At 73.3% G+C, this 44670-nt stretch carries 44 protein-coding genes and 3 tRNA genes; 28 read left to right on the top strand and 19 right to left on the bottom strand.

Annotated elements, in window-relative coordinates; all coding sequences use genetic code 11:
• Nucleotides 1–78 precede the first annotated feature (78 nt).
• From AC1Q5D_RS13855 to AC1Q5D_RS13845, 3 genes are all read right to left on the bottom strand, one after another.
• Nucleotides 79–576: a C40 family peptidase gene (locus AC1Q5D_RS13855; RefSeq protein WP_481739048.1), complete on the bottom strand. Its 498-nt coding sequence runs from the start codon at nucleotides 574–576 to the stop codon at nucleotides 79–81.
• Nucleotides 577–787: 211 nt separating this feature from the next.
• Nucleotides 788–2401: a C40 family peptidase gene (locus AC1Q5D_RS13850; protein ID WP_481739047.1), complete on the bottom strand. Its 1614-nt coding sequence runs from the start codon at nucleotides 2399–2401 to the stop codon at nucleotides 788–790.
• 233 nt (nucleotides 2402–2634) lie between these two features.
• Nucleotides 2635–3006 carry a metallopeptidase family protein gene (locus AC1Q5D_RS13845; RefSeq protein WP_481739046.1) on the bottom strand — a complete coding sequence of 124 codons (372 nt, stop codon included), beginning with the start codon at nucleotides 3004–3006 and terminating at the stop codon, nucleotides 2635–2637.
• Nucleotides 3007–3130: 124 nt separating this feature from the next.
• Between AC1Q5D_RS13845 and AC1Q5D_RS13840 the strand changes: the two genes are divergently transcribed.
• The 7 genes from AC1Q5D_RS13840 (at nucleotide 3131) to AC1Q5D_RS13810 (ending at nucleotide 5667) form a co-directional block, all read left to right on the top strand.
• A tRNA-Glu gene (locus AC1Q5D_RS13840) sits at nucleotides 3131–3203 on the top strand.
• Between the two features lie 82 nt (nucleotides 3204–3285).
• Nucleotides 3286–3359 (top strand) — tRNA-Asp (locus AC1Q5D_RS13835).
• Between the two features lie 55 nt (nucleotides 3360–3414).
• Nucleotides 3415–3487, top strand: a tRNA-Phe gene (locus AC1Q5D_RS13830).
• 137 nt (nucleotides 3488–3624) lie between these two features.
• Nucleotides 3625–4134 carry an Asp23/Gls24 family envelope stress response protein gene (locus tag AC1Q5D_RS13825; RefSeq protein WP_481739045.1) on the top strand — a complete coding sequence of 170 codons (510 nt, stop codon included), beginning with the start codon at nucleotides 3625–3627 and terminating at the stop codon, nucleotides 4132–4134.
• Nucleotides 4131–4472, top strand: coding sequence for a hypothetical protein (locus AC1Q5D_RS13820; protein WP_481739044.1), 342 nt, complete (start codon nucleotides 4131–4133; stop codon nucleotides 4470–4472). The genes AC1Q5D_RS13825 and AC1Q5D_RS13820 overlap by 4 nt, the downstream gene beginning before the upstream one ends.
• A complete protein-coding gene (locus AC1Q5D_RS13815; RefSeq protein WP_481739043.1) occupies nucleotides 4469–5047 on the top strand; it encodes a DUF6286 domain-containing protein in 579 nt (192 codons plus the stop codon). The genes AC1Q5D_RS13820 and AC1Q5D_RS13815 overlap by 4 nt, the downstream gene beginning before the upstream one ends.
• Nucleotides 5044–5667, top strand: coding sequence for a hypothetical protein (locus AC1Q5D_RS13810; protein ID WP_481739042.1), 624 nt, complete (start codon nucleotides 5044–5046; stop codon nucleotides 5665–5667). Before AC1Q5D_RS13815 ends, AC1Q5D_RS13810 begins: the two co-directional genes overlap by 4 nt.
• Before the next feature lies 1 nt (nucleotide 5668).
• Here the strand turns inward: AC1Q5D_RS13810 and AC1Q5D_RS13805 are convergent, their stop codons facing one another.
• The 3 genes from AC1Q5D_RS13805 to AC1Q5D_RS13795 all read right to left on the bottom strand — a co-directional run bounded on the left by AC1Q5D_RS13805 (nucleotide 5669) and on the right by AC1Q5D_RS13795 (nucleotide 9265).
• Entirely contained in the window at nucleotides 5669–7504 is a 1836-nt protein-coding gene (locus AC1Q5D_RS13805; RefSeq protein ID WP_481739041.1) for a glycoside hydrolase family 13 protein, read from the bottom strand.
• A gap of 109 nt (nucleotides 7505–7613) precedes the next feature.
• A complete protein-coding gene (locus tag AC1Q5D_RS13800) occupies nucleotides 7614–8459 on the bottom strand; it encodes a DUF8083 family protein (RefSeq protein WP_481739040.1) in 846 nt (281 codons plus the stop codon).
• A 2-nt stretch (nucleotides 8460–8461) separates the two neighbouring features.
• Nucleotides 8462–9265, bottom strand: a complete 804-nt coding sequence (locus tag AC1Q5D_RS13795; protein ID WP_481739039.1) for an exodeoxyribonuclease III — start codon at nucleotides 9263–9265, stop codon at nucleotides 8462–8464.
• 131 nt (nucleotides 9266–9396) lie between these two features.
• Between AC1Q5D_RS13795 and AC1Q5D_RS13790 the strand changes: the two genes are divergently transcribed.
• The 3 genes from AC1Q5D_RS13790 to mmsB are packed head-to-tail and all read left to right on the top strand — an operon-like array spanning nucleotide 9397 to nucleotide 12895.
• Nucleotides 9397–10896, top strand: a complete 1500-nt coding sequence (locus AC1Q5D_RS13790; RefSeq protein WP_481739038.1) for a CoA-acylating methylmalonate-semialdehyde dehydrogenase — start codon at nucleotides 9397–9399, stop codon at nucleotides 10894–10896.
• A 2-nt stretch (nucleotides 10897–10898) separates the two neighbouring features.
• Entirely contained in the window at nucleotides 10899–11978 is a 1080-nt protein-coding gene (locus AC1Q5D_RS13785) for an enoyl-CoA hydratase/isomerase family protein (RefSeq protein WP_481739037.1), read from the top strand.
• Nucleotides 11975–12895 carry a 3-hydroxyisobutyrate dehydrogenase gene (mmsB, locus tag AC1Q5D_RS13780; RefSeq protein ID WP_481739036.1) on the top strand — a complete coding sequence of 307 codons (921 nt, stop codon included), beginning with the start codon at nucleotides 11975–11977 and terminating at the stop codon, nucleotides 12893–12895. The genes AC1Q5D_RS13785 and mmsB overlap by 4 nt, the downstream gene beginning before the upstream one ends.
• Here mmsB and AC1Q5D_RS13775 read toward each other — a convergent pair.
• Together AC1Q5D_RS13775 and AC1Q5D_RS13770 are read right to left on the bottom strand one after the other, a co-directional pair.
• Nucleotides 12876–13415 (bottom strand): MarR family winged helix-turn-helix transcriptional regulator, encoded by a 540-nt coding sequence (locus AC1Q5D_RS13775; protein WP_481739035.1) that lies wholly within the window; start codon nucleotides 13413–13415, stop codon nucleotides 12876–12878. The two genes, mmsB and AC1Q5D_RS13775, sit on opposite strands and share 20 nt — an antisense overlap.
• 29 nt (nucleotides 13416–13444) lie before the next feature.
• On the bottom strand, nucleotides 13445–15223 hold the full coding sequence (locus AC1Q5D_RS13770) for an AMP-binding protein (protein WP_481739034.1): 1779 nt from the start codon (nucleotides 15221–15223) through the stop codon (nucleotides 13445–13447).
• A gap of 195 nt (nucleotides 15224–15418) precedes the next feature.
• On the opposite strand from AC1Q5D_RS13770, the gene AC1Q5D_RS13765 reads away from it, so the two are divergent.
• Nucleotides 15419–16552 carry an acyl-CoA dehydrogenase family protein gene (locus tag AC1Q5D_RS13765; RefSeq protein WP_481739090.1) on the top strand — a complete coding sequence of 378 codons (1134 nt, stop codon included), beginning with the start codon at nucleotides 15419–15421 and terminating at the stop codon, nucleotides 16550–16552.
• A 3-nt stretch (nucleotides 16553–16555) separates the two neighbouring features.
• Here the strand turns inward: AC1Q5D_RS13765 and nadE are convergent, their stop codons facing one another.
• From nadE to AC1Q5D_RS13745, 4 genes are all read right to left on the bottom strand, one after another.
• Nucleotides 16556–17380 (bottom strand): ammonia-dependent NAD(+) synthetase, encoded by an 825-nt coding sequence (gene nadE / locus AC1Q5D_RS13760; protein ID WP_481739033.1) that lies wholly within the window; start codon nucleotides 17378–17380, stop codon nucleotides 16556–16558.
• A 147-nt stretch (nucleotides 17381–17527) separates the two neighbouring features.
• Nucleotides 17528–18847, bottom strand: a complete 1320-nt coding sequence (locus AC1Q5D_RS13755; protein WP_481739032.1) for a TRAP transporter large permease — start codon at nucleotides 18845–18847, stop codon at nucleotides 17528–17530.
• A gap of 2 nt (nucleotides 18848–18849) precedes the next feature.
• Nucleotides 18850–19356 (bottom strand): TRAP transporter small permease, encoded by a 507-nt coding sequence (locus AC1Q5D_RS13750; RefSeq protein ID WP_481739031.1) that lies wholly within the window; start codon nucleotides 19354–19356, stop codon nucleotides 18850–18852.
• Entirely contained in the window at nucleotides 19353–20363 is a 1011-nt protein-coding gene (locus AC1Q5D_RS13745) for a TRAP transporter substrate-binding protein (RefSeq protein WP_481739030.1), read from the bottom strand. Before AC1Q5D_RS13745 ends, AC1Q5D_RS13750 begins: the two co-directional genes overlap by 4 nt.
• A 154-nt stretch (nucleotides 20364–20517) precedes the next feature.
• On the opposite strand from AC1Q5D_RS13745, the gene AC1Q5D_RS13740 reads away from it, so the two are divergent.
• The 6 genes from AC1Q5D_RS13740 to AC1Q5D_RS13715 all read left to right on the top strand — a co-directional run bounded on the left by AC1Q5D_RS13740 (nucleotide 20518) and on the right by AC1Q5D_RS13715 (nucleotide 27354).
• Nucleotides 20518–21537, top strand: coding sequence for a LacI family DNA-binding transcriptional regulator (locus tag AC1Q5D_RS13740; RefSeq protein WP_481739029.1), 1020 nt, complete (start codon nucleotides 20518–20520; stop codon nucleotides 21535–21537).
• A 56-nt stretch (nucleotides 21538–21593) separates the two neighbouring features.
• Entirely contained in the window at nucleotides 21594–23000 is a 1407-nt protein-coding gene (gene uxaC, locus AC1Q5D_RS13735) for a glucuronate isomerase (protein ID WP_481739028.1), read from the top strand.
• Nucleotides 22997–24433, top strand: coding sequence for a mannitol dehydrogenase family protein (locus tag AC1Q5D_RS13730; RefSeq protein WP_481739027.1), 1437 nt, complete (start codon nucleotides 22997–22999; stop codon nucleotides 24431–24433). The genes uxaC and AC1Q5D_RS13730 overlap by 4 nt, the downstream gene beginning before the upstream one ends.
• Nucleotides 24434–24507: 74 nt before the next feature.
• Complete coding sequence (gene manD, locus AC1Q5D_RS13725; protein ID WP_481739026.1) at nucleotides 24508–25737, top strand: D-mannonate dehydratase ManD; 1230 nt, start codon at nucleotides 24508–24510, stop codon at nucleotides 25735–25737.
• Nucleotides 25734–26261 carry a gluconokinase gene (locus AC1Q5D_RS13720; protein ID WP_481739025.1) on the top strand — a complete coding sequence of 176 codons (528 nt, stop codon included), beginning with the start codon at nucleotides 25734–25736 and terminating at the stop codon, nucleotides 26259–26261. The genes manD and AC1Q5D_RS13720 overlap by 4 nt, the downstream gene beginning before the upstream one ends.
• Before the next feature lie 175 nt (nucleotides 26262–26436).
• Entirely contained in the window at nucleotides 26437–27354 is a 918-nt protein-coding gene (locus AC1Q5D_RS13715; RefSeq protein WP_481739024.1) for a phosphodiesterase, read from the top strand.
• 156 nt (nucleotides 27355–27510) lie between these two features.
• Here the strand turns inward: AC1Q5D_RS13715 and AC1Q5D_RS13710 are convergent, their stop codons facing one another.
• A complete protein-coding gene (locus tag AC1Q5D_RS13710) occupies nucleotides 27511–29148 on the bottom strand; it encodes a stealth family protein (protein ID WP_481739023.1) in 1638 nt (545 codons plus the stop codon).
• Nucleotides 29145–29594, bottom strand: a complete 450-nt coding sequence (locus tag AC1Q5D_RS13705; RefSeq protein WP_481739022.1) for a MarR family winged helix-turn-helix transcriptional regulator — start codon at nucleotides 29592–29594, stop codon at nucleotides 29145–29147. Before AC1Q5D_RS13705 ends, AC1Q5D_RS13710 begins: the two co-directional genes overlap by 4 nt.
• A gap of 63 nt (nucleotides 29595–29657) precedes the next feature.
• On the opposite strand from AC1Q5D_RS13705, the gene pyrE reads away from it, so the two are divergent.
• From pyrE to AC1Q5D_RS13690, 3 genes are all read left to right on the top strand, one after another.
• Nucleotides 29658–30221 (top strand): orotate phosphoribosyltransferase, encoded by a 564-nt coding sequence (pyrE, locus tag AC1Q5D_RS13700; RefSeq protein ID WP_481739021.1) that lies wholly within the window; start codon nucleotides 29658–29660, stop codon nucleotides 30219–30221.
• Nucleotides 30222–30415: 194 nt separating this feature from the next.
• The gene (locus AC1Q5D_RS13695; RefSeq protein ID WP_481739020.1) at nucleotides 30416–31261 is read left to right on the top strand and encodes a sugar phosphate isomerase/epimerase family protein; all 846 of its coding nucleotides are present in this window, start codon (nucleotides 30416–30418) and stop codon (nucleotides 31259–31261) included.
• Between the two features lie 93 nt (nucleotides 31262–31354).
• Nucleotides 31355–32428: a Gfo/Idh/MocA family protein gene (locus AC1Q5D_RS13690; protein WP_481739019.1), complete on the top strand. Its 1074-nt coding sequence runs from the start codon at nucleotides 31355–31357 to the stop codon at nucleotides 32426–32428.
• A gap of 12 nt (nucleotides 32429–32440) precedes the next feature.
• Here AC1Q5D_RS13690 and AC1Q5D_RS13685 read toward each other — a convergent pair whose 3' ends face one another.
• Nucleotides 32441–33190: a tyrosine-protein phosphatase gene (locus AC1Q5D_RS13685; RefSeq protein WP_481739018.1), complete on the bottom strand. Its 750-nt coding sequence runs from the start codon at nucleotides 33188–33190 to the stop codon at nucleotides 32441–32443.
• Entirely contained in the window at nucleotides 33181–34176 is a 996-nt protein-coding gene (locus tag AC1Q5D_RS13680; RefSeq protein WP_481739017.1) for a magnesium and cobalt transport protein CorA, read from the bottom strand. The genes AC1Q5D_RS13685 and AC1Q5D_RS13680 overlap by 10 nt, the downstream gene beginning before the upstream one ends.
• 54 nt (nucleotides 34177–34230) lie before the next feature.
• Here AC1Q5D_RS13680 and AC1Q5D_RS13675 point away from each other — a divergent pair, with 54 nt between their 5' ends.
• Entirely contained in the window at nucleotides 34231–34899 is a 669-nt protein-coding gene (locus tag AC1Q5D_RS13675) for a TrmH family RNA methyltransferase (protein ID WP_481739016.1), read from the top strand.
• 79 nt (nucleotides 34900–34978) lie between these two features.
• Here AC1Q5D_RS13675 and AC1Q5D_RS13670 read toward each other — a convergent pair whose 3' ends face one another.
• Entirely contained in the window at nucleotides 34979–36160 is a 1182-nt protein-coding gene (locus tag AC1Q5D_RS13670) for a TerC family protein (protein ID WP_481739015.1), read from the bottom strand.
• A gap of 209 nt (nucleotides 36161–36369) precedes the next feature.
• Here AC1Q5D_RS13670 and fbaA point away from each other — a divergent pair, with 209 nt between their 5' ends.
• The 4 genes from fbaA (at nucleotide 36370) to AC1Q5D_RS13650 (ending at nucleotide 39007) form a co-directional block, all read left to right on the top strand.
• Nucleotides 36370–37392 (top strand): class II fructose-bisphosphate aldolase, encoded by a 1023-nt coding sequence (gene fbaA, locus AC1Q5D_RS13665; protein ID WP_481739014.1) that lies wholly within the window; start codon nucleotides 36370–36372, stop codon nucleotides 37390–37392.
• 2 nt (nucleotides 37393–37394) lie between these two features.
• Complete coding sequence (locus AC1Q5D_RS13660; RefSeq protein WP_481739013.1) at nucleotides 37395–37817, top strand: DUF3151 domain-containing protein; 423 nt, start codon at nucleotides 37395–37397, stop codon at nucleotides 37815–37817.
• Nucleotides 37818–37882: 65 nt separating this feature from the next.
• Nucleotides 37883–38317, top strand: a complete 435-nt coding sequence (locus tag AC1Q5D_RS13655) for an SRPBCC family protein (RefSeq protein WP_481739012.1) — start codon at nucleotides 37883–37885, stop codon at nucleotides 38315–38317.
• Between the two features lie 63 nt (nucleotides 38318–38380).
• Nucleotides 38381–39007: a thymidine kinase gene (locus AC1Q5D_RS13650; protein ID WP_481739011.1), complete on the top strand. Its 627-nt coding sequence runs from the start codon at nucleotides 38381–38383 to the stop codon at nucleotides 39005–39007.
• Nucleotides 39008–39055: 48 nt separating this feature from the next.
• On the opposite strand, the gene AC1Q5D_RS13645 is transcribed toward AC1Q5D_RS13650, so the two are convergent.
• Nucleotides 39056–39577 (bottom strand): Lrp/AsnC family transcriptional regulator, encoded by a 522-nt coding sequence (locus AC1Q5D_RS13645; protein ID WP_481739010.1) that lies wholly within the window; start codon nucleotides 39575–39577, stop codon nucleotides 39056–39058.
• 126 nt (nucleotides 39578–39703) lie between these two features.
• On the opposite strand from AC1Q5D_RS13645, the gene kynU reads away from it, so the two are divergent.
• Together kynU and AC1Q5D_RS13635 are read left to right on the top strand one after the other, a co-directional pair.
• Entirely contained in the window at nucleotides 39704–40984 is a 1281-nt protein-coding gene (kynU, locus tag AC1Q5D_RS13640) for a kynureninase (protein ID WP_481739009.1), read from the top strand.
• Nucleotides 40984–42426: an amino acid permease gene (locus AC1Q5D_RS13635; RefSeq protein ID WP_481739008.1), complete on the top strand. Its 1443-nt coding sequence runs from the start codon at nucleotides 40984–40986 to the stop codon at nucleotides 42424–42426. The genes kynU and AC1Q5D_RS13635 overlap by 1 nt, the downstream gene beginning before the upstream one ends.
• Nucleotides 42427–42541: 115 nt before the next feature.
• Here AC1Q5D_RS13635 and AC1Q5D_RS13630 read toward each other — a convergent pair whose 3' ends face one another.
• Nucleotides 42542–42961: a DoxX family protein gene (locus AC1Q5D_RS13630; protein ID WP_481739007.1), complete on the bottom strand. Its 420-nt coding sequence runs from the start codon at nucleotides 42959–42961 to the stop codon at nucleotides 42542–42544.
• A 446-nt stretch (nucleotides 42962–43407) separates the two neighbouring features.
• Here AC1Q5D_RS13630 and AC1Q5D_RS13625 point away from each other — a divergent pair, with 446 nt between their 5' ends.
• Nucleotides 43408–44649 (top strand): IS110 family RNA-guided transposase, encoded by a 1242-nt coding sequence (locus tag AC1Q5D_RS13625; protein ID WP_481737057.1) that lies wholly within the window; start codon nucleotides 43408–43410, stop codon nucleotides 44647–44649.
• The last annotated feature ends 21 nt before the right edge of the window (nucleotides 44650–44670 follow it).

Here is a 44670-nt window from a genome sequence, read left to right as displayed (position 1 = left end):
GGGGCACTAGGGACGAAAGGGGGTGGGGGGGGGGGGTTCTCCCCCCCCCCCCCCCCCCCCCCCCCCGGTCCGCGGCCGCTAGTACCGGGCCGCGTAGCCGTGGATGTTGTGGATGTAGTCCAGCTTCGTCACGGACACGCCCGAGTCGGGGTTGCGCGCGTGGACGACCTGGCCGTCCCCGATGTACAGCGCGACGTGGTACATGCTGGATCCGCCGTTGGACGTCGAGAAGACCAGGTCGCCGCGCTGCAGCTGGCTCAGGGGGACCTTCGTCGGCGCCTGCTCGTACTGCTGCGTGGACGTGCGCGGCAGGTCCCGCGCCGAGCGGGAGAACGCCTCCTGCATGAAGCCGGAGCAGTCGTAGGCGCGCGGGCCGGTGCCGCCGTACTCGTACGTGAACGACTCGTTGTTGGCGGCCCGCACGGCCCAGTCGATGGTCGCGGCGGTCGCCTGGCTGCCCTGCTGCTGGGCGGCGGGGACGATGGTGGGCGCGGCGGTGGCGGGCGCGGCGGCGAACAGGGTGCCGCCCGCGAGGGCGAGGGACGCGGCGGCGCCCGCGAACTGGCGAATGGCCATGGGGATCCTTTGCTTCGGGCCTGACAGGGGCGGGCCCGGCGGAACGCCACCGGGGCCCGTGCGGGTTCGATTCGTGACCAAACCGTGACCCACCGTAGGTGACGGGCCGCACACGGGGCGAATCGGGACACGCCGGCCGCCGCCAGGCCGCCGACCGCTTTCCCGGCGAACGCGGCCAGCCCCCCCGTCCGGGGCGCCGCCCGCGGCCCGGTCAGTAGCGGACCGCGTACGGGTGCAGGTTGTTGACCCAGCTCAGCGACGTGACGGAGATCCCGACGGAGGGGTTGCGGGCGTGGACGACCTGCCCGTCGCCGAGGTAGATCGCCACGTGGTAGAAGCTGGCGCCCCCGTTGGACGACGAGAACACGAGGTCCCCGCGGCGGAGCTGGCTCAGCGGGACCTTCGTCGAGGACCCGAAGTACTGCTGCGTCGACGTGCGCGGCAGGGAGCGGCCGCCCTGGGCGAACGCCCGCTGCGTGAAGCTCGAGCAGTCGAACTGGGTGGGCCCGTTGGCGCCGTAGCGGTACGTGTACGAGTCGTCTTCGGCGATCCGGAGCGCCCAGGCGATGGCAGGCTCGACGACCGAACTGCTCGGAGCCGGCGCGGGCTGCGGCTCGGGTTCCGGTTCCGGTGCGGGTTCCGGCTCGGGGCGCGGTGCCGGCTCGGGTTCCGGTGCGGGTACCGGCTCGGGGTCCGGTGCGGGTGCCGGCTCCGGCGCCGGCCGGGGTTCGGGTTCCGGAGCGGGACGGGGAGCGGGCTCCGGAGCGGGACGTGGCGCGGGCTCCGAATCGGCCGGCGGCGCGGGGCGGGAGGCCGGGGTGGCGGGGTCCGCGGGCGCCGCGGGGGCCGCGGGGGCCTCGGGGGCGCGGTCGGCCGGCTCCGGGCGGACGGTGGTGGCCGGGTGGATGGTCCGGGCGACCGGGGCCAGCGCGGGCAGCGCCTCGGGGGCGGCGGGGCCGGCCGGCGCCGCGGCCCTGGCCGGGGCGGGGTCGTCCGCGGGGGCGCTGGCGACGAGTTCCTCGAGGGCGGCCTCGCGCGCCTGGGCCTCGAGCCGCTCCATGCGGGCCGACTCCTCCGCGCGGGTGGTTCCGCGCAGCCGGGAGAGCTGGCCGATGAGCTTCGCGCGCAGCGCGCGCTGCTCCCCGACCTCCCGTTCGTAGGCCGCGCGGGCGGTCTCCGCGGCTGCGAGGGCGCGCTCGCTGGCGCCGGCGGCCTCGGCGGCGGCCCGCTCGGTCTCGTCGGCGTACTCCTGCCACTGGGACCACAGCTGTTCGGCCTGTTCGGCGGTGGCGAGCGTGCGGGACCGGTTCGCGGCCAGGGCGCCCATGGTGGCGGCCTTGTACAGGACGTCGTTGTTCTCGCTGTCGGCCAGGAGGGAGGCCAGGCCGGGGTTGATGCCGCCGTTGCGGTAGAGGTCCCCGGCCATGGCGCCGACCTGTTCGCCGACGGCGTCGCGGTACTCGCTGGCGCGCTCGGCCTGCCGGCGCGCCTCCCGGGCGGTCTCGTTGCGTTCGGCGAGCGTGAGTTCGGCGGCGGTGGACGCCTCCTGCCCCTCGAGGGCCGCGGCCTCGGCGCCGGCCAGCTCGGAGCTGGAGTCCATGATCGCCCGCTCCAGCTCGGCGACGAGGCGCTTCAGCGCGGCCGGGTCCCCCTGGGTGGCCCCGAGTTCGGCGTCGCCGGGCAGCGCGGGCGCGGCGGGCGGGGCGACGCGGAGCGTCGGGAGCTGGGTGGCCGGCGCGGCGGCCGCCGGAACCGAGGCCAGGAGGCCGCTGCCGATCAGGGCGAACGAGCACGTGGCGACGCCGATCAGGTGGCGCTTGGGCATGCGGGAACCTCACTGCGGTGACGAGTGGCATCGTGGCCCGTCCGGCGAAACAGCCCGTCCAAGGTCACGATCTGGGGGTGGAGCCCCGACCGACCCTAGGCCACAACAGTCACACGGGCAACAAAAACAACAGGAGGATCACGATTCGTGGGCGTGTCGTGTCACGGGAGGGCGGCGCGAGGGGGTATCTTGCGCCGGCGCCGGCGCCGGCGTCCGGCGTCCGGCGTCCCGGCTCAGCCCCAGCCGAGCCGGTGGAGCGCGTCGTCGTCGATGCCGAAGTGGTGGGCGATCTCGTGGACCACGGTGATGCCCACCTCCTCCACGAGCTCCTTCTCGGAGTCGCACATCCGCAGCAGCGGCTCCTTGAACACGAGGATCCGGTCCGGCAGGGAGCCGGACTCCCACCCCATGTCGCGCTCGGTGAGGGGGACGCCCTCGTAGAGCCCGAGCAGTTCGGTGTCCGGGTCCTCGTCCGGCAGGGGCTCGTAGCGGTCCTCGATGAAGATCGCGACGTTGTCCATCATGTCCCGCAGCCGCTCCGGGATCTCGTCGAGTGCCTGGGCGACGGCCTCCTCGAACTCGTCGTCCGTCATCTCGATCGCCATGGCCCGAGCCTATCCGCCCCGGGGCGGCGGTTCGCCGGCGCCGACACCCCGCCGTTTGGCCGGGTTGCGCCCGTGCCCTATAGTTGGTGTGGTTCACCGCGCGGGCATGCCCGCACGGCGTCTGGCCCCCATCGTCTAGCGGCCTAGGACACCGCCCTTTCACGGCGGCGGCACGGGTTCGAATCCCGTTGGGGGTACGCAAGACCCCGATTTGGAGATGCCGCGAGGCGTCTGGTAGAGTCTAGGTCTTGTGAGCGGGGGAAGCCCCGGTCAAAGCAAGGCCCTGTAGCGCAGTTGGTTAGCGCGCCGCCCTGTCACGGCGGAGGTCGCGGGTTCAAGTCCCGTCAGGGTCGCTGGGATGTTCCGAGCACTCGGAAGATCGCGGTGATCATCGCTCAGATGATGCCAGGCTCTGTAGCTCAGTTGGTAGAGCGTTCGACTGAAAATCGAAAGGTCACCGGATCGACGCCGGTCGGAGCCACAGCAGAGGGAAAGCCCCCCGGGAAACCGGGGGGCTTTTCGCGTGTCCGGGCGGTGCTCCCGCGGGGGACGCCACACGGCGGGCCCGTGAGTAGTCTGGGTGTGACCAGTACCGCTGCGAAGGGAGGGCCGGCACCGATGGACCAGTCAGAGCAGCCCCGCGACCCGCGCCACGCGCCCCGGGTGCCCCCGGAGCCGCCCGTCCCGCCGACGGCAGGCATGCCCGCCGTGGGGGACCGGCCGGCGGGGCACGGCTCGGTCCGGCTGGCGACCGGGACGACCTCCGTCACCGAGGCGGCCGTGGCGAAGATCGCCGCCGCCGCCGCGCGCGGCGTGGAGGGCGTCCACTCCCTCGGCGTCGGCGGATCCCGGGCCCTGGGGGCGCTGCGCGGCGCCGTGTCGGGCCCCGAGCCGTCGGTCGGCGTCGCCGCCGAGGTCGGCACCACGCAGGCCGCCATCGACATCGTCCTCACCGCCGAGTACGGGCGCCCCCTCCACGCCATCGCCACGGACGTCCGGGAGGCGGTGCACGCCGCCGTCGAGCGCCTGACGGGGCTCGTGGTCATCGAGGTCAACATCGAGATCGGCGACGTCCAGCTTCCCGCCGCGGGGGGCCGCCGCGCCCCGGCCCCGGGGGAGGCCCCATGAGCGCGCACGCCGTCCCCGGGGTCCCGGCCCGCGCCGGGCACACCCGGATCGCCACGGAAGCCCTTGCCGGCATGGCCCGCGCCGTCGCGGGCGACGCCTTCGGCGTCGAGCCGGCCGCGGTCCGCGTCGAGCTCGAGGACGAGTTCGGGGTGCTCTCGCTGGCCCTGGCGCTGCCGCTGCCGCTGGATGACGACGGCGGCGCCACGGTCTGGGACCGGGCCCGCGACCGCAGGGCCGACGTCATGGAGCGGTTCGCCGAGCTGACGGGCGTGCGCGTGGGCCGGGTCGACCTGCGCGTGACGGGGGTGGCCGCCGCCTCCCGCCGGAGGGTGCGGTGAACGCCGCGGAGCGGGAGCGGCTGGCCCGCCGCGAGTCGTCCAGCCCGCGCAGCGGCGCCTCCGTCGTCGCCGCGCTCGCCATCGGGGCGCTGTGCCTGTACCTGATGCTGGAGTCGGCCCTGAAGACGATCGGCGAGGAGCCCTGGATCCGTTCCCCGGAGCAGTGGTGGGCGTGGCTCGCCGGGCTGCCCGGGGCGGCCGACCCGGCGGCCCTGGCGGCCGGGAGCCTGCTCGTGCTCGTCCTCGGCCTGGTCCTGCTGGCCCAGGCGTTCCTCCCCGGCCGCCGTGACCGCAGCGTCGTGCAGGGGGAGCGGACCGTCGTCGTCATCGACCACGCGGTGCTCGGGTCCGCCCTGGCCCGCCGGGCCCGCCTTGCCGCCTCGGTGGGCTCCGAGCAGGTCCACGTCCACGTCACGTCGCGTCGGGTGCTCGTCCAGGTGCGCCCGACCTCCGGGATCCCGGTCGACCCCGGCTCCGTGCGGGCGGCGGTCGAGGACGAGCTGGCCGCCAACCGCATCGAGCCGGCGCCGCGCGTGGACGTGCAGGTCGCCGAGACCGGGGTGGTGGGGCAGTGAACCAGACCCCCCGCGCCCTGAACCGCGTCCTCCTGGCCCTGGTCGGGCTGCTGCTGGCCGCGGCCGGGCTGCACGGGCTCCTCGTCGCCGTGGCCCCCGGCTATGCGGCGGGTTGGCAGGCGGTGGCCGGGAGCGTCGGCCACGGCTGGGCGGAGACCCTGCGGGCCACCACGCTGCCGGGGCAGCGGGAGTCCTGGCTGTGGATCCCGATCGCCGTCGGGCTCGTCGCGCTGCTTCTGTTGCTCGTGTGGTGGGTGGCCGTCCAGGGCAAGGGGCGGACGGGGGTGTTCGCCCGCGACTACGACACGGAGGTCACCCGCGGCGTCGTCGAGGTGGGCGCGGCGGTCCCCGAGCAGGCCGTGCGCACGGCACTGTCCGGGCGCACCGACATCGTCTCCGTCGGGGTCAGCACGTGGGAGCCGGCCCCGCGCACGGACGGGGACGCGGGCCTGCGGATCAAGGTCCACCCGCGGCCGGGCGCGGCCCCGGAGCGCATCGCCGCGGACGTGGAGGCGGTCGTCCGCGGGCTCGACCGGACGCTGGGCCGCTCCGGCGCCGTCGTCGTCCACCTCGCCGGCGGCGCCCGCACCCGCATGTCGCGCTCGGAGCGCGTGGACTGACCTACCCCGCGGCCAGCCAGACGGCCGCGTCGGCGGCCAGCCGGCCGCCCTCGACCGCCTCGTCGTGGCTCGCCGCCACGACCGCGTGTCCCTCCGGCACCTCGACCGGGGCGTCGCCGAGGTTCGCGACGACGAGCAGACCGCCGTTCACGTAGGCGAAGAGCCCGCGCTCCGGGTCGTGCTGGTCGGCCCACCGCAGCCCGCCGCGGCCCAAGGCGCGGGAGGCCCGCTCGGCGAGCAGCCTGCCCACCAGCTCGTACGTGGAGCCGGCGGTGCCGACCTGGCGGTCCGCGGCGTAGGTCGCGTAGGAGTCCGGCTGGGGCAGCCAGGGCTCGCGCGCGCCCGCGGCCGTCGAGAAGCCGAACCCGGGCTCGTCGGCGTCCCACGGCATCGGGACCCGGCAGCCGTCGCGGCCCCGCTCCCGGCCCTGGGTGCGGAAGAAGCTCGGGTCCTGGCGCAGCGAGTCGTCGAGCGTGGTGTGCTCGGGCAGCGACAGCTCGTCGCCCTGGTAGAGGTACGCGGAGCCGGGCAGGCCCAGCATCACCATCAGCCCCGCGCGGCCGCGGGCCCAGCCCAGCCGCTCGTCGGGCTGCTCGTCCGCCGCGGCGATCCCCTTGGGGAACGACGTCGGGTCCGACAGGCCGAACCGGGTCGAGTGGCGGACGGTGTCGTGGTTGGAGAGCACCCACGTCGGCGGGGCGCCGACGGCCGCGGCCTCCTCGAGCGTCTCCCGCACGTTGGCGTCCATCGCGGCCGCGTCCCAGCCGGCCAGCAGGAAGCCGAAGTTGAAGGCCTGCTGCATCTCGTCCTCCCGCACGTAGCGGAACAGGCGCGACATCGGCTCCACCCAGGCCTCGGCCACCAGCATGCGGTCGCCCGGGTACTCGGCCAGCACGCGGTTCCACTCCCGGTAGATGGCGTGGACGCCGTCCTGGTCGAAGAAGGGGGGCTGGTTCTCGCCGGAGGGGGTCATGTTCTTCTCCGGGACGTGCGGAGCGTCGCGGTCCTCCGCGGGCAGGTCCTCGGAGTCCTCCGTCAGCGCGACGCCGGCGTCGTCCCGCCCGCCCGCGGCGGCGCCGTCGGAACTCCCGCCGGCCTCGTTGCCCGCGACCATCGCCACCTTCCGCGACCAGTCCGGCAGGCCCTCGGCCTTGACCATGCCGTGGGCGACGTCCACGCGGAAGCCGTCCACGCCCCGGTCCAGCCAGAAGCGCAGCACGTCCTCCATGTCCGCGCGGACGTCCGGGTTCTCCCAGTTCAGGTCCGGCTGCTTGGTGTCGAACAGGTGCAGGTACCACTGCCCGGGCGCGCCGTCCGGCCCGGTGGTGCGCGTCCAGGCCCGGCCGCCGAAGACGGACTGCCAGTTGTTCGGGGGCTCGGCGCCGTCCGGGCCCCTGCCGTCGCGGAAGATGTAGCGGTCCCGCTCAGGGGACCCGGGCGCGGACGCCAGCGCCGCCTGGAACCACTCGTGCTCGTCGGAGGTGTGGTTCGGGACCAGGTCGACGATGATCCGCAGGCCCAGGCCGTGCGCGCGGGCGAGCATGGAATCGAAGTCCTGCAGCGTCCCGAAGAGCGGGTCGACGTCCCGGTAGTCGGCGACGTCGTACCCGGCGTCCGCCTGCGGGGAACGGTAGAAGGGGGAGAGCCAGACGGCGTCCACGCCGAGGTCGCGCAGGTACTCCAGGCGGGACTCGACGCCGGCCAGGTCGCCCATGCCGTCGCCGTTCGCGTCGGCGAAGGAGCGCGGATACACCTGGTAGATGACGGCGTCGCGCCACCAGGGGGCGGTGGCGGCGCCGCCGAGGTCGCGGGCTGCGGTGGCGGGTGCGGTGGACATGATCCTCCTCGGGGCGGGGGCGGCGGGGGTCGCGGCGGAGGCGCGTCGTTGCGGCCCGGCACCGTCCCAGCCTAGGCGGTGGCCGCCCGGAACGGGAGGGCGCGGGGCGTCAGCTCGCCCGCGCCCGCTGCCGGATCCGCAGCCAGCGGGTGGCCAGGCGCCGGTACGCGGCCGCCGCGCCGAGCATGTCCCCCTCGGCGAGGGACTCGATGCCCATCCGCAGGTCGTGGGGGGAGTCGTCCGGCCACACCAGGTGCGCCATCCGCCCGTAGTCCAGCTCGACGACGGCGTCCGGGTGGAAGATCCGCAGCCACTCGCTCAGGTCGGTCAGCTCGTCCAGCAGATCCAGGCCGGGCGCGTTGACGGCCAGCGACGCGGCCGCGTAGCGCGCCCGCTCGAGCACCTGCACGACCGGGGCGCTGAGGCGGACCGAGGCGACCCGGTCGCCCTCCTCGTCGACCTCGATGTGGTCGTCTTCGCGCACCAGCACGAACCAGCCGAAGGGGATGCCCCAGGTGGCCGTCCGCGTGTGCAGGTGGGCGAGCGCGTCCGCGAACCGCTCGTGGTCCAGGCGTTCGGCGTTGGCGCTGCGCGCCGCGTCGGGCAGGAGCGTGTCCAGCAGCTGGCGGCGCATGCTGCCCTCCAACTGCTCGGAGGCCAGCGTCGCGCGCACCGCCAGCTGGTCCGGGCAGTAGTGCGCGACGGTCCGGCCGTCCGGGCCGGGGTAGTGCAGGACGCGGAAGCGCTCGCCATCCGCGGCGGGGAAGGGGTCCGGCAGGGGGCGCACCACCCGGGCCAGGGACTCGGCGTCGGCCAGCGATTCCAGCTCCGGCCGGCGGGCGGCGGTCTGCCGGGCGATCGCCAACTGGTCCGCGTCGCCGAAGGCGCGCAGCGGCTCGAAGACGCGCAGGTACGACGTCGGGGGCAGGTTCCGCCGCGACGCCTCCCCGGACACGGTCAGTCCAGCTCCACGACGACCGGCGCGTGGTCCGAGGCGCCCTTGCCCTTGCGTTCCTCGCGGTCGATCCAGGCGTGCGAGACGCGCGCGGCCAGCGCGGGCGAGGCGAGCGTGAAGTCGATGCGCATGCCCTCCTTCTTGGGGAAGCGGAGCTGCGTGTAGTCCCAGTAGGTGTACACGCCCGGTCCGGGCGCGTGGGGGCGCACGACGTCGGCGTAGCCGGACTCGAGGAACGCGTTGAACGCGGCCCGCTCCGGCGGGGAGACGTGCGTCATCTCGTTGGCGATGAAGAAGTCGATGTCCCAGACGTCCTCGTCCCGGGGCGCGATGTTCCAGTCGCCCATCAGGGCCACCTGCGCGGTGGGGTCCTGGGCGATCCAGCCGTCGGCGTGGGTGCGGAGCGTGTCCAGCCAGGCCAGCTTGTAGGGCATGTGCTCGTCCTGCAGGGCTCGGCCGTTCGGGACGTAGAGGCTCCAGACGCGCACGCCGCCGCAGGTGGCGCCGATGGCGCGGGCCTCCTGAACCGGGTCCTTGCCGTTCTTGCCGAACGCGGGCTGCCCGGGGAACGTGCGCTCCACGTCGTCCAGGCCGACGCGGGACGCGATGGCCACGCCGTTCCACTGGCTCAGGCCGAAGTGGGCGACCTCGTAGTCGTTCTTCTCGAAGAGGTCCCAGGGGAAGTTCTCGTCCTTGCACTTGGTCTCCTGGATGGCCAGCACGTCCACGTCGGTGCGGCGCAGCCAGTCCTCCACGCGGTCGGCTCGGGCGCGGAGGGAGTTCACGTTCCAGGTGGCGATCTTCACCCGTCCAACCTACCAATCGGGCGGGCCTCTGGAACTTAGTAGGAAGTCCGAGTAACTTCGGGTGTGACACTACTCACGCCGCGGACGCGTTCCGGTCCGCCGGCGGCAGCCCACCCCGAAGGAGCCGCAGCATGGTGCGCACCCTCACCCACTACGTCGGAGGACGCCACGTCGACGGCGCGTCGGGCCGGTTCGGGGACGTCTACGACCCCTGCCGGGGCGAGGTCCAGTCCGCCGTCCCGCTCGCCTCCGCCCAGGAGGTCCGCGAGGCCATCGCGGTGGCGGAGAAGGCGCAGCAGGACTGGGCCACCGTCAACCCGCAGCGCCGCGGCCGGATCCTGCTGCGCTTCGTGGACCTCGTCAACGCGCACCTGGACGAGCTCGCGGAGCTGCTGGCCTCGGAGCACGGCAAGACGTTCGCGGACGCCAAGGGGGACGTCCAGCGCGGCATCGAGGTCGTCGAGTTCGCGGCCGGGGCCCCGCACCTGCTCAAGGGCGAGTTCTCCGACAGTGCCGGCTCGGGGATCGACGTGCACTCGCTGCGCCAGCCGCTCGGCGTCGTCGCGGGCATCACCCCGTTCAACTTCCCGGCCATGATCCCGCTGTGGAAGGCCGGCCCCGCGATCGCCGCCGGCAACGCGTTCATCCTCAAGCCCAGCGAGCGGGACCCGTCCGTGCCCCTGCGGCTGGCCGAGCTGTTCACCGAGGCGGGCCTGCCTGACGGCGTCTTCAACGTCGTCAACGGGGACAAGGAGGCCGTCGACGCGCTCCTGGAGGACCCGCGCATCAAGGCGGTGGGCTTTGTGGGCTCCACCCCGATCGCCCAGTCGATCTACGCGGCGGCGGCGGCCCACGGCAAGCGGGCCCAGTGCTTCGGCGGCGCGAAGAACCACATGGTGGTCATGCCGGACGCCGACCTGGACATGGCGGCGGACGCGCTGATCGGCGCCGGCTACGGGTCCGCTGGCGAGCGCTGCATGGCGATCTCCGTGGCCGTGCCCGTGGGGGAGGAGACGGCCGACGCCCTGGTGGCCCGGTTGCGGGAGCGCATCGGCCGGCTGCGGGTCGGGGCCAGCATGGACCCGGACGCGGACTTCGGGCCGGTCGTCGCGCCGTCGGCCCGGGAGCGCATCGAGGAGTGTATCCAGTCCGGGGTCGACGAGGGGGCGGAGCTCGTCGTCGACGGTCGCGGCCACCGCGTCGAGGGGTACGACGGCGGCTTCTGGGTCGGCCCAACCCTCTTCGACCGGGTTACCCCGGGGATGCGCATCTACCGGGAGGAGATCTTCGGCCCCGTCCTGTCCGTCGTGCGGGCCGCGGACTACGAGGAGGCCCTGCGGCTGCCCAGCCAGAACCCCTACGGCAACGGGGTCGCCATCTTCACCCGCGACGGCGACGCCGCCCGCAACTTCGCCAGCCGCGTCGACGTCGGGATGGTGGGCATCAACGTCCCCATTCCCGTGCCGATCGCCTACTACACGTTCGGCGGCTGGAAGGCCTCCGGCTTCGGGGACCTGAACCAGCACGGCCAGGACGCGTTCCGCTTCTACACGAAGACCAAGACGGTCACCACGCGGTGGCCCTCCGGGATCCGGGAGGGCGCCACGTTCACCATGCCGGAGGGAAGCTGACGGTGGGCGCGGACCCCGGAGTCCGGTTCGAGAGGCGCGGGGCCCTCGGCGTCGCCGTCCTGGACCGCCCGCGCGCCGTGAACGCGCTGACGGAACCCATGGTGGCCGCGCTCTCCGCGCGGCTCGCCGAGTGGGCCGACGACGACGGCGTCCGGCAGGTCCTGCTCCGCGGGGCCGGGGACCGGGGGCTGAGCGCGGGCGGCGACATCGTCGCGATCCACGCGGACCTCGACCCGGGGGACCCGGCTCGGGGCAGCCGCACCCGGCGGTTCTTCCGCGCCGAGTACGCCCTGAATTCGCTGATCGCCGCGTACCCGAAGCCGTACGTGGCGCTCATGGACGGGCTCGTCCTCGGCGGGGGCGTGGGCGTCTCCGCGCACGGCAGCCATCGGGTGGTCACCGAGCGCACCCGCATCGGGATGCCGGAGACGGCCATCGGGTTCCTGCCCGACGTCGGCGGCACGTACCTGCTCTCCCGCGGCCCCGGCCTCGCCGGCACGCACGTGGCGCTGACCGCCGGCCACGCCGGGCCGGGCGACGCCCTGCACCTGGGCCTGGCGGACGCGTTCGTGCCCTCCGGCGACCTCGGCGCCCTGGCCGCGGAGCTCGAGGACCGCGACGCCGAGGACGCGCTCCGGCGCTTCGCCCGCCCGGCCCCGCCGTCGCCCCTCGCCGCGCAGGCCGGGTGGATCGACACCGCCTACGCCGCGCCGGATGCCGAGGGGATCGTCGCCGCCCTGGAGGCGGCCGGGTCCGAGGGCGCGCGGGCCGCGGCCGCGATCCGGTCCAACTCGCCCACGGCCGTGAAGGTCACGCTCGAGGCGCTGCGCCTGGCCGCGGGGGACCCGACGGTCGACGGGTCCCTGGCCCGGGAGTTCCGCGCCGGCTGCCGCTTCCTCGCCGGCACCGACTTCCGCGAGGGAATCCGGGCCATGGTCGTGGACAAGGACCGGGCGCCGCGCTGGTCGCCGGCCCGCCTGGAGGACGTCGACCGCGCCGCCGTCGCCCGGTACTTCGAGCCGCTGGGCCCCGACGGGGAACTCCACCTGCCCGACCACCACCACCAGGAGGCCGCACCATGAGCGATCCGAACAGCCTTCCCGCCGTCGCCTTCCTCGGCCTGGGGCACATGGGCTGCCCCATGGCGGGCAACCTCGTCGCCGCCGGGTACCGCGTGGCCGGCTACGACCCGGTTCCCGCGGCCCGCGAGGCCGCCGCGTCCCGGGGCGTCACGGTCGCCGAATCCGGCACGGACGCCGCCGCCGGCGCCGACGTCGTGATCACCATGTTCCAGTCCGGGCAGCAGGTCCTGGACGCCTACCGCGGCGGCGGGGACGCCCCCGGGCTCCTCGCCGCCGCGCCCCCGGACGCGCTGTTCCTCGACTGCTCCACCATCAACGTCGACGAGGCGCGCCAGGCCGCCGAACTCGCCCTCGCCGCCGGGCACCGCTCCGTCGACGCCCCGGTCTCCGGCGGGGTCGTCGGCGCGGAGGCCGGGACGCTCACGTTCATGGTCGGGGCGCTCGCCGAGGACCTCGAGACCGTCCGCCCGCTGCTGGAGACCATGGGTGGGCGCCTGGTCCACTGCGGGGACCACGGGGCCGGACAGGCCGCCAAGGTCTGCAACAACATGATCCTCGGGGCCAGCATGATCGCGGCGTGCGAGGCGTTCGTGCTCGGCGAGAAGCTCGGGCTGACGCACCAGGCGCTGTTCGACGTGGTCTCCACCGCTTCCGGCCAGTGCTGGTCCGTGACCACCAACTGCCCGGTCCCCGGCCCGGTCCCGGCGAGCCCCGCGAACCGCGACTACCAGCCCGGGTTCGCCGGGGCGCTCATGGCCAAGGACCTCAAGCTCGCGCTCAACGCCCTCGAGTCCGTCGGCGTGGCCGCGGAGGTGGGTCCGCTCGCCGCGAGGATCTACGAGCGGTTCGCGGCGGAGGGCGGAGCGGGACGCGACTTCTCCGGGATCATCACCGACATCAGGGACCGCTCGGAGTAGGCCCCTCCCCGTCCCCCACCGCGAAGTCCCCGGCGCGGCCGCGGAACCGGCCCAGGATCTCCCCGAGCCGCTCCACGTCCTCGTCCGTGAAGCCCGAGTCCCCGAACACGCTCCCGTTCAGGGCGTCCGTGGCGTCCCGGGCGACGGCGCGGCCGGCGTCGGTGAGCGACACCAGCGTGGTCCGGCCGTCCGTCGGGTGCGGGGACCGGCCGACCAGGCCCGCGGACTCGAGCCGGTCCACGGTGTTGGTCACGGACGTGGGGTGCACCTGGAGCAGGCGGCTGGCCTTGCTCATGGCCAGGGACCCGGTGCGGGAGAAGCCGAGCAGGGCCAGTAGTTCGTAGCGGGCGAACGTGAGGCCGAACGGCTTGAGCACGGCCTCGATCCGATGCAGCAGGATCTGCTGGGTCCGCATGATCGCGGTGATCGCGGCCATCGGGGCGGCCACGTCTGCCCACCCGTGGCGTTCCCAATTGGCGCGGGCGTCGGCGATCGGGTCGCGGGGGAGGGGCTGCGGCATGTCGGCGTGGGGTCGGCTCGCGGGCGGGCTCAGGAGCGCAGCGCCGGGAAGTCGGTGTCGGCGTACTCGGTGCCCTGGCCCGCGGGCGCGCCGGGTCCCGGCGCGGCGCCGTCCGCTCCGCCGTGCCGGGCCTCCTCGGCCCGGCGCAGCTCGACGCGCCGGATCTTGCCGGAGATCGTCTTCGGCAGCTCCGCGAACTCGAGGCGGCGGATGCGCTTGAACGGGGGCAGGTGCTCGCGGCAGTGCCGCAGGATGTCCTCCGCCGTGCCCGGGCCCGCCTCGTGGCCGGCGGCCAGCACGACGAACGCCTTGGGCACGCTCAGCCGCAGCGGGTCCGGGGAGGGGACGACGGCGGCCTCGGCCACGGCCGGGTGCTCGATCAGCACGCTCTCCAGCTCGAAGGGGCTCAGCCGGTAGTCGCTGGACTTGAAGACGTCGTCGCCGCGCCCGACGTAGGTGATGACGCCCTGGGCGTCCCGCTCGGCGATGTCGCCCGTGTGGTAGTAGCCGTCCCGGAACGCCTCCGCGGTCTTCTCCGGGTCCCCGTAGTAGGACTTCATGAGCCCCACCGGCCGGGGGTCCAGCCGCAGGCACAGCTCCCCGGCGTCCGCCTCCCGGCCCGTCGCCGGGTCCAGCAGCACGACGTCGTAGCCGGGCAGCGGCCGGCCCATGGCGCCGATCTTCACGCGCTGGCCGGGCGTGTTGGCGACCTGGACGGTCGTCTCCGTCTGGCCGAACCCGTCCCGGACCACGGCGCCCCACGCGCGCTCGACCTGACCGATGACCTCCGCGTTGAGCGGCTCGCCCGCCGAGACGACCTTGCGGGGCGGGGTCTTCAGCTGGGACAGGTCGGCCTGGATGAGCAGGCGCCACACGGTCGGCGGGGCGCAGAAGCTGGTCACCCCGGCCTCCTCCATGCGCCGCATCAGCGAGGCCGCGTCGAAGCGCGCGTAGTTGTAGATGTAGACCGTGGCCTCCGCGATCCACGGCGTGAAGATGTTGGACCACGCGTGCTTGGCCCAGCCGGGCGAGGCGACGTTGAGGTGCACGTCGCCCGGCTCCAGCCCGATCCAGTACATCGTGGACAGGTGGCCCACGGGATAGGACGTGTGGGTGTGCTCGACGAGCTTGGCCCGGGACGTGGTGCCCGACGTGAAGTAGAGCAGCATCGTCTCGTCGGCGCCGGTCGGGGCGTCCGGCGCGAACTCCTCCGGCTCCCGCGCGAAGTCGGCGAAGTCCAGCGGGGCGGGCCCGGCGGCCGCGGCGCCGCCGTCGTCCCCGCCGCTGTCCCCGGCGTCGTCCCCGCCCACGCGGATGAGGCGGTAGTCCCCCGGCACGTCGGCGAACTTGGCCAGGTCGGCCGGGGCGGCCGCCGCCCAGGCGGCGCCGCCGCGCTCCACCCGGTCGCGCAGGTCGGCGGGGCCCATCTGGGTGGTCGTGGGGATCATGACGACGCCGAGCTTGATCCCGGCCAGCATCAGCTCCCACAGCTCGACCTGGTTGCCGAGCATCACGATCATCCGCTCGCCGCGGCGCACCCCCTGGGCCCGCAGCCAGTTCGCGGCCTGGGAGGAGCGGCGCGACAGCTCGGCCCACGTCCGGCGCGTCGTCGACCCGTCCGTCTCGACGATGACGAGCGCCGGCGTCTCCGCCCGCTCCGGATCCGCCGCGACGGCGTCGAACCAGTCCAGCCCGAAGTTGAACCGCTCGAAGCGGGGCCAGCGGAACTCCGCGCGGGCCGCCTGGTAGTCCGTGCGCAGCTCGAGCAACCGGTCGCGTGCCGCCCGGAACTCCTCAGTCGCCGTCATGTCCGTCCTCTCCGCCGAAAATTCCCGCCTCTGGTGATCCACGTCACGAGGAAATATAGTAGGACTTCCTAGCATTTCCAAGGCCCCACCCGGGCCGCCGACCACCGCCAAGGAGGCCCCGTGCGATCCACGGACCTGGACACCGGACCCGAGACCCCCGCCGCGGCGCTGCGCGGCCTGCCCGACGCCGACCTGATGGGCCTCGCCGGCCAGCTGCCCCCGGACGAGCGGGAGCGCCTCGCCGGCCTCCGCGCCTACCTGCGGGACCGGGTGCGGCCGGAGAGCATCGGGTACTGGAACCGGGAGGAGTTCGCGTGGGACCTCGTCGCCGGGCTCGGCCGGCTGGGGCTCGGCGCCCTGCAGACCGACGGGTCCAGCCACCTGTTCAAGGGGCTCGCCTACTGCGAGACGGCCCGGACGGACGTGTCGCTCTCCGCCGTCGTCGGCATCCACAACGAGCTCGTCGTGGGCATGCTCGACCGGCTCGGCTCGGAGGAGCAGCGCCGGCGCTGGCTGCCCGGGCTGCTCTCGCTGCGCACCCTGGGCGCGTTCGCGCTGACGGAGCCCGAGCACGGCTCCGACATCGCCGGCGGCGTCGCCACCACGGCGGAGCGCGACGGCGGCGAATGGGTGATCACCGGGGCGAAGCGCTGGATCGGCGCCGGCACCATCGCCGACTTCGCCCTGGTCTGGGCGCGGGACACGGCCGACGGGCAGGTCAAGGCGTTCCTCGTCGAGACGGACCGGCCCGGGTTCTCGGCCTCGAAGATCGAGCACAAGCTGGGGCTGCGGATCATGCAGAACGCGGACCTGGTCCTGGACTCCGTGCGCGTCCCCGCCGCCAACCTGCTCCCCGGGGCCACGGACTTCTCCCGGGCGAACGAGCTGCTGCGCGACTCCCGCGCCTGGGTGGGCTGGCAGGGCGCCGGCATCCAGCTGGGGGCGCTGGACGTCGCCCGCGAGTACGCGGCCTCCCGGCTGCAGTTCGGGCGGCCGATCGCGGGCTTCCAGCTGGTCCAGGAGGGCCTGGCCGAGATGGCCGGCAACGCCACGGCGGCGCTGGCCATGATGGCCCAGATCGCGCGGCTGCAGGAGGAGGGCGGGCTGGCGATGCACCACGCGGCGCTGGTCAAGGCCACGACGACGCGGCTGGCCCGGGAGACCGTCGCCCGCGGCCGCGCGCTGCTGGGGGGCAACGGGATCGCGGGCGAGTACGGGATGGCCAAGCTGTTCGGCGACGCCGAGGTGATCTACACGTACGAGGGGACGTACGAGATCAACTCGCTGATCGTCGGCCGGGCGCTGACCGGCGAGTCCGCCTTCACCTGAGGCCTAGGCGCGCCACCAGCCGTCCAGGATCGTGACGGGGGTGGTGCGCTTGTGCCGGGTGGCCAGGTACTTGGCCTCGATGCGCTCGGCCACGGCGTCCGGGACCTCGCGCCCCTCGAGGTAGTCGTCGATGTCGTCGTAGGAGAGCCCGAGCTCGTCCTCGTCGGTGCGGCCCGGGTTCTCGTCGAGCAGGTCCGCGGTCGGGGCCTTGGCCCAGAGCCGCTCGGGGGCGCCCAGGTGCCGCAGCAGCTGCCGGTTCTGGCGCTTGTTCAGGCCGAACAGGGGCAGGATGTCGGCCCCGCCGTCGCCGTACTTCGTGAAGAAACCCGTCGTGGACTCCGCGCCGTGGTCCGTGCCGATCACGAGCAGGCCGCGCTCGCCGGCCAGCGCGTACTGGGCCACCATGCGCACTCGGGCCTTGATGTTGCCCTTGTTGAAGTCCGCGATCGCGCGCCCGGTGGTCGCCTCGAACTCCGCCGCGAACGCGTCGGTCGCCGGTTTGATGTCGAACGTCCACTCCGTCTTGGCGCCGACGAAGTCCATCGCGGCGGCGGCGTCGTCCTCGTCGTGCTGCACGCCGTGGGGGAGCCGCACGGCGACGAAGTCGGCCGCCGTGCCGTCGGCGGCGAGCCCCTCCACGGCCAATTGGGCCAGCCTCCCGGCCAGGGTCGAGTCGAGCCCGCCGGAGATGCCCAGGACGAAGCCGGCCGCCCGCGCGGCGCGCAGGTAGTCCTGCAGGAAGCCGACGCGGCGGCGGGCCTCCTCCGCGGGGTCGATCTCGGGCTTGACGCCCATCTCCTCGATGATCCTGGCCTGGAGTTCGCGCATGCGGACCAGACTAGCGAACGGCGGCCCTGGTGCCGCCCCCTGCGGGAAGCGGCGCGGCCGCCGGCGACGCGCCGCCGTCCCGGCCGCACACGGCGGCGGGCCCCGCGGAGGCGACAACCTCCGCGGGGCCCGCCCCCGGTTCCCCGCCTACTCGGGGGCGAGGTCCAGCAGGCCGAGCGCGTCGGGCAGCCACAGGGACAGCTGCGGGACGAAGGCGACGATGAAGAGCATGGCCGCCAGCGCGATGAAGAACGGCACGAGCGAGCGGATGACCGGCTCCACGCGCAGGTTCGCGATCTTCGAGCCGACGAACAGCACGTTGCCCACCGGCGGGGTGATGGTGCCCAGGCACAGGTTGAACGTGACCATGATGCCGAAGTGGATCGGGTCCACGCCGAACTCCGTGACGATCGGCAGGAAGATCGGCGTGAAGATCAGGATGGCCGGGGTCGGGTCCATGAACGTGCCCACGATCAGCAGGATCGCCATGATCAGGATCAGGATGACCGCGGGGTTGTCCGTCAGGCCCAGCAGCGCGTCGGACACGGCGCCCGGGATGCCGGAGAACGCCATCACCCAGGACATGATCGTGGAGACGCCGACCAGAAGCATGACGATCGCCGTGGTGCGGGTCGCGTCCAGGATGATCGTTGGCAGGTCGCGCACCCGGATCGTGCGGTACGCGAAGCCCAGGACCAGGCAGTAGACGACCGCGATCGCCGCGGACTCCGTCGGCGTGAAGACGCCGGCGAGGATACCGCCGATGACGATGACGATCATGAGGATCGACGGGACGGCCCGCCACAGCGTGAGCAGGGCCAGCCCCAGGGGCACCCGGCCGGAGCCGCGCAGCTCGGGGCGCTTGCGGACGGAGAACCAGACGACGGCCATGCAGGCCAGGGCCCACAGGAGGCCCGGGATGTAGCCGGCGACGAACAGCGTGGCGATCGACGTCGAGGACACCAGCGAGTACACGATCAGCGTGTTGCTCGGCGGGATCAGCATGCCCGAGGGGGCCGAGGCGACGTTGACGGCGGCCGCGAAGTTGCGGTCATAGCCCTCCTGGCGCTGGCGCGGGCCGATCGTGCCGCCGACGGCCGCGGCCGAGGCCACGGCGGCCCCGGAGACGGAGCCGAAGAGCGCGTTGGCGACGACGTTGGTCTGCGCGAGCGAGCCCGGCATGCGCCCGACGACGACCTTGGAGGCGTCGATGAGCCGTCCCGCGATGCCGCCGTTGTTCATCAGCACGCCGGCCAGGATGAAGAACGGGATGGCCAGCAGCGTGAACGAGTTGATGCCCGTGAAGAGGCGCTGGGCGGCGACGAACGTCGCCTTCTCCAGGCCGATGACGGCGGCGACGGCGGCGAACGCCGAGAAGCCGACGGCGACGGCGATGGGCACGCGGAACAGCAGCAGGGCGGCGATTCCGACGACCAGGACGATTCCTGCGACGATGGCGGCATCCACGGCTACACCGCCTCCGCGATCTCGTGCCCGTCGTCGGGCAGGCCGCGCCCGCGGGCCGCCTCGGCGAGGTGGAACAGCGCGAAGAACGCCGTCAGCGCGCCGGAGACCGGCAGCGCCAGGTACATGGTGCCGATGTTCAGCGGCAGGCCGGAGACCTTCTGCGTCCACGTCAGGTCGACGCCGCGGACCCCGCCCCAGAGGAGGACGAAGACGGCGAACAGCAGGATCACCGCGTTCACCGCGATCTCCATGCCGCGCGTGCGGTCCAGCTTGAGCAGCCGCGTGAGGAAGTCGACGGCGATGTGGTCCTTGGTGCTGAACACCCACGCCGCGCCGAACAGGGACAGCCACACGAACGTGTACTGGGCGATGGACGTCGTCCACGTGGCGGGGGCGTTGAGGACCTGGCGGGAGAAGACCTGCCAGACCACGATCAGCACCAGCAGGGCGAACAGGACGACGCAGACGGTCCGCAGCGCGGCGGACAGCCCCTTGGCGAGCGCGCTCATGCGGCGGCCTCCCGGATCTTCTCGTAGAGCTCCCGGTCCTCGTCGGAGCGCAGGAAGCGCTCCACCACCGGGGCCAGGGCCCGCTTGAACGCGGCCTGGTCGACGTCGTTGAACTCCGAGCCGCTGGCCTCCGCCTGGGCGATGGCCTTCTCGGTCTCTTCCTTCCACATGTCGGTGTGGTACTCGACGGTGGCCTCCCACTCGCGCTCGAACACGGCGCGGTCGGCCGGGGACATGTCCCGTAGCAGCTCGGAGTTCACGAGCATGTAGTCCAGGCCGACGAGGTGGCGCGTGCGGGCGACGTGCTTGGCGACCTCGTTGTGCTTCTGCGTCACGTAGGAGACCTCGTTGTTCTCCGCGCCGTCCAGGACGCCGGACTGCAGGGCCGTGTAGACCTCGCCGAAGGACATCGGCGTGGCGGAGCCGCCCATGGCGTTGACCATGGCGATCGCGACGTCGGACTCCTGGACGCGGATCTTCATCCCCGCCAGGTCGCGCGGCGTTTCGATGGGCCCGCGCGTCGTGTACAGGTTGCGGTCGCCCTGGGTGAGCCCGCCAAGCACCGTCAGGTTGTTGCTCGCCTCGAGGGAGGAGAACAGGCCGCCGACGATGGACGGGTCGTGGAGGACCCGCATCTGGTGGTCGACATCGTCGAACACCGTGGGCAGGTTCAGGACGCCGAAGTCGGGGTTCAGGTTCTCCAGCTGCGTGCCGGAGGCGACGGCCATGTCGACGGACCCGTCGCTGACGAGCTGGATGACCTCCTGCTGGGCCCCGAGCGTCTCGTTCGGGTAGACCTTGATGTCCCAGCGGCCGTCCGTGGCGGCCCTGAGCCGCTCGCCGAAGTCGACCAGCGCGATGTAGGAGGGGTGCGTCTCGGTCTGGTTCAGCGAGAGGACGAGCGTCTTGCCCTCCTCCGCGGAGCCGGACACCCCGGAGGAGCAGCCCGTGAGGGCCAGCGCGGCGGCCGCCGCGGCGGCCAGGGCGCGAAGGATGCGGTGTTTCATGGTTCACTTTCCGGCCGGGTCCGGTGGGGTTCCGGCGTGGCGCGAGCGCCCCGGCGACGATGGCGGTTGCCATGGATCATGGTGCAGGCCACACGCGGGCCGCCACTAGTTGCCAAGAGTTGCCCCGGTGCGCCCCGGAGTGGAGCATGGGCGCATGCACCAGCCCGCGCCCGAGCCCGCCGCCACGATCTACGACGTCGCGCGGGCCGCCGGGGTGTCCGCCTCGACCGTCTCCCGGGCGTTCGCCCGCCCGGGCCGGGTCCGCTTCGAGACCGCGGAGCGCATCCGCGCCGTCGCGGCCGAGCTCGGCTACCGGTCCGTGGCCATGCGCCGCTCCCTGGCGGAGGGCGGCCGCCGACGGGGCACCATCGCGCTGGTCATCGCGGACATCGCCAACCCGTTCTACATGGAGATCATCCGCGGGGCGGAGGAGGAGGCGGCCCGCAACAACTACACGATGCTCCTGGCCAACACGCGCGAGTCGGGGGAGGCGGAGCGCTCGGCCCTCGAGCGGTCGCTGGACATGGTCGACGGCGTCGTGCTCACCAGCTCGCGCATGGCCGACGCCGCCATCCGCTCCGTGGCCAAGCAGAAGCCCACCGTCGTCGTGAACCGCTCCGTCGCCGGGGTCTCCTCTGTCGTCACCGACAACCCGCGCGGGATGCGCCGCGCCGCCGAGCACCTCGCCGGGCTCGGCCACCGCTCGCTGGCCTACCTGGCCGGCCCCGAGGCCTCGTGGGCGCACGGCGTGCGCTGGCGGTCCCTCAAGGAGGCGGCGCAGGACCTCGGGCTGCGGGTCGCCCTCGTCTCCCCCGCCGCGCCCACCGTCGCCGGGGGCGCCGCCGTGGCCGCCGAGGTGGCCGGCACCGGGGCGACGGCCGCCGTCGCCTACAACGACCAGCTCGCCATCGGGCTCATGCGCAGCGCCGCCTCCGCGGGCCTGACGGTGCCCGGGACGCTGAGCGTCGTCGGGTTCGACAACTCCAGCGCCGCCGAGCTGGTGACCCCGGGGCTGACGAGCGTCGCCGCTCCGCTGTACGCCCTGGGCGCGACCGGCGTGCGCAACGTCCTGGCGATCGCGGGCGGCGCCACGACCAACCAGGAGCGGGCCACGCTGCTCCCCACGCGCCTCGTCGTGCGCGGGTCCACCGCCCCGGCGCCGGCGTCGGAGTAATGGCAACTTCCGGCAACTAGTTGCCCCGCGGGGGCCCCCGACCCACGATGGAGGGCATGCCCACCGACATCTCGAACCACCCCGACCGGCTGCTGCCGGCGGACCCGGGGGTGCGCGAGATCGCGCGCCGCCTGCACGCCGATGTGCGGGACCTGCCCATCATCTCGCCGCACGGGCACGTGGACGCCGCCATGCTCGCCGACGACACGGCGTTCCCCGACCCCACCGCCCTGCTGATCAGCCCGGACCACTACGTCACCCGGCTGCTGCACGCCAACGGGGTTCCCCTCGGGGCCCTGCGCGTCGGCGGGAGCGACGACGCGTCCCCCCGCGAGGCCTGGCGCACGTTCTGCTCGCACTGGACCGACTTCGACGGCACCGCCTCCGGCTACTGGCTGCGCCAGGAGTTCACCGAGGTGTTCGGGCTGGACGACGCCGACATCAGCGAGGCCACCGCGGACGCCGTCTACGACGCCATCGCCGCCCGCATCGCGGAGCCGTCCTTCCGGCCGCGCGCCCTGTTCGACGCGTTCGGGATCGAGGTCCTCGCCACCACCGACGACCCGCTCGACGACCTGGCCGCGCACCGCCGCCTCGCCGACGACCCGGGCTTCACGGGCCGGGTCCTGCCCACGTTCCGGCCGGACGCGTACCTGAAGTTCGGGCCCGCGTTCGCGGCCAAGGCCGACGCGCTCGTCCAGACCGCCGGCGGCGGCCAGGCCGGCTACGACGGCTACCTGGCCGCCCTCGCCGAGCGCCGCCGCTACTTCGCCGAGCACGGCGCGGTCTCCTCCGACCACGGCGCCCACACGCCCGCCACGCTGCGGATGGGCCGGGACGAGGCCGCCGCGCTCTTCGCGAAGGGGATCGCCGGCACGGCCACCGCCGCCGAGGCGCACGCGTTCGAGGCGCACATGATGTACCAGATGGCGCGGATGGCCACCGAGGACGGCCTGGTCATGACCATCCACCCCGGCGTGCACCGCAACACCCACCGCCCGACGCTCGAGCGCTTCGGCCCGGACACCGGCCACGACATCCCGTTCGCCGTCGACTACTCCACCGGGCTGCGCCCCGTCCTGGAGGACCTCGGCGCCGCCGAGGGGTTCCACCTCATCCCGTTCACGATCGACGAGACGGTGTTCTCCCGCGAGATCGCGCCCCTGGCCGGGTTCTACCCGTCCGTGTTCGTCGGCGCCCCGTGGTGGTTCCTCGACGCGCCGGACGCCATGCTGCGCTTCCGGGCCGCCGTGACCGAGACGGCCGGCTTCACCCGGTCCTCCGGCTTCATCGACGACACCCGCGCGTTCTGCTCCATCCCGGCCCGCCACGACGCCTCCCGCCGCGTGGAGGCCGCGTTCCTGGCCCGGCTCGTTGCCGAGCACCGGATCACCGAAGACCGCGCCCACGAGATCATCGTCGACCTCGTCGACGCCTCCCCGCGCCGGGCGTTCAAGCTGTGAGCGCGCCGCGGACCCTCGACCGCGCCTCCTTCGACGCGGGCACCCCCGCCGAGCCGCGGATCGTGCACATCGGACTCGGGGCCTTCCACCGCGCCCACCAGGCCTGGTACACCGCCCGGGCCGACCGCGCCGGCGAATGGGGCATCGCCGCGTTCACCGGCCGCAGCGCCGCGGCGGCCGAGCAGCTCGCCGCCCAGGACGGCCTCTACACGCTGGTCACCCGCGGACCGGAGGAGGACTCCTTCGACGTGCTCGCGCCCATCGTCGCCGCCCACGACGGCGGCGACCTGGCCGCGCTGCGCGACCTGCTCGAACTGCCGTCGACGGCGGTGGTCACGCTGACCATCACCGAGGCCGGCTACCGCACCGTGGCCGGTGAGGCGGGCCCGCGGCTCGACGCGGACGACCCCGTGGTCGCCGCGGAGGCCGGTGTCCTGCGCGCCCACTACCTCGACGGGGCGTTCGACCTCGGCCCCGGCGGCCTCGACGGCAGCCGCGTCCGCACGGCCGCCGGCCGGCTCGTCGTCGGCCTGGCCGCCCGCCGCGCGGCGGACGGCTGGCCGCTGGCCGTGGTCTCCTGCGACAACCTCCCGGGCAACGGCGCCGCCGCCCGTGCCGCGATCGAGGGCACGGCCCGCCTCGTCGATCCGGCGCTCGCGGACTGGATCGGCTCCGCGGTGTCCTTCGTCGACTCGTCGATCGACCGCATCACCCCCCGCACCACCGACGCGGACCGGCAGGCCGTCGCGGACGCCACGGGGTACGCCGACGCCGCACCGGTCGTGACCGAGCCGTTCGCCTCGTGGGTCCTCAGCGGGGACTTCCCCGCCGGCCGCCCCGCGTGGGAGGACGCCGGCGCCGTGTTCGTCGACGACCTCGAGCCCTTCGAGCGGCGCAAGCTCTGGCTGCTCAACGGCGCCCACTCGCTCATGGCGTACGCCGGACAGCTGCGGGGCCACGCCACCGTGGCCGACGCGCTTGCCGACGACGCGGTCTCCGGCTGGGTCGAGTCCTTCTGGGACGCGGCCGCCCGGCACCTCACCGCCGAGGGGCTCGACGTTCCCGCCTACCGGGGGGCCCTGCGCGCGCGCTTCGCCAACGGCCGGATCGCCCACCACCTCGCCCAGATCGCCATGGACGGCTCCGTCAAGCTCGCCGCCCGCGCCGTCCCGGTCTACCGGGCCGAGCGGCAGTCCGGGCGCGACGGCGCCGCGGCCCTCGTGCCGTTGGCCGCGTGGGCCGACCAGCTCGCCGGCCAGGCCGCGGCCGGACGCGAGATCGCCGACCCCGCCGCGGACCGCCTGTCCGCGGCCCTCGCGGCGGACGGGCGGGACCAGACCGCGGCCCTGCTCGCCGTCGTCGACGCGGCCCTGGCCGACGACGGCGCCGCCGTCGACGCGGTCCACGCCCTGCGCGGCGGGTTCGCGCCCTAGCGCCGCCGTCGTCCCCCTCCACCCACCCCGGCCGCCCGCCCCGCCCGCGGCCCGCCCCCCGAAAGGACCGATCAGTGAAGATCACCCAGGCCGAGGTCTACGTGACCAGCCCCTCCCGCAACTTCGTCACGCTGCGCGTGGTGACGGACGAGGGGGTCGTCGGCATCGGCGACGCGACCCTCAACGGGCGCGAGCTGGCCGTCGCCGCGTACCTCAAGGAGCACGTGGCCCAGCTGCTCATCGGCAAGGACCCGCACCGCATCGAGGACACGTGGCAGTTCCTCTACCGCTCCTCCTACTGGCGCCGCGGCCCGGTGACCATGGCCGCGATCGCCGCGGTCGACATGGCCCTGTGGGACATCAAGGGCAAGATCGCGAACCTGCCCGTCTACCAGCTGCTCGGCGGCGCGTCCCGCCGTGGCCTCCGCGCCTACGGCCACGCCTCCGGCACCGACATCCCGCAGCTGTTCGACTCGATCCGCGAGCACCTCGAGCTCGGCTACAAGTCCATCCGCGTCCAGACCGCCATCCCGGGCATCAAGGCCGTCTACGGCGTGGCCGCGCAGGCCCAGTCCTCGGGCGAGCGCTACGACTACGAGCCGGCCGGGCGCGGCGCGTTCCCGCAGGAGGAGGACTGGGACACCCGCGCGTACCTGCGCCACCTGCCCACCGTGTTCGAGGCGGTCCGCAACGAGTTCGGCCCCGAGATCCCGCTGCTGCACGACGGCCACCACCGCATGACGCCCATCCAGGCCGCGAAGCTCGGCAAGGCGCTCGAGCCCTACGACCTCTTCTGGCTGGAGGACTGCACGCCGGCCGAGAACCAGGAGGCGCTGCGCCTGGTCCGCCAGCACACCACCACGCCGCTGGCCATCGGCGAGGTCTTCAACACCGTGTACGACTACCAGGCGATCATCAAGGAACAGCTGATCGACTACGTGCGCGCCGCCTCCACCCACTTCGGCGGCATCTCCCCGCTGAAGAAGATGATGGACTTCGCGGCCCAGTACCAGATCAAGTCCGGCTTCCACGGCCCGACCGACATCTCCCCGATCGGCTTCGCCGCCCAGCTGCACGTCGGCCTGGCCATCCACAACTACGGGATCCAGGAGTACATGCAGCACTCGGTGGCCACGAACGAGGTGTTCGAGCAGTCCATGACCTTCACGGACGGCTACCTGCACCCGGGCGAGAAGCCGGGCATCGGCGTCGAATTCAACGTCGAGGCGGCGGACAAGTACCCGTACCAGCAGGCCTACCTGCCGTACAACCGGCTGGTCGACGGAACGGTCCACGACTGGTGAGCACGGCTCCGGACGCGCCCCGGGGGCGCCGCGTCGTCGTCATGGGGGTGGCCGGCGGAGGCAAGTCCACGGTTGGCGGCCTGCTCGCCGAGCGCCTCGGCGGCACGTACGTCGAGGGCGACGAACTGCACCCGCGGGCCAACATCGACAAGATGGCCGCGGGGGTTCCGCTCGACGACGCCGACCGCGCGCCGTGGCTGCGCCTGGTCGGGGAGCGGCTCGCCGCCGCCGCCGAGCGGGGCGAGACCGTGGCGCTCGGGTGCAGCGCCCTGAAGCGCAGCTACCGGGACCTGATCCGGGCCGCCGCGCCGGACACCCTGTTCGTGCACCTGCACGGGTCCCGGGCGCTGCTGGCCGAGCGTATGACGGACCGCCCCGGCCACTTCATGCCGGCGGCCTTGCTCGACTCGCAGTTGGAGACGCTTGAGCCGCTGGGCGACGACGAGGCCGGGGCCGTGTTCGACATCGCCGAAGCCCCGGAGGACATCGCCGCCGCTGCCGCGGAGTGGGTCCGCGCCCAGTAGCGCCGGCCGGGGACGCGTGCCGTCCCCGGCCCCCGTTGGCCGGTGTGTCCCCGAACACGCCGCCGGATGTCACCGGTCGTTCCGCCGCCGTCTGCTTTGATGGGCCACACTGGCGGCGGAACCGAAGCCCCGCACCAGCGGGGCCTGCGCCGAGGCAGGACGGACAACGATGGCGATGGACTCGATCCGGCCGGAGCACCCGGCACCGACGCACTTCCTGCTGCACGTCAGCGACACGCACCTGGTGGGGGAGGGCCGCCGCCTGTGCGGGGCCGTCGACGCCGAGGAGCGCCTCCGCCTGGTCATGGCCGAGGTCGAGAACTCCGGGGCCCGGCCCGAGGCGCTCGTGTTCACCGGTGACCTGGCCGACCGGGGCGAGCCCGACGCCTACCGGCGGCTCCGGGCGATCGTCGAACCCGCCGCCGAGCGCCTCGGGGCCGTGCCGATCTGGGTCATGGGCAACCACGACGACCGCGCCCACCTGCGCGCCCACCTCGCCGGGACCGCCCCGGACACCGCCCCGCTGGACGAGGTCCACTGGCTCGGCGGGCTGCGCATCGTCGCGCTGGACACGACCGTCCCCGGCGCGCACCACGGCGCGCTAGCCGACGCCCAGTTGGACTGGCTGCGCTCCGTGCTGGAGGTCCCCGCCCCGGAGGGCACGCTCCTGGCCCTGCACCACCCTCCCGTGCCGAGCGTCCAGCCGCTGGCCGCGCTGGTCGAGCTGCGCGGCCAGGCCCGGCTCGCCGAGGCCCTGTCCGGCACGGACGTGCGCGCCATCCTCGGCGGGCACCTGCACTACTCGACGCACGCCCAGTTCGCGGGGGTCCCCGTCTCCGTCGCCTCGGCCACCTGCTACACGCAGGACCTGGCCGGCGACGTCGACCCCGCCACCGGGATCCGCGGCACCCGCGGCCGCGACGCCGCCCAGTCCTACAACCTGGTCCACGTCTACGCCCAAACCGTGGTGCACTCCGTCGTCCCGGCCGGCGGCGGGGCCACCGTGGGCGAGGAGGTCCCGCCGGCGGAGGTGGCGCGGCGCCTGGCGGCGCGCGGGATCGGCGCGCCCCGCCGGTCCCTGCAGAACGTGTAGGGGGCTACGGCGCCGCCCGCCCGCGCCCGCGCATGACCGTGCGGGCGGCGCATGACGTTGCAACCCCATGCGGTGCACGCAGGCCCATGCGCAGCTCCACGGACCGGGCTGGTGGGGCGCCTGGGCCGGGCAGGTGGGGCACACGACCCCGCGCGGCTACGGCTGCGGCTTCTCCCAGGGCGCCGGGATCGGGAAGTACTGGTCCAGGAAGGACACGACGGCCTCCTGCCGCTCCTTGGCCGAGACCTCGGGGAACGAGCCGTCGTTGAGGCAGAAGAAGTCCTGGTTGCGCTTCTCGAGCAGCTTCTCGAGCTTCCGCAGGCCGGCGCGCATGGTGGTGTCCACGTACTTGACCTTCGCGGTCTCCTGCGTGACCGCCCGGCCCGTGAGGAGCGCGTAGTAGTGGTAGAGCGAGTTCGTCACGGAGATGTTGTCCTTGGCCCGGAACCGGCTGGCCGCCGTCGAGGAGAACTCGTCCGCGAAGACCTCCTCCATCTCCAGCAGCACGCTCCGGCGCAGCGGGGCCGCCGTGTGCTCGAGGTGCCGGGTGGTGATGCGGCCGAACCGGTTGTGCAGCAGTCGCCGGTTGACGCGGGCGGCGTTCTCGAACCCGGAACGGTCCAGGTGGTTGTCGCCCAGCCCGATCCGCGTGGACGCCTCGATGAACTTCGTGACGCCGCCGGGGGAGAAGAACATGTCCGGGCCGACCGTCCGGCCGAAGAACATGTCGTCGTTGGAGTACAGGAAGTACTCGCTCAGCCCGTCGATGTGCTGCAACTGGGACTCGATGGCCTGCGAGTTGAACGTGGGCAGGACGGAGGGGTCCCTGAAGTGGTCCGCCGCGCGCACGATCGTGATGTCCGGGTGCTCGGCGTCAAGCCACTGCGGGACCGGGGAGTCCGTGCAGATGAACACGTGCCGGATCCACGGGGCGAACATGTGCAGCGAGCGCAGCGCGTACTTCAGCTCGTTGATCTGCCGGTAGCGGGCCTCGGCGTCGTCCCCCTCGCCCACCACCGCGTCCTCCATGAACGAGGCCCGGTAGCGCTGGAAGTCCGGGTCGTTGCCGTCCACCCAGGAGAAGACGATGTCGATGGGGAAGTCGATGTCCGTGGCGTGGTCCGCGAACATGTTCTCGATCGTGGGCCACTCCAGCCCGAAGCGCTTGACCGTGCCGCGCACGGCCTCGGCCGCGGGCAGCGTGGTGCGCGTCAGCGAATTCTCGATCGGCAGGTGGAGCATCCCGTCGTTCGTCCACCGCCACAGCTCGATCTGCACGCCCGTGTTCTGGCCGTAGTGCAGCCCGCCGGCCGGTTCGACGCGCGGGCGGTACAGCCGGAACATGCGGGACTTGCCGCTGGAGGAGAGCCGGCCGTCGGCCACGAGCAGGGCCTTGCCCTTGCGCGTGTCGACGCCGAGCGAATAGAACGGCTCGTCCCGGCACGCCGCCACGAGCGCGTGGCGCAGGTCCTTCCGGCGGCGCCAGTCGACGGCGACGACGGGGCGCGCGTCGTTGCCGCGCACCAACAGGTAGTCGATGTCCGCGTCCTCGAGGACGCGGCGGACGAACAGCAGGTCCTCGACCATCGCCTGGTGCGGCGTCAGCGAGTCGTTGACGAGCGCGTAGTGCCGTCCGTGCCGGACGATGTCCCGCCGGTCCAGGAAGCGGGCGACCGCCTCGGGCGAGGTGACCTCCGGGCCGCGCGCCGGGACCGCGTCCGGCTCGCGGGTGCCGTGGTAGACCTCGCCCGGGGTGACGTCGGTGATGGGGACCGGGACGGGGGCTTCGCTCACGCGCCGCCCTCCTGCGGGTCGGTCCAGCCCAGGTTGCTGGCCATCCGCCGCAGGGTCGCGACCGTCGTGGCGTAGTCGTCCTCGGAGACCCCGGCCGAGGACTCCTCCCGCATGCCGTCCACAATCTCCGTCAGGCGGTCCATGCTCGTGGCGCCGCGCTCGGTCAGGGTGTAGGTGCCCTCCTCGTGGGCGACCCAGCCCGACTCGACCAGCTCGGCCAGGTGCTCGGCGGGCGACGACGGCTCGTCGTCGTCCGGCTCGTCCCCGAAGAACGGCGCCAGCAGCGCACCGAGGTCCGCCTCGGTCGCGGGCCCGCGGGAGAGCACGTTGAGCAGCTGCCACTGCAGCCGGGTGACCCCGTGCTCCTCCAGGGAGTCGGTGAACTGCTCGGTGATCAGGGCGTCGAGGGTCTTGAGCCAGTAGCCCAGCGGTTGGCGTGCGGTCATGCCCCCACCATAACGCCGGGGGTGTCCCCGGGAAACGGGCGTCCCACCACTAGAATCGGGCGCATGGAATCGCACACCGCCGACCGCGCCCGCCTGCTCGAACTCATCAAGGAACTCGCGGTGGTCCGCGGGAAGGTGACGCTCTCCTCCGGCAAGGAGGCCGACTACTACATCGACCTGCGCCGGATCACGCTGCACCACGAGGCCTCGGCCCTGGTGGGGCGAGTGATGCTGCGGATGCTCGACGACGCCGGCGTCGCCTTCACGAACGCCGGCGGCCTGACCATGGGCGCGGACCCGGTCGGCACGGCGATCATGCACGCGGCCCGGGAGTCCGGCCGCGACGTCGACGCGTTCGTGGTGCGCAAGGCCCAGAAGTCCTACGGCATGGGCCGCCAGGTGGAGGGCCCGTCCGTCGAGGGCCGCGACGTCGTCGTCCTCGAGGACACCTCCACGACCGGCGGCTCGGCCCTGACCGCGGTCGAGGGCGTGTCCAAGGCCGGCGGCAACGTCCGCGCCGTCGCCGTGATCGTGGACCGCGACACCGGGGCCAAGGAGCGCATCGAGGCCGAGGCCGGAGTGCCCTACCTCGCCGCCTTCGGCAAGGACGAGCTCGGGCTCGACTAGGACGCCACCAAACCGGCCGCCCGGCCGGGGCGTCCCGGGCCGGGGGCGTCCCGGGGGCTGAGGGCGTCGCGGGCCGGGGCCGGCAACCATTGCGGTGGGGCGGGCGGCCCGGGACCATGGGCACCGTGCCGCCCGCTCGGCCGCGCCCGGCGGTCGCCGCGGCCAGGCGGCACCCCGGCGACGAAAGGCGACCGATGGGCGCAGCCTCCCGGACCTGGCCCCTGTCCGGATTCGGCGACGAGATCGACCCCGACCCCGAGGTGCAGGCCGCGGTCCTGCTGGCGCTCGGGGCCAGCCGCATCGAGGTCCGCTCCGCGTGGGGCGTCAACGTCGCCGATTTCGACCCCGCGGCCGTGCGGCGGCTCGCCGGGATCCTGCGCGACCGGGGCCTCGGAGTCTCAGCAATCGCGTCGCCCGTCGGCAAGGTCCCGGCCGACGCCCCGGTGGACCGGGAGCTGGCCAGGCTCCGGGCCGTCATCGCGACGGCGCAGGCGTTGGAGGCGCCCTACGTGCGGATCTTCTCGTTCTACCGGGCGCGGGACGAGAAGCCCCGGGACATCCGCGGGGTCGTGATGGAGCGCCTGCGGCTCTTCGCCGCCGAGGCCGAGGCCGAGGGCGTCGTGCTCGTCCACGAAAACGAGAAAGGCATCTACGGGGACACCCCCGAACGCGTCCTCGACATCATGGCGACCGTCGGCTCGCCGGCGCTGCGGGTCGCGTGGGACAGCGCGAACTTCGTGCAGGCCGGTCTGCGCCCGCACACGGACGGCTACCAGGCGCTGCGCCCCTACCTCGAGCACGTCCACATCAAGGATGCCCTGGCCGCCACCGGGCGGGTCGTGGCGCCGGGCGAGGGCGACGGCGAGCTCCGGGAGACGGTCGCGGCACTGGCCGCGGACGGCTACTCGGGATGCGCCACGCTCGAACCCCACCTGGCCAGCGGCGACCGGTGGGGCGGGTTCTCCGGCCCCCGGGCCTTCGGCGAGGCGGCGCGGGCGTTCCGCCGCCTGGCCGAGTCGGAGGGGGTTCGTTTTGCCTAGGGCCACGGCGGCGCCGGTGCGCCTCGGGATCGTCGGCTTCGGGGCCCAGGGGGCCTGTACGCGGAGTACCTCCGCGCGGGCAGGGTGCCGGGCATGGCCATTGGAGCCATCGCCGACACCGACCCCATGCGCCTCGAACTGGCCCGCGGGCTGTACCCCGACGTGCCCCGGTTCGCCGGGCACCGGGAGCTGATGGACAGCGGCGCCGCCGACGCCGTCGTCACCTGCGTGCCGCACTACCTCCACCCCGGCGTGGGTATCGACGCGCTGGAGCGCGGCGTCCCCGTCATCGTCGAGAAGCCGCTCGGCGTCTACACCGCCCAGGCCCGGGAGCTCATGGCGGCCGCGGCCCGCAACCCGGCCACGCCGTTCGCCGTCATGTTCAACCAGCGCCACCATCCGCTCTTCCGGGAGGTCAAGCGGATCGTCGACGCGGGCGAGATCGGCGGCCTCCGCCGCACAAACTGGATCGCCACCGCATGGTGGCGCCCGCAGGCCTACTACGAGCAGTCCGAGTGGCGGGCCACGTGGGGCGGCGAGGGCGGCGGGGTGCTGGTCAACCAGGCGCCCCACCAACTGGACCTCTGGCAGTGGATCTGTGGCGTCCCGCGCTCCGTCTACGCGAAAGTCGCCTACGGCTTCCGGCGGGACATCGCCGTCGAGGACGAGGTCACGGCCCTGGTGGACTACGGCGCCGGCGCGACGGGCACGTTCGTGACCGGCACCCACGACCTCGTCGGCACGGACCGGCTCGAGATCCTCGGAGACGCTGGCAAGATCGTCGTCGAGGGGTCGCGGGCCACGGTGACGCGCCTGGTGCGGCCCGAGCGGGAGATCAGCGACTCCATGGAGCCCGCCGAGGCGGCCCGCCTGTTCCGCGGCGAGCTGGACGCCTCCGCTTTCGGCACGCGGGAGGTGCTGGAGTTCGAGACGGAGCGGTGGCGCCAGCACTGCGGCGTGCTGGAGAACTTCGCCCGGCACCTGGCCGACGGGACGCCGCTGCTGGCCCCGGGGACGGACGGCATCCACGGGGTGCGGCTCGCCAACGCCATCCACCTCTCCAGCTGGCTCGGGCGGGAGGTTTCGCTGGACTTCGACGAGGACCTGTTCCTCGGCGAGCTCAACCGCCGCATCCTCGCGGAGGGGAAGTACCCGCCGCGCGCCTGACCGGCCCTCCTGTCACCGCCCGGCGGCCGCCCGCAGCCTGTCCACGAGCCCCGAGACGTCCCCGGGCGCCATGCCTCCGGCCCTCAGGTAGCCCTCCACGGACCCGTACCGCTCCAGGAACACGTCCAGGAAGCGCTCCATCGCCGCCACCGGAGCGGTGAGGATCACCGGCGGGTTCTCCGCCGCGTACGCCCGGCGGGCGGCCTCCGGGTGCAGGCGCCCGTAGACGCCCCGGAGGGCCTCCAGCACGGCGGGCAGCTCCGCCGTCGTCCGCGCGTAGTCCGCCACCACGTCGCCGCGCGCGTCCCCGGCGGCGAGGCGGACGACGGCGGCGAGCACGCCCGTGCGGTCCTTGCCGGCGGAACAGTGCAGGAGGGTGGTGCGGCCCGCGGCGATCGGGGCGACGGCGCGCACCACCATGTCCGGGCGGGACTCGGTCCACCACAGGTAGAGCTCGGCCAGGTCGTCGGCGGAGTCGAGCCGCCGCGCCTGGTGCGGCCGGCCCTCCGTCGGGTCCAGCGGCGCGGAGAGCAGCTCCGGCAGGCGCCCGCCCTCCGCCCGGGCCTCGAGCAGCCACGGGACCAGGGCGCTCTCGGCGGGGGAGCGCAGGTCCACGACCGTCTGGATGCCGTGCTCGGCCAGGAACGCGCCGATCCGCACCGCGTCCCACCCGAAGGGGGCGCTCGAGCGGTAGACGAGGCCCGCGACGACGGGCCGCAGGTTGAGCACTCCCGGCACGCGCCCGTTCGGGTTCACAGCCACCGGTTGCTCCGGAAGACGATGAACAGCCCGACCGCCAGGGCCGCCATCAGCCCCAGCGCGGCGGGGTAGCCGAAGACCCAGTGCAGCTCGGGCATGTGGTCGAAGTTCATGCCGTAGATGCTGCCGACCAGCGACGGGGCGAACAGGATCGCGGCCCACGCGGAGATGCGCTTCATCTGCTCGTTCTGCTCCAGCCCGGCCGCGGCGACGCGCTCGGACGTCAGGGTCGCGGAGAGCGACAGGGCGTTGGCCAGCAGGGCGCGGAAGGACTGGATCCGCTCGGAGAGCCGGATGGCGTGGTCCTGGACGTCGTTCAGGGCGCGGTCCAGCTCCAGGAGGGCGGTCTCCTGCCCCAGGCCGCGGCGCAGCCGGGCGAGGATCGGCTCGAGCGGGGCCGTGGCGCGCTGCAGCTCGATCACCTCGCGGGAGAGCTCGTAGATGCGCCGGGAGACGTCCAGGTTCCCGGAGAACAGCGCGTCCTCGATCTCGTCGATGTCGTTGGCCAAACCCTCGACGACCGGCTCGTACTCGTCCACCACCTGGTCGGCGACCGCGTAGACGACGGCGGGCGGCCCGAGCGCCAACAGCTGCGGCTCGGCCTCCATCCGCCGGCGGACGGCGGCCAGGTCGGGCGACTCGGCGTGGCGGACCGTGACCACGAAGTCCTCGCCGCTGTAGACGTGCAGCTCCCCGAACTCGACCTTCTCCTCGGCGTCCAGGTAGCGGGCCGGACGCAGCACCAGCAGGCTGTGCGTGCCGTAGAGGTCCAGCTTGGAGCGCTGGTGCCCGTGCAGCGTGTCCTCGACGGCCAGGGCATGCAGGCCCAGCTCCTCGGCGACGGCGTCCAGTTCCCGGGGCTCGGGCCGGTACAGGCCCAGCCAGGCCATGCCGCCGTGGTCCTTCATGTGCTCGAACGTCTCCGAGAGGCTCGCCGGGTCCTCGACGCGCCGCCCGTCCGCGTACACCGCGTTGTCGACCAGGGCCACGGCCCACCTCCTCCCGTCCGGTCAGGACAGTGTGCCACCGACTACGCTGTCGGGGTGAGCGAGACCGATGCGCCCGTGCCCGGCGCGGCGCCCCAGACCGTCCCCGCCGAGGTCGGCGTCGGCCCGTGGGAGGGCCCCTGGCCCGAGGGCGGGCACTACGACCCGCAGCTGCTCGAGCACGGGGACCGGCGCAACGTCGTCGACCGCTACCGCTACTGGCGCCACGAGGCGATCGTCGCGGACCTGGACACGCGCCGCCACGACTTCCACATCGCCATCGAGAACTGGCAGCACGACCTGAACATCGGCACGGTGGTCCGCACCGCCAACGCGTTCCTGGCCCGCGAGGTGCACATCATCGGCCGGCGGCGCTGGAACCGGCGCGGGGCCATGGTCACCGACCGCTACCAGCACGTGCGCCACCACCCGACGGTCGCCGACTTCACCGCCTGGGCCGCCGCCGAGGGGCTGGCCGTCATCGGGGTCGACATCTTCCCCGACTCCGTGCCGCTGGAGACGTACGAGCTGCCGCGGCGGTGCGTGCTGGTCTTCGGCCAGGAGGGCCCGGGCCTGTCCGAGGAGGTCCACGCGGCCGCCGAGGCGACCCTGAGCATCGAGCAGTTCGGCTCCACCCGCTCCATCAACGCGGCCTCCGCGGCCGGGATCGCGATGCACGCGTGGGTCCGGCGGCACGTGTTCGGGCAGCGTCCGACGGCGCCGTAGCCGGCGGCCCCGCCGTCGCGCTTCCGCGGGCGACGGCGGCGGCGCCGCCGGGCCGGCCGCTACGCGCCGCCCCCGGCCGCTACGCGCCGTCGCCGAGCCGCTCGCGCCGCGCGTGGGCCTCGCGCACGCGCGCCCGGATCTCCTCGATGTCCTTGACCCGGTCGCGGTGCTTGCGCTCCATCCGGCCGATGGCCTCCTCCTCGGCCACCAACAGGCGGTAGATGCGCTCGCGCTCGGACGGGTCGGTCGTGTAGTCGGTATCGAGGTAGTTCTCGGCGTGGCGCCGCGCGTTGTTCACGGCGGTGTTGGCCCGCCCGGCCCCGCTGAACAGCGACGCCAACACGGTCAGGACCAGGATGCCGATGATCACGGTCAGGGACAGGCCCGTCGAGATCTCGACGACGTCCACGGGTTGACCCTCGTTGATGAACGGCACGTTGTTCTCGTGCAGGGCGTGCAGGAACAGCTTGACGCCGATGAACGCGAGGATGGCCGCCAGGCCGAACGACAGGAAAATCAGCCGGTCCAGGAGCCCGTCCAGCAGGAAGTACAGCTGGCGCAGGCCCAGGAGCGAGAACGCGGTCGCGGTCAGGACGATGAACACGTCCTGGGTGAGCCCGTAGATGGCCGGGACCGAGTCCAGCGCGAACAGGATGTCCGTCCCGCCGATCGCGATCATCACCAGCAGCATCGGCGTCAGGACGCGCCGGCCGTTCTCGACGGTGAACAGCTTGTCCCCGTCGTAGCGCTCCGAGGCCGGAAGGAACCGGCGCACGAGGCGCACCATGATGTTCTCCTGGTCGTGGGTGTCCGGCTTGAGCAGGTTCCCGGCCGTGGCCAGCAGGATGATGCCGAAGAGGTAGAACACCCACGCGAACGCGTTGATCAGCGCCGCCCCGAGGAGGATGAACACGGTCCGGGCGATCAGCGCGAACACGATGCCGAACAGCAGGACCTTCTGCTGGTCCTCGCGGGGGACCCGGAAGCTGGCCATGATCACGAGGAACACGAACAGGTTGTCCACCGAGAGCGCCTTCTCCGTGATGTACCCGGCGAAGTACTCCCCGCCGGGCGTCGGGCCGCCCCAGACGAGGACGCCGACCCCGAACAGGATCGCGATGCCCACGTAGGCCGCGGACCAGACCGCGGATTCGCGCAGCGTGGGCACGTGCGCCTTGCGGACGTGGAAGAAGTAGTCGAACGCGAGCAGCCCGACGATCAGGGCCAGCGTCAGCGTCCACACGAGCGGCGATACGGTCACGGCGCCTCCTTGGGTCGGCGGTGCCGGACCCGGCCCGGGCCCGGCACTCGCGAGTCTAGGCCCCCGCGGCGGCCGGCGGGCCCCCTGCCGTGATGGAGGCCCTGGCCCGTGGACCGGGGCCGTCACGCGGGACCGGGACTGTGGTCCGGGTCGCTAGGATGGGAGGCAGCCAACGAGGTCAAACTCCCACCATCCAGCTAGGAGTCGGTATGCCCATCGCCACCCCGGACAAGTACAACGAGATGATCGACGCCGCCAAGAGCGGCGGCTACGCCTTCCCGGCCGTGAACGTGACCAGCTCCCAGACGCTGAACGCGGCGATCCGCGGCTTCGCCGAGGCCGAGTCGGACGGCATCATCCAGGTCTCCACCGGCGGGGCCGCGTACTGGTCGGGCCCGAGCGTGAAGGACATGGTCGCCGGGTCGCTCGGCTTCGCCGCGTTCGCGCGCGAGGTCGCCAAGTCCCACGGCGTGAACATCGCCCTGCACACGGACCACTGCCCCAAGGACAAGCTGGACGGCTTCGTGCTGCCGCTGCTGGAGGCCTCCGAGGCCGAGGTCAAGGCCGGCCGCGACCCCTACTTCAACTCCCACATGTGGGACGGCTCGGCGGAGACGCTCGAGGAGAACCTGCGCATCGCCAAGGACCTGCTGCCCCGCACGGCGGCGGCGAAGCAGATCCTCGAGGTCGAGATCGGCACCGTGGGCGGCGAGGAGGACGGCGTCGAGAACGCCATCAACGAGAAGCTCTACACCACCGTCGCCGACGCGATGGCGACCATCGAGGCCCTGGGCTCCGGCGAGCACGGCCGCTACATCACCGCGCTGACGTTCGGCAACGTGCACGGCGTCTACAAGCCGGGCAACGTCAAGCTGCGCCCGGAGATCCTCAAGGAGATCCAGGCCGAGGTCGGCGCGAAGCTCGGCAAGGACATGCCCTTCGACCTGGTCTTCCACGGCGGGTCCGGCTCGTCCGAGCAGGAGATCTCCGACGCGGTCTCCTACGGCGTCATCAAGATGAACATCGACACCGACACCCAGTACGCGTTCACGCGCCCCGTCGCGGGGCACATGTTCCAGAACTATGACGGCGTCCTGAAGGTCGACGGCGAGGTCGGCAACAAGAAGGCCTACGACCCGCGCGTGTGGGGCGCCAAGGCCGAGGAGACCATGGCCGCCCGCGTCGCCGAGGCCGCCCGCCAGCTGGGCTCGGCCGGGAAGTCGATCAAGTAGCCGTGGCGGACCTGGGCAAGAACCTGCTCGGCATCCCCGAGACGCTGCTGCCGCACGAGCCGGAGGTCGACGCGCGGATCGCCGCCGGCGACGGGCCGGTGGACCTGGCCGCCGCGTTCCCGGCGTCGTCGCTGCCGTGGGCGCTGCTCGCGGACGAGGCGTACGCGGCCGGCCACGCCGTCGAGTCCTACGCCTACGCCCGCGTCGGCTACCACCGCGGGCTGGACGCGCTGCGCCGCTCCGGCTGGCGCGGCCAGGGCCCCGTGCCGTGGAGCCACGAGCCGAACCGCGGCTTCCTGCGCTCCCTCTACGCGCTCGGCCGGGCCGCCGGCGCGATCGGGGAGGCGGAGGAGGTCGAGCGGATCACCCGGTTCCTCGACGACTCCGACCCGTTGGCGAAGGCCGCGATCGAGGCCGAGGCCTAGCCCGACCCGCGCCGCGCGCATCCTCCCGCTTCCGCCCAAGCGCCGGAAGCGGGAGGATGCCCTGTATGGAGACCATCACCGCGCTCGAGGACGAGACCGTGGTCCACCTCCCGGCCCGCCGGGTGTGGGACCTGCTGACCGACTGGGCGGCGGCGCCCGTGTGGATGCCGGGCGTCGACGAGATGCACGCCGAGGGCCCGGCCACGCCCGGCCAGGTCCTCGACTACGTGTCGGGCGGGCACGAGCGGCAGCTCGCCGTGTCCACCCTGGAGCCGGGCAGCGCCCTGACGCTGGCCAGCGGGGCCGACGACGCCGACGTGCACGTCGAGTACGGCTACCTGCTGCTGCCCGACGGCGACTGGACGCGGCTGCGGCTGCGGGTCGGCGTGCGCGTCGCGCCCACCCTGCGCGAGGAGGCCGAGGAGCTGTGCGGGTCGGTCGCCGAGTCCGAGGCCGGCCAGCTCGAGGCGTTCCGGGCCTACGCGGAGAAGGCGCCCTAGGCGTCGGAGGCCGGCGGCGCGGCCCGCGTAGACTGGGACGCCGCCGCCGTCGAAAGGAACCCCTTGGCCAAGCTCTATTTCCGCTACGGGGCCATGAACTCCGGCAAGTCCACCGGGCTGCTGCAGGTCGCGTTCAACTACGAGGAGCGCGGGCAGCGGGTGCTGCTGGCCAAGCCGGCCACGGACACGAAGGGCGACGACGAGATCGTCTCGCGGCTCGGGATGGCGCGCACCGTCGACTTCCTCGTCCAGCCCGGCGACGACGTGCGCGCCGCGTTCGCGGCGCATGCGGCGGGCGACGACCCGCAGGCCCTGCTGGAGCACGTGGAGTCCCCGCCGGTCGCGTGCCTGCTCGTGGACGAGGCGCAGTTCCTGGAGCCCGGCCAGGTCGAGGACCTGTTCCGGATCGCCGTGCTCGACGGCGTCCCCGTCCTGGCCTACGGGATCCGCACCGACTTCCGGACCCGGTCCTTCCCGGGCGCCGCGCGGCTCATGGAGCTCGCCCACAGCCTCGAGGAGCTCAAGACCATCTGCCGCTGCGGGCGCAAGGCCGTCTTCAACACGCGGCGCCTCGGCGGGCGGACGGTCTTCGACGGCGAGCAGGTCGCCATCGACGGCGAGGCCGTGGCGTACGAGTCACTGTGCGGGAACTGCTATCTGGACGCGTCCGGCGGCCGGCTGGGGGACTGACGGGGCCGCCGGGGGCCCAGGACCCGGCCGGCGCTCCCGGCCCGGATCCTAGGCCCCCGGGGCGGGCCGCGCGGACTCGTGCCGCGCCGGAAGCTGCTCGAACACGAGGCTGGTCTGCGTCGAGGCGAAGGCCGGGTTCGCGCCGAGATGGGCGGCCACGAAGTCCCGCAGGGCTTCCACGGACGGGCACACGGCGTGCACGAGCAGGTCGGCCGTCCCGCCCAGGACGTAGACGTCCACGACCTCCGGGAGCCCCCGCAGGGTCCGGGCCGCCGGCAGCATGCGGTCCCGCGCCTCGGGGCGAAGCACCACCGAGACCATGGCCCCGACCTGCAGTCCGAGCTTCCGCGGATCGATGTCCGCGTGGTAGCCGCGGATGACGCCCGATTCGCGCAGGGCGCGGACGCGCCCGAGGCAGGTCGAGGGCGCGATGCCGGCCCGGGCGGCGAGGACGTTGTTCGGCACGCGCGCGTCCCGCGCGAGCTCCCGCAGGATCGTCAGGTCCGCGGCGTCGAGCCGAACGTCGTTCCGCTCGGCCTGGTGGTTGGCGATGCCGGATGAATTGAGCACTGCATTCCTGCCTTTGGTTGGGCAAAGATTCGGTGGTGGGGACGTAGACCCGTTGTTGATTCTATGCTGGACGGCGTCCGCCACTGTGGCGGCCATCACCGACCCAGCCAAGGAGAGGCGTCCACCATGACGACGACATCCGCCCTGACCAGTGGGCGCGCGGCCTGTGCCGCCGCGGACGCGCGGGACCCGCTGGCCGCGTTCCGCGGGCGCTTCGAGCTTCCGGAGGGGGTCGTCTACCTGGACGGCAATTCGCTGGGGCCGCTGCCGGTGGGGGCCGCCGAGCGGGCCGCCGCCGTCGTCCGCAAGGAGTGGGGGCAGGGGCTGATCCGCTCGTGGAACGACGCCGGCTGGTTCGACCTGCCGGCACGGTTGGGGGACAAGGTCGCCCGGCTGGTCGGCGGGCGCGACGGCGAGGCGGTCGTGACGGACACGACCACGCTGAACCTGTTCAAGGCGCTCGCCTCGGCCCTGCGGATCCAGCAGCAGGACGCCCCCGGCCGGCGCGTCATCGTCACCGAGCGGGACAACTTCCCGACCGACGTGTACATCGCCGAGGGGCTCGCGGACCTGCTGAACTCGGTCGGCGGCGGCTACGAGGTCCGGCTCGTGGACGAGTCCCTTCCCCTCGAGGCGGCGCTCGGCGACGACGTCGCCGTCGTCTCCCTCTCCCACGTCAACTACCGCACCGGCGCGATGTGGGACCTGGCGGGCACGACGGCGGCGGTCCACGCCGCGGGCGCCCTCGCCGTCTGGGACCTCGCGCACGCGGCGGGGGCCGTCCCGGTCGACCTCAACGGCGCGGACGCGGACTACGCCGTGGGCTGCACCTACAAGTACCTCAACGGGGGGCCCGGGTCGCCCGCGTTCATCTGGGTCAACCGGAGGCACCAGGACCGGTTCTGGCAGCCGCTCTCCGGCTGGTGGTCCCACGCCGAGCCGTTCGCGATGGCCGACCGCTACGCCCCGGCGGGCGGGGCCCGGCGCTACCTGTGCGGCACGCAGCCGGTGACGTCCCTGGCGGTCCTCGAAACCGGGGTCGACCTGATGCTGGCGGCCGACCCGGCCGCGGTCCGGGAGAAGTCGCTGGCCCTCGGGGACCTGTTCATCGCCCTGGTGGAGGAGCGCTGCGCCGCCCACGGCCTGGAGCTGGTGACCCCGCGCGGGCACGCCCGGCGCGGCAGCCACGTCAGCTTCCGCCATCCGGAGGCCTATGCCGTGGTCAGCGCGCTGATCGCCCGCGGCGTCATCGGGGACTACCGAGAGCCCGGCATCATGCGCTTCGGCCTCACGCCGCTCTACCTCTCGCACGCCGACGTGTGGGACGCCGTCGATGCCCTGCGCGACGTGCTGGACACCCGGGCCTGGGACGCGCCCGAGCACCTGCGCCGGAATGCGGTGACCTGATGGCGCGGGAAACGAATCGGGACTTCGACGCGACGATGGACCGCCTCGCCAGCCGCGAGGCCGGCCTGTCCTGGGAGCTGACGGGCCGCCAGCTGGGCATGATCGCCCTCGGCGGCGCGATCGGCACCGGGCTGTTCCTCGGCAGCAAGTTCGCCATCTCCTTCGCGGGGCCCAGCGTGCTGCTTAGCTACGCCATCGGCGGCGTTATCGCGCTGCTGCTCATGGGGGCGCTCGCGGAGATGACGGCCGCCCACGCGACCACCGGATCGTTCGGCGCGTACGCCGAGCGCTACATCGGGCCGTTCGCCGGCTTTATGGTGAAGTACCTGTATTGGTCCTGCATCGTCCTGGCCGTGGGCACCGAGGTGACCGCGGTCGGCGAGTACATGGGCCTGTGGTTCCCCGGGGTCCCTCCGGTGCTCTGGGTCGTTGGCTTCTCGGCCGTCCTGCTGGGCGTCAACATGCTCAACGTCAAGGCGTTCGGGACCGTCGAGTACTGGTTCTCGGCGACCAAGGTGTTCGCCATCGTCGCGTTCATCGTGGTCGCGGGGTTTCTGGTCCTCCGCCCGGGCGGGCAAGAGGGGTACGGCTTCGCGAACTACACGGCCGACGGCGGCTTCTTCCCGGGCGGCTTGTCCGGCACGTGGTTCGGTGTCGTCGTCGCGATCTTCTCCTACCTGAGCATCGAGATGATTGCGGTGGCGGCGGGGGAGGCCAAGGACCCGGGGGCGGCGGTGAAGCGCGCCTTCCGCGTCACCGTGGCCCGCCTGTTCCTGTTCTACATCCTCACTCTGGCGCTGATCCTCGCCATCGCCCCGGTGGGGCGGCTGCTGGCGGGCGGGAGCCCCTTCGTCACCGTGATGCAGGTCGTCGGGATTCCCTACGCGGACTCGATCCTGAACTTCGTGGTGATTGTCGCGGCGCTCTCCGCGATGAACTCGCAGCTGTACATCTCCACCCGCATGATGTTTTCACTGTCCCGCGCCGGACAGGCGCCGCGCGCCCTGGGCGCCGTCCGCCGGAACGGCGCGCCCGTGAACGCGCTCCTGCTCTCGGCGGGCGGCATCGCGGTGGCCGCGTGCGTCTATGCGGCGAATCCGGAGACCGGGTTCACGGTCATGATGGCCCTGTCGATGTTCGGCGCGATGTCCACGTGGATGCTGATCTTCGTGACGCACCTGTTCTTCCGCCGGGCCCACCGGCGTGCCGGCCGGGCCCTGGCCTACCGGCTCCCGTGGTACCCGGCGGGGTCGGCGGTCGGGGCCGCACTGATGCTGGCCCTCCTTGCCACCACCCTGGCCATCCCGGAGTTCCGGATGACGCTGCTGTTCGGCGTTCCGTTCGCGGGCCTGGTGGCCCTGCTGTACGCGGCGACCCGGAGGCGGCGGGAGGCGGCGCGGGACGCGCGGGCCGAGGAGGACCACGAGCCGGTGCGCGCCTAGCGTCCGGCGGGGCGTACCGGGGCGTCCAGGGGGCTGCCGGGAGGCACGGACGGCGGCCGTCCCGCACGCCGGAGCGCGCGGGACGGCCGCCAGGGCGTCAGGGGTGGCCCGGGTCCTAGCCGAGAAGGCGCACGGACTGCGGACGCAGGGCCGTCCAGGCCCGGCCGGCGCCCCACGTGTGGCCGGCGCCGGTGAGATGCAGGACCCACAGGGCGGCGGCGTAGACGACGTGCTCGTCGACCACGGGGTTGTTCGCAAGCGGCAGGGAGGTCAGCCACATCGGCCCCATGATCAGCGTGCCGCCGACGGCGGCCGCGCGCAGGGCGACGCCCAGCAGCAGCGCCGCGCCGACGGCCCACGCCTTCTCCGGAGTGGTCGCGAAGCCGAGGCCGAACGTCTTGTCCAGGAAGGCCCACAGGAACACGGTGCCGAGGGCGATGCGGAGCACCGCCAGCGACTTGCGGGCGGCGGGGGACAGGGAGGCGTGGGCGGCGGGGAGCGTGTCCGTGGTGCGGCGGTTGATGGTCGTGGTCATGGAAGAACTCCTAGTCGTGCCACGGCGGACGCGGGGCGGTCGCCGGGACGAAGGCGGGGATGGCGGATACGGTCGGTGGTGTCCGGGCAGTGGGCGCCGCGTCTCCGGAAGGAGCCGGCGGCTTGTCGGCCGTTGCCCGCGGCGGGCCCGCCGGGGCTAGCGAGCCAGCGCCGCTGCGCGCCGTGGCGGTCGAAAGTTCCGGTTCGGCTCGCCCGTGGCGTATCGCCGGGGCCGGTTTGGGACCGATGATGGTGGTGTCTGCCGCGGTGACGCCGGTCCGTCCTTGGTGCATCGGTTTGGCCCGTGGGCTAGCGTGGCGCGGAGGGCCCCCACGGGCACCGTGGATTGTTGCCTCGAGCACGAGTACTAGATTCCTGAATCCCAACAGCCCTCTCCACGGCAGGCGCACAACCGAAGACCACTGCTGTCAGGGGAGGTTCGCCATCATGGATTTGATCCACGAGAGGTCCGCGGGGATCGACATCTCCAAGCGCGACGCGAAGGTCGCCATCCGCGCCCCGGGCAAACGGCCCGGGACCTTCACCACCACAGTCACCACCTGGGGAGCGACCACGAACGAGATCCTGGCCCTGCGCGAGATGCTGCTGGCCGAGCGGGTCACGACGGTGGTGATGGAGGCGACCAGCGACTACTGGAAGCCCTTCTACTACCTCTTCGAGGACGTGCTGCCGGTGATGCTGGTCAACGCCAAGGCCGCCCGGAACATCCCGGGCCGCAAAACGGATGTCTCCGACGCCGCATGGCTGGCCCAGCTCGGCGCGCACGGGCTGCTGCGCGCCTGCTTCGTCCCGCCCGAGCCGGTCCGGCAGCTGCGGGACCTGACCCGGGCACGGACGCTGGCGACCCAGGACCGCACCCGGGAGATCCACAGGCTGGAGAAGTTCCTCGAGTCCACCGGAATCAAGCTCTCCTCGACCGCCTCGGAGCTGACCGGGGTCTCGGCCCGCGCGATGCTCGAGGCGCTCGTCGCCGGCGAACGCGACCCGCAGGTCCTGGCGGACCTGGCCCGGGGCACCCTTCGCCGGCGGCTCCCCGAACTCGTCGAGGCCCTCACCGGCCGCTTCACGGACCACCACGCGTTCATCTGCCGGATGCACCTGGAGCGGATCGATTCGATGACGGAATGGATCGACCAGCTCACCGCCCGCATCGAGGAGGCGATGTCCCCCTTTCGCGCCGCGAGGGACTTCCTCGCCACCATCCCCGGGGTCTCCACCACCGTCGCCGACACCGTCGTCGCGGAAACCGGGGCCGACATGAGCCGCTTCCAGACCCCGGGCCGGCTCTGCTCCTGGGCCGGGCTCGTCCCAGGCCACAACGAATCCGCCGGACGGGTCAAGTCCAGCAAGACCCGGCCCGGGAACCGCTACCTCAAGGGCGCCCTCGGCACCGCCGCGCTCTCGATCGCCCGACACCCCAAAAACACCTACCTCGGCGCCCGCTACAAGCGGATCGCCGCCCGCCGCGGCCGGACCAAGGCCCTCGTCGCGACCGAGCACGCCATCCTCGAGGCCGCCTGGCACATGCTCGCCCAAGGCGAGTGCTACCAAGACCCCGGATCGGACTCCCTCACCAGGATGGATCCCGCCAGGGCCAAGAACAACGCGATCAGGCACCTGAAGGCCCTCGGCTACAACGTCACCCTCAGCCCCACCGTCGCAGCATGACCCACCTACTTTCGTACTAGG

Source organism: Arthrobacter paludis, from assembly GCF_056782315.1.
This window is presented reverse-complemented; position numbering and strand designations above follow the sequence as displayed.

Coding starts and splice junctions, on each gene's coding strand:
- AC1Q5D_RS13855 (WP_481739048.1), bottom strand. CDS start 576: ATGGCCATTCGCCAGTTCGCGGGCGCCGCCGCGTCCCTCGCCCTCGCG.
- AC1Q5D_RS13850 (WP_481739047.1), bottom strand. CDS start 2,401: ATGCCCAAGCGCCACCTGATCGGCGTCGCCACGTGCTCGTTCGCCCTG.
- AC1Q5D_RS13845 (WP_481739046.1), bottom strand. CDS start 3,006: ATGGCGATCGAGATGACGGACGACGAGTTCGAGGAGGCCGTCGCCCAG.
- AC1Q5D_RS13825 (WP_481739045.1), top strand. CDS start 3,625: ATGGACCAGTCAGAGCAGCCCCGCGACCCGCGCCACGCGCCCCGGGTG.
- AC1Q5D_RS13820 (WP_481739044.1), top strand. CDS start 4,131: ATGAGCGCGCACGCCGTCCCCGGGGTCCCGGCCCGCGCCGGGCACACC.
- AC1Q5D_RS13805 (WP_481739041.1), bottom strand. CDS start 7,504: ATGTCCACCGCACCCGCCACCGCAGCCCGCGACCTCGGCGGCGCCGCC.
- AC1Q5D_RS13790 (WP_481739038.1), top strand. CDS start 9,397: ATGGTGCGCACCCTCACCCACTACGTCGGAGGACGCCACGTCGACGGC.
- mmsB (WP_481739036.1), top strand. CDS start 11,975: ATGAGCGATCCGAACAGCCTTCCCGCCGTCGCCTTCCTCGGCCTGGGG.
- AC1Q5D_RS13775 (WP_481739035.1), bottom strand. CDS start 13,415: ATGCCGCAGCCCCTCCCCCGCGACCCGATCGCCGACGCCCGCGCCAAT.
- AC1Q5D_RS13770 (WP_481739034.1), bottom strand. CDS start 15,223: ATGACGGCGACTGAGGAGTTCCGGGCGGCACGCGACCGGTTGCTCGAG.
- AC1Q5D_RS13765 (WP_481739090.1), top strand. CDS start 15,419: ATGGGCCTCGCCGGCCAGCTGCCCCCGGACGAGCGGGAGCGCCTCGCC.
- nadE (WP_481739033.1), bottom strand. CDS start 17,380: ATGCGCGAACTCCAGGCCAGGATCATCGAGGAGATGGGCGTCAAGCCC.
- AC1Q5D_RS13750 (WP_481739031.1), bottom strand. CDS start 19,356: ATGAGCGCGCTCGCCAAGGGGCTGTCCGCCGCGCTGCGGACCGTCTGC.
- AC1Q5D_RS13745 (WP_481739030.1), bottom strand. CDS start 20,363: ATGAAACACCGCATCCTTCGCGCCCTGGCCGCCGCGGCGGCCGCCGCG.
- AC1Q5D_RS13740 (WP_481739029.1), top strand. CDS start 20,518: ATGCACCAGCCCGCGCCCGAGCCCGCCGCCACGATCTACGACGTCGCG.
- uxaC (WP_481739028.1), top strand. CDS start 21,594: ATGCCCACCGACATCTCGAACCACCCCGACCGGCTGCTGCCGGCGGAC.
- AC1Q5D_RS13715 (WP_481739024.1), top strand. CDS start 26,437: ATGGACTCGATCCGGCCGGAGCACCCGGCACCGACGCACTTCCTGCTG.
- AC1Q5D_RS13705 (WP_481739022.1), bottom strand. CDS start 29,594: ATGACCGCACGCCAACCGCTGGGCTACTGGCTCAAGACCCTCGACGCC.
- pyrE (WP_481739021.1), top strand. CDS start 29,658: ATGGAATCGCACACCGCCGACCGCGCCCGCCTGCTCGAACTCATCAAG.
- AC1Q5D_RS13695 (WP_481739020.1), top strand. CDS start 30,416: ATGGGCGCAGCCTCCCGGACCTGGCCCCTGTCCGGATTCGGCGACGAG.
- AC1Q5D_RS13690 (WP_481739019.1), top strand. CDS start 31,355: ATGGCCATTGGAGCCATCGCCGACACCGACCCCATGCGCCTCGAACTG.
- fbaA (WP_481739014.1), top strand. CDS start 36,370: ATGCCCATCGCCACCCCGGACAAGTACAACGAGATGATCGACGCCGCC.
- AC1Q5D_RS13655 (WP_481739012.1), top strand. CDS start 37,883: ATGGAGACCATCACCGCGCTCGAGGACGAGACCGTGGTCCACCTCCCG.
- kynU (WP_481739009.1), top strand. CDS start 39,704: ATGACGACGACATCCGCCCTGACCAGTGGGCGCGCGGCCTGTGCCGCC.
- AC1Q5D_RS13635 (WP_481739008.1), top strand. CDS start 40,984: ATGGCGCGGGAAACGAATCGGGACTTCGACGCGACGATGGACCGCCTC.
- AC1Q5D_RS13630 (WP_481739007.1), bottom strand. CDS start 42,961: ATGACCACGACCATCAACCGCCGCACCACGGACACGCTCCCCGCCGCC.
- AC1Q5D_RS13625 (WP_481737057.1), top strand. CDS start 43,408: ATGGATTTGATCCACGAGAGGTCCGCGGGGATCGACATCTCCAAGCGC.